Source organism: Pseudonocardia sp. GCM10023141 (assembly GCF_042653605.1).
Map to the genome: position 1 here is coordinate 220,848 of NZ_JBHSIR010000006.1, position 54,832 is coordinate 275,679.

Here is a 54,832-nt window from a genome sequence, read left to right on the forward strand (position 1 = left end):
GGCCGAGGAACCCGAACACCTCGCCGCGGGCCACATCGACATCGATGCCACGGACGGCCTCGACATCGCCGAAGGCCTTGCGCAGCCCCCGCGCCTGGACCAGTGCGTCGCTCACGGGTGCGACGTTAACCCGGGATCCCGACAGAACGCTTGGACGTTCGGGCGCTCACGCCTTCCAGTGCGGGTCGCGCCCGATCAGCCCGAGCAACCGGTCCTGCAGCGGCGCGTCGGACGGCACCGGTACCTCGGGGCCGAACACCACGATCCCGGGGCCGAACGCACCGGGGATGCGCATCTCCGGCGGCATCTGCTGCACCCCCGGCCAGGAGCGCTCCACCTCGGCCGGGTCGATGGTGTCGTCCTGACCGGTGGCCTTCGCGAGGTCCCAGCCGTGCAGGACGAGATCCGCGCTGGCCACGCCGTCGATGTGGTTCTCAGCCGTGCTGGGCCCCATCGGGGTGTCGTGCGTGGACCCGGCCTCGGCCGGATCGGCGAGCACGGCCTCGATGTCGGCGCGGGCCGCCCGGAACGCGCCCAGCGGGTCGTCGGCCAGCGCCGGGGCCGGGCTCAGCTCCCGGCCGAACGGCTGCAGCATCGCGGCGTGCATGTCGAGGATGTGCCCGACGACGTCGCGCGCGGTCCACTCGTCGCACGGCGACGGCCACGACCACTGGTCGGCCCGCACGCCGGCAACGAGCGCGTCGAACCGGTCGGCCCGGCGGCGGTAGCGCTCGGCGACCTCGCTGCCGCTCACGCCTGCACCTGCGCCAGCGTCGTGTCGAGGCGCTCGTAGCCCTGCCCCATGCCGTGCTGCATGCCGAGTTCCAGCATCATGTCCCGTACCTCCTGGGTGGCGAAGATCAACGTGTTCGTCAGGGTGGTGCGGCCGTCGCGCTCGTCGAAGGTGAGCGTCGACAGCGTCTCGGTACCGGTCTCGGCCTCGCAGTCGTCGTTGGTCTCGATGCTCACGAGCCGCTCGGCCTCGACGATCTCGCGGAAGCGCCCGCGGATGGTCATCGTGCTGGCGTCGGGCGCCTGCACGACGTAGCGCCAGTTGCCGCCGACGACCAGGTCGATCTCGCACTCCACGAGCTGGTGGCCGTGCGGTCCGAACCAGCGTCGCAGCAGCTCGGGACGGGTGTAGGCGGCGTAGACCAACGCCCGGGGTGCGGCGAACTCGCGGGTCAGCACGATCTCGCGAGCCGCCGGGGTCTCGACGGTCAACGTCTCGGCAGTGCTCATGCGTCGTCTCCTTGGATCTTCTGCAGGTCGGCCAGCAGGTCGTCGAGGCGCTCGAAGCTCCCGGCCCAGAAGGCGCGGAAGCCCGCCAGCCACTCGGTGGCCTCCCGCATCGGCTGTGCCTCCAGCCGGCACGGGCGGCGCTGCGCGTCGCGGCCGCGCGACACCAGCCCCGCGCGCTCCAGCACCTTGAGGTGCTTGGAGATGGCGGGCTGCGACATCGCGAACGGTTCGGCCAGCTCACCGACGCTCGCCTCACCCCTGGCCAGCCGGGCGAGGATCGCCCGCCGGGTGGGGTCGGCCAGCGCCGCGAACGTGGCGTCGAGCAGGTCCACAGCCATCAATAACCCCTCAGTTCCATAACCAATAGGTAATATAGAGAGGCAGGGATGGACCCGTCAAGTGGGTGGCTCGGTTTGCCCGCTGGAAGATCGACACCCGGGCCGCACCCGAGCGGTCGCTCACACCGCCAGCGCCACCACGGCGTTGCGGGTGTCCTCGAGCCGGTGCACCCCGGGGCCCGCCGGGAAGCTCTGCCGCTCGGCGCGCACCACCTGTCGCCGCTCCTCGGGGTCGACCAGGTACGTGCCTGCCGCCCCGATCGCCACCAGCTCGTCGTCCACGCGCAGCAACACCGGGGCATCACGACCGGCACTGATCGCGATCCGGCCGGCGGCCATCCCGGCGAGCACCTCATCGACGGACTCGCCCGTGCTCTGCACCCACGTGGTCGGGACGCCCAGCGGGCGGCCGTCGGCGGGGGTGTGGAAGTCGCTGCCGCCCAGCGGCAGCACGTCGGGGCCCCAGATCCGCCACCACGACAGCGGGCCGCCCCAGCTGCGGTCCCACCACGTGTGGTGCCAGATCTCGGCGAAGGGCGGGCGGCCCGTCATCGGGTGGCGCCACGAGCAGTCCCCCGACAGCGGGTGGTTCACCGACATCAGCCCGCCGCGGGAGGAGACCTGGGTGAGCCAGTCGTCGGCCGGGAGCCGGAAGTCGACCCAGCCGATGTCGCCGAACGCGTTGGCGTGGCCGTGGTCGCGGGTGACCTCCTGCCCGGGCAGCAGGGTCACCCCGGCGCGCGTCCCGGCCGCGGGCAGGTAGGGATGGTGGCTGGTGGTGTTGTGGTCGGTGATCGCCAGGAAGTCCAGCCCGCCTGCCGCGGCGAGACCGGCCAGCTCGTCGATCGTCAGCGCGCCGTCGGAGTGCACGGTGTGGCTGTGCAGATCGCCCGCGAGCCAGCGCATGCCCGTCGCGGCAGGCAGCTCCCGACGCGGGGGCCGGTCCGCGACGGGCGGCAGCGGCGCCGGTTCCGGTGGCTGCGCCGGCCCGATGTCGATCGTCAGCTCGAAGTCCAGTCCCTCCGGTGGGATCCGGTGCAGCCCGAGGCAGACGTGCCACGTGCCCGCGTCCAGCGGCCCGGGCAGATAGCCCGGGGTGGCCCAGTCGGTGGCCACGGTGAACCGGTCGCGCGCCCCGCCCGACCAGCCCCGCGGGCCGTGGGGGCCGAAACAGCCCAGGTCGAGCACCCCGGCGGCGCGGTCGAACGCGAGCGTGACGCTCAGCGCGGCAGCACCGTCGGGCACGTCGACGGGGATCATCCGGTAGAACTGCTCGGCGCGGTCGTCGAGCGTGAAGCGGCCGCGCATCAGGCCGTCACCAGCGCGCGCTCGCTGCCCACCAGCTCCCCGTCGGAGCGCCGGTAGAGCAGCACCCGGTCCGGCGCCGCGACGGCCCAGCCCCGCGTGCCCGGCTCCGGCTCCGCGCCCTCGGCGACGGTCACCTGCAGCAGCCCACCGGGCACCTCCATCGTGACGAGCGCACCGACGCCCATGTTCTCGATGATCGCGACGGTGCCCTCGATCCCGGTGTCGACGGCGGTGGTGCTCAGGCGCGTGTACTCCGGGCGGACGGCGTAGACCAGCTCCTCGCCGTCACTGACGTGCGGGGTCATCGCCGCGGGGATCGGTACGCGGGTTCCCGCCACCGCCACCGTGTCGTGGTCGACGACGGCGTCGATGAGGTTCATCGGCGTGGACCCGATGAAGCTCGCCACGAACGTGCTCGTCGGGCGCCCGAACACCTCCTTGGGCGTGCCGATCTGGCGGATCCGGCCGGCGTCCATCACGGCCATCCGGTCCGACATCGCGAGCGCCTCGGCCTGGTCGTGCGTGACGAAGACGGTGGTGATGCCGAGGTCGCGCTGCAGCCGCTTGAGGAACGTGCGCGCCTCCAGCCGCAGCCGGGCGTCCAAGTTGGACAGCGGCTCGTCGAACAGGAACACCGAGGGGTGGCACGCCACCGCACGGGCGAGCGCCGCCCGCTGCTGCTGGCCACCGGAGAGCTGGCCGGGACGCCGGTCGAGCAGGTGCCCGAGGCTCAGCCCCTCCGCCGTCTCCTCCGCCTTCCGGTGGCGCTCCGCCTTGCCCACCTTCTGGATCCGCAACGGGTAGGCGACGTTGTCGCGCACCGTCATGTGCGGGAAGAGCGCGTAGTCCTGGAACACCATCGCGATGTCCCGAACACCCGGGGGCAGCCGCGTGACGTCCCGCCCGCCGATGGCGATGCTGCCGCCGGTGACGGTCTCCAGCCCCGCGATCGACCGCAGCAGCGTCGTCTTCCCGCAGCCCGACGGCCCGAGCAGGGCGAAGAACTCACCGTCGGCGATCGTCAGGTCCAGGCCGTCGACGGCCCGGACGCCGCCGGGGTACTCCTTCTCCAGCCCGCGCAGCTCGATGTCGGCCATCAGCGCTTGATACCTCCGTGGAAGCGGAACCCGTAGCGCCGGTTGACGAACACGTACAGGGCGACGACAGGGATCGAGTAGAGCAGCGAGAACGCGGAGATCAGGCCCAGGTTCGCCTGCCCGCCCTCGGTGTAGAAGGTGTAGAGCACCACGGCGGCCGGCGACTTCTCCGGGCTGCGCAGCAGGATGAACGGCGTGAGGAAGTTGCTCCACACGTTCACCACCGTCCACACCGCGATGGTGGCGAGCCCCGGCCGCACGACGGGGAGCACGATGTCGCGCAGGATCTGCAGCGGCCCGGCCCCGAACACCCGCGCCGACTCCTCGTAGGAGCGCGGCGTCGCGTCCATGAAGTCCTTGAGGATGAAGATCGCCGCCGGCAGCAGGCCACCGGAGAGCACCAGCACCACGCCGAGCTGGGAGTCGATCAGGTTGAGCTGGAACATCAGCAGGAAGATCGGCACCATCGCCGCGGTGCCCGTCACGATCGACGACAGCAGCAGCAACGCGTACAGCAGCCCGTCGCGGCCGGGGATGTGCACCCGCGAGAGCGCGTACGCCGCGAGCGCGCCGAACACCGTGACCAGCACCATCGAGCCGACGGCGAGCAGCACCGAGTTGCCCAGCGAGGACAGCGCGTAGGGGTTGTCGGTGAGCTTGCCGAAGTTCGACAGCGTCCAGTCCGGCAGCGACACCGACAGGTCCGGGGTGCGGTCGAACGGCGTGAACACCAGCCACAGCACCGGGATCGCCATGAAGGCCGTGATCAGGGCGATCAGCACGTAGAAACCGATGCGCCGCACGACGTCGCGGGGGCTCACGTCCGCTTCCTCAAGATCCGGAGGTACACCACGGCCAGCACCAGGTTGATCAGCAGCATCAGCAGCGAGATCGCGGTGCCCAGGCCGAGCTGGCCGTCGAAGATCGCCGTGTTGTAGACGAAGATCGGCAGGATCTCCGACTGGTGGTTCGGTCCACCGGCAGTGATCAGGTATGGCGCGAAGTCGTTGAACGTCCAGAGGCTGATCAGCAGCACGTTGGTGAGCACGTGCCCGCGGATGTGCGGGAACACGACGTCACGCAGCTGCTGCCAGCCCGACGCGCCGACCATCCGCGCTGTCTCCAGCTGCGACGGCGGGACGCTGCCCAGCGCCGCGGAGAACAGCAGCATCGAGAACGCCGTGCCGCGCCAGGTGTTGAAGATGATGATCGAGAGCATCGGGTGCTCGAGCAGCCATGCGGTGCCGGGCGTGTTCAGCAGGACGTTCAACGTGCCGGTGTCGCGGTCGAGCATCGCGATCCACAGGAACGAGACCACCGAGCTGGGCAGGATCCACGCGAGCATCACGAGCGACTCGACGACGGTGCGCACCGTCTTGTGGGCGGCGCGCATCGTCCAGGCGAGGACGAACCCGAGTATCGACTGGCCGATGATCGCCGAGCCGAGCACGTAGAGCAGCGTCAGGTAGAGCGAGTTGAGGAAGTTCGGATCCGCCAGCGCGGTGCCGTAGTTGTCGAGCCCCACGAACTTCGGGTTCGCGGCGGCGATCCCGGTGAGCCGGAAGTTCGTGAGTCCGAGGTAGAGCGTCCACAGTGCCGGGAACACCAGGAACACGCCGATGAGGACGAGCGCCGGCGTGACGAACGCCGAGGCCCGCACCCGGCCGAGCCCCGCGGCGTCGGTGTCCGGCGCCGCGGGAGCCCGTACGGGTTCGGCCTCAGTTGGAAGTGATGTTGCTTGCGCCACCGAGCGCACCCTCCAGAGCCTTCTGGTACGCCGTGGCGGCCTGGTCGGGGGCGGTGCCGGAGACGACGGCGGCCGTCGCGTCCTGCAGCGCCTTCGACACCTGCGGGTACTCCGCGACACCCGGCCGGTAGGCCGTGAGCGGCAGCACCTGCGAGGACATGAAGCTCAGCATCGGGTCACCGGCGAGCACGTCGTTGTTGACGTCAGTGCGCTGGGTGATCTTGGCCGTACCCGCGAGCTGGGCCTTCACCGCGGCCGCGGAGTTCATGAACGCGAGCAGCTTCCAGGCCTGCTGCGGGTACTTGGTGTTCGGGTTGATCACCCGGGCACCCCCGCCGGACATGCTGACGAAGTCCTGGCCCTTGAGCCCCTTGCCCGCCTGCTGCGCGGGGATCTTGGCCCAGCCGACGACCTGGTCGCGGTTGGCCATCGGCGCGACGCCCGCCTTTGGCTCCACCACCGAGCGCCAGAAGTAGTCGCTCTCCAGCAGGATGCCGACCTTGCCCGCGGCGAACTCCTGGAACGACTTGTCGCGGCCCTTCGCGTCCTGCTGCAGCTGGGGATCGCCCAGGCCGCCGCTGTAGATCGACTTGTAGAGGCCGAGCATGTCGCGGACGGCCTGGGTGTTGCCCTGCCACTTGCCGTCGGCCTGCAGCGGCGCACCGGTGCCCGCGAGCACCGGCAGCACACCCTGCATCGTGGTGGCCTCGCCCATCGCGGTGCCGCCGTTGAGCTGGATCGGGTCGACCCCGGGCAGCGCCTTCAGCTTGGCGCCCGCGTCCAGCACGTCCTGCCAGCTCGTGGGCTGCCAGTCGGCCGGGAGCCCGGCCTGGGCGAACAGCTGCTTGTTGAAGTACAGGACGCGACCGTCGGTGCCGTTGGGGATGCCGTAGCTCTTGCCGTCGAACACGGCGAGCTGCTGCACGGCCTGCGGGACCTGCGCCCAGCCGTCCCACGCCGCCGCGGCCGGGCCGACGACCTCGGCCAGCGGCTTGATGTAGCCGGCCTGCGCGAACTCGCCGATCCAGATGCCGTCGAGCGAGACGATGTCGGCGCCGCCACCGGTCTTCATGTCCAGCGACTGCTTGGTCTTGAACTGCTCGTCGTCCACACCGGAGGGCTGCAGCGTGACGGTGGCGGTGACACCCTCTGCCGCCATCTGCTTGGTGAACTCGGGGATCACGTACTTGACGATCCAGTCGGCCTCCGCGGCGTTCTTGCCGCCCTGCGCGACGTTCGCGGAGATCGTCAGCGCGACGGTCTTCGCGTCGGCGTTGCGCTGCGCGTCGGTGCTCGCACCGCCCCCGCCGCCGCAGCCCGCGAGCGCCAGCGCGGCAACGGCCGTGAGGGCCAGCGCAGACCGCCGGGTTGATGTACCCAAAGTCATCGGTCGCCTCCGTTGGCGAAGATCTTGTCGTGACACCTTGTCTGGACTATGTCATGACGTATGCACGCCGTCCACGGCTGGGTGAACGGGTTCAGCTCCCGTTCAACGGCTGGTCAGCGCGACCTCGAAGCTGTAGCGCGACGCGCGGTAGAGATGATCGCCGTACTCGACGACGACACCGTGGTCGTCGAACGTGGTGCGCCGCATCGTGAGCAGCGGCGCGCCCCTCGTCTCGTCGAGCAGCTTGGCCTCGGCGGCCGAGGCGCGACGGGCCCCGATGCTCTGCTGCGCGGCCGTCAGCCGGATCCCGGCCTCGCGGAGCACCTCGTAGAGCCCCCGGCTCTCCAGCACGGCCGCGTCCAGGTCGACGGCGCCGATGCGCACGTAGTTGCGCATGATCGCGAGCGGTTCGCCCTGGGTGCGGCGCAGCCGGTCCAGCACGAAGACCTCGGTGCCGTCGGGCACCTCGAGCGCGACCGCGACCTCCCCCGCCACCTCCGCGCGACCGAGCCCCAGCACGGTGGTGCTCGGTGACCGCCCGGCGCCGGCGAGGTCGTCGAACAGGCTGGTGAGGCCGACCGGGCGACGCACCCGCGGACGTGCGACGTGGGTGCCGACACCCCGCTTGCGCTGCAGCAGGCCCTTGTCCACCAGGTACTGGATCGCCTGGCGCATCGTCGGGCGCGACAGACCCAACTCCCCCGCCAGCGCGATCTCGTTGTCGAGCCGCGTTCCGGGTGCCAACTCGCCGGACTCGATGGCCCGCTCGAGCTGGCGGGCCACCTGGAAGTACAGCGGAACCGGGCTGTCCCGGTCGACGACGACCTGCGGGCGGGACATGGTCGGGTCCGGCATCGGGGCGCGGCCTCGCTTCGGGTTGGACCGGAAATGGTCCGGACAACCTAACTTTGTACGGTCACCGCTGTCGACGGCGGGCCCGGACGGGACGCTGGGCGCCTCATGGAACCTTGTGGCTGTTCGGACCGGTCCTGCGACCGCCACATGGAACCATGTGGCTGCAGCCCGATCGGACCCCCAACCACGTCCGAAGCTCCCAGCGACGCCCTCCCTGTCCGCCACCGGCGGAATCGGGCGACCCCGGCCCGCGACGGTGCGAGCCTGAGCCCATGCCGCGCTCCGTCGCCGTCCTGTCCGACATCCACGGTGTCCGGCCCGCTCTCGACGCCGTGCTCGCCGAGCCGGACGTCGCCGGTGCCGACCTGATCGTCGTCACCGGGGACCACGCAGCCGGACCGCAGCCCGTCGCCGTGCTGGACCGGCTGCAGTCGCTGGGTGGGCGCGCGCTGCTCGTGCGGGGCAACGCCGATCGCGAGCTGGTGGACATCGCGGGCGGCGCCGAGTGCGCGCACGAGGAGTCGGTGTGGGCCGCGGCGCAGCTGTCCGCCGCCCACATCGCGCTGCTGGCGGGGCTGCCGCACCCCGTCACGCTCGACGTCGAGGGTTTCGGGCCGGTGCTGTTCTGCCACGGCACGCCCCGCGACGACGACGAGGTGGTGCTGGTCGACAGCCGGATGCCGCGCTGGGCCGAGGTCTTCCAGGACGTCCCGGACGAGGTCCGGACCGTGGTCTGCGGGCACACCCACATGCCGTTCGTGCGGCTCGTGGACCGGCGGCTGGTGATCAACCCCGGCAGCATCGGCATGCCCTACGGCCGCGCCGGTGGGCACTGGGCGCTGCTGCACGACGGCCCCGTGACGCTGCGCCGCACCGTGATCGACGTCGACGCCGCCTGCGCCGCGGTCGTCAGCGGCTCGACCTACCCTGCACGGCAGGAGTGGGCCGAGTACTACCTGCGGGCGGCCGCGAGCGACGCGGAGGCGCTGGCGGTGTTCGGGCCGCGCGACGGGCGCGGGTAGGAGGCGTCAGACGGCGCGGTGGAACCAGTGCTCGTCGCGCCAGTCCCCGGGACCGACGCACAGCGCACGCGGCCACCGGCCGACCTCGGTCCAGCCCTGCTTCGCGTAGAACTCCGGCAGCGGGGTGCCGCCGCGCGCCGACAACAGCAGCTCCCGCAGTCCCATCGCGCCGGCCTCGGCGACGGCCGCGTCGAGCAGCCGCGTGCCCCAGCCCCGGCCCTGCAGATCCGGGTGGACCATCAGGCGCAGCACGTCTGCCCGGTGCTCGACGATCGGGCCGGAGCCGCGGCGCAGGAACGCCGAGCCGGCGAGCTCATCGCCGGTCTCGATCACGATCATCTGCTCGCGACCGGCCCGGACCTCGGACACCACGTGCTCGGCGGCGGCCAGCACGAGCTCCTCGGCGGCATCGGGCCGGAACCCGACGGCTCCACCCTCCCGGCTCACGGCGAGCCAGAGCGCGGCGAGTGCCGCGCCCGTACCGGCCGGCGCGTCGCGCAGCACGCGCGGAGCGCCGACCGCGGGCTCGCCGCCGGACGTCACAGGTGCGGGAACCAGAGCTTGATCTCGCGGGCCGAGCTCTCCGGCGAGTCGGAGCCGTGGACGAGGTTGAACTGCGTCTCCAGCCCGAAGTCTCCGCGGATCGTGCCGGGCGTGGCCTTCTCGACCGGGTCGGTGCCGCCGGCGAGCTGGCGCCATGCGGCGATGGCGCGCGGGCCCTCGACGACGGCCGAGAGCACCGGGCCGGACGTGATGAACGCCAGCAGGTCCTCGAAGAACGACTTGCCGTCGTGCTCGGCGTAGTGCTGGGCGGCGAGTTCGCGATCGACGGTGCGCAGCTCGAGGGCGACGATGTCGAGGCCCTTCCGCTCGATGCGGGCGAGTACCTCGCCGATGAGCTTGCGGGAGACGCCGTCGGGCTTGACGAGGACGAGGGTGCGTTCAGTCACGCCCGGAAGGGTATCGGCGGGTCAGTGGATCACCGGCTGCAGGGCCGCCGCCGCGAACGACACGGAGAACCGGTCGCACCAGATCGTGACGCTGGACAGCCCCTGGAGGTCGACATCGGCCGGGACCGCGTAGTTCGAGCTGCCGATGTTGCCCTTGAGCTCACCCAGGTCGACGTGGCGGCCGTCGTCGAAAACGTGCCAGCCGGCGTTGCCCGCGAGTACCGGCGCGTCGGTGAGCCAGACCTTGAGCAGCGGCCCGTTGCTGGTGCGCAGATCCACCAGCCGCAGCACGCGGGAGCCGTCGGGGAGGCGCAGCAGCTCCACCGCACCCGTGCTGGCGTGCTCGTGGCTGACGAGGTCACCGCGCGCGAGGAGCTCCCGCTGGTCAGGCTGCGGTGCCGCGGCGGTAACAACGGGTGCCGCCTCGTCGACCTTCTTGTCGATCACCAACAGCCACGGCTCGAAGACGCACAGCGCGACGACGACGAGCGCGATGCCGGCGACGATCAGGATGCGCACCAGCGGGCGGCGCAGGAGAGCGGTCATGCATCCACTGTGTCGCGGATCCGGACGTCCGTTACGCGGCGTTGATGACGGATCGCGAACATCGCTGCCGACGCCGGGACGTCACGAGTGGCCTACTCTCGATGCTCCTCGGCGTCGCCACCGCCCTCCCCGGGCCCTGGCTCGCCACCCTCGCAGGGGGCGTCGACTTCGCGTTGCAGGTGTGGCGGGTACCCGTGGCCGGTGGGTTCCTCGCGGGCTGGATCGTCGCCGTGCTGGTGCCCCGGGGCGATGGTCGCGCCCCCGTATCCGAGCATGCCGACGTATCCGACCCCGTTGCCCCACCGGCTGCTCGAGCCGCTCGACCAGCAGGTGCTCCGCGCCGGCGCCTACGCGTTGGGCGGTGGACCCCCGCTGCTGCTGGTCGACGGTGGCGTCGCCACGCCCGCGGGTGTCGCGGTCCGATCGGAGCGGGGCCGGGTACGGGTGCTGGCGCGCACCGGCGCGGGGCGGGAACGGATCATCGGGCTCCACGGCGACCTGCTGGTGTACTGGTCGGACGCCACCACCGTCGTCGTGCGGCGGCTCAGCGACGCCACCGGTGCGCGGCTGGCCGGTCGGCTCGGCACCGACGGGACGCTGCTGCTGACCGCAGGCGGCGATCCGCGCACGCTACGCAGGCTCGACGTCGGACACGCAACTGGTGGCGTCGCCGCACGGATCGATCACGCTCGCCGTGGCGGGCCGGGGTATCTGGTCGCTGCCCGGCTCGGCCTTCCTGCGCCCGCTGCCCGCGCCCGGACCAGGGTGCGGGATCCCGCTGCCGGGCGACGAGCCGATCCCGGCGGGCTGACGATGACCGGTCTGGCGGCGACCGATCGGCTCAGCTCCGCTGCGACGGCAGCTCGCCGCGGGCCATCTTCTGCGCGACGTCGCGCCGCATCAGCAGCAGCCCGATCCACACGAGCAGGAACACCCCACCCATCCAGCCCAGTGCCGGTACGAAGAGGAACCCGCACACGATGGTGACCACCTGCAGGCCCAGTGCCAGCCCCAGACCCCACGGCCGTCGCTGCATCCCGCACGCCACGATCATCAGCAATGCGATCACGACGATCACGGTGACGCCCAGCGGCGTGGCGCCGTCGCCGAACTTGGACAGCACCAGCAGCGCGAGCAGCACCACGATGGCCTCGAGCACCAGCGTGGCGGCGAAGACGCCGCGGATGCCCTTCATCGGGTCGGGTGGCGCGGGTCGAGGCGGCTCCTCCGGCGCGGTCACGCCGGTTCCTTGCCGAACAGCGTGCGGGCCTCGCCCGCGGTGACCACCGAACCGGTGATCAGTACCCCGACCCCGGACAGGCCGGCTTCCTCCGCCAGCTCGCTCGCCTGCTCCACCGCCAGTGCCAGCTGCGGCTCGACGCTGACCCGCGCCCCACCGAACACCTCGGTGGCCAGTGCCCCCAGCTCGTCGGCGTCCATGGCGCGGGCCGACGAGTTGGCCGTGACGACCACCTCGTTCAGCACCGGCTCCAGCTCCTGCAGGATGCCGCGCACGTCCTTGTCCTGCATCACGCTGATCACGCCGACGAGCTGGGTGAACCGGAACTCGGTGGTGATCGCCGCGGCCAGCGCGCGGGCGCCGTGCGGGTTGTGGGCGGCGTCGACGAGCACCGTGGGCCCGCCCTCCCCCGCCGCGAGCCGCTCCAGGCGGCCCGGCGACTGGACGCGCGCGAACGCCGCGCGGATCGCGTCCGGATCGAGGGGCTGGCGCGGGCCGGCCCCGACCAGCGCCTCCGCGGCGGCCAGCGCGAGCGCGGCGTTGCTTGCCTGGTGTTCACCGTGCAACGGCAGGAAGATGTCGTCGACCACTCCGCCGAGGCCCTGCAGCGAGATCCGCTGCCCGCCCACGGCGATCTCGCGGTCGCGCACCCCGAACTCCACACCCTCGCGAGCCACCTGCGCGTCGACGGCGATGGCGCGATCCAGGAGCACCTGCGCCACCTCCTTGTCCTGCGCGGCGAGCACCGCGACGGAGCCGGGCTTGATGATGCCTGCCTTCTCCCGCGCGATGCCCAGGATGTCGGAGCCCAGGTACTCGACGTGGTCGACGCCGATCGGCGTGATCACCGCGACCGTGGCGTCGGCGACGTTGGTGGCATCCCAGGTGCCGCCGAGGCCGACCTCGATGATCGCGGCCTCCACCGGGGCGTCAGCGAACGCCGCGAACCCCATGGCCGTGAGCACCTCGAACTTCGACAGCGCCCCGTGCTTCGCGTCGACCAGCTCGACGAACGGCAGGACGTCGCGGTAGATCTCGACGTAGCGCTCCGGCGTGATCGGCCGGTTGTCCACGTTGATGCGCTCGGTGGCCCGCTGCAGGTGCGGGCTGGTGTAGCGGCCGGTGCGCAGGCCGATCTCGGTGAGGATCGCGTCGATCATGCGCGCCGTGGACGTCTTGCCGTTGGTGCCGGTCAGGTGCACCACCGGGTAGCCGCGGTGCGGATCACCCAGCGCGTCGACCAGCGCGGTGATCTTCTCCAGCGACGGCTCCATGACCGTCTCGGGCCAGCGCCGATCCAGCTCGGCGTCGGCGGCGAGGAACTCGCCGAAGCTGATGGCCGTGGACGTGGCCGGGATGGCGTCCAGGCCGTCGCCGCCGCGGATGGCGTCGAGGACGTGGGAGATGACCGCGTCCTCCGGCGACGGGATCTCACCCTGGCCCTCGGGACGGCCGGTCTCGTCGGCGAAGGCCGCGTCCTGGTAGTCGCCGTCCCGGTACTCGTCGTCCTCGGGGCCGCTCATGCGCCCGGCATCGCGGCGAGCCGGGCCGTGATCCGCTCGACGTCGGCAACGGCCGCGGCCCGGCGCCCCCGGATCCCGTCGACGACGTCGGCCGGTGCCTTGTCGACGAACTTCGGGTTGCCGAGCTTCTTGTCGGCCTGGTCGAGCTCCTTCTGCGCGGCCGCGAGGTCACGACCGAGCCGGGCCCGCTCGGCGGCGACGTCGATGACGCCGGAGGTGTCGAGCTCGACGTGGACGACACCGCCGGCCAGCGCGACCTCGACCGTGGCCGTGGCCGTGAACTCGGCGCCGGCAGCGTCGAGGCGAACGAGCGAGGCGATCGCGGCGGCGTGCCCGCCGAGCCCGGCGGCGTCCAACCCGACCAGGCGCGCGGCCACCCGCTTGCTGTCGGGGACCCGCTGCTCGGTGCGGAAGCGCCGGACGTCGGTGATCAGCTTCTGCAGGTCGAGGACCCGCGCGCCTGCGGCGGCGTCGACGGGACGGCCCGCGTCGGCCGGCCAGGGTGCCACGACGACCGACTCGCCGCCGGTGATCGCCTGCCCCTGAATCGCTTGCCACAGGGCTTCGGTGATGAACGGCATGGTCGGGTGCAGCAGCCTGACGAGCGCGTCGAGGACGTGGCCCAGCACCGCGCGGGTGCCGTCGGCGGTGGCCTCGTCGCTGAGCTGCGGCTTGGCCAGCTCGATGTACCAGGAGCAGAACTCGTCCCACGCGAAGTGGTAGAGCGCCTCGCTGGCCTTGGCGAACTGGTAGTCGTCCAGCAGCGTGTCGACCTGATCGCGGACCTCGGTGAGGCGCCCGAGGATCCAGGCGTCGGCGTCGGTCGGGGCGACCGGCAGCGGCAACGTGGTGGAGGCGCCGTTGGACAGGGCGAACCGGGTGGCGTTCCACAGCTTCGTGCCGAAGTTGCGGGCCGCGGCGACGTTGTCCTCACCGATGGGCGCGTCGGTGCCGGGGTTGGCGACCCGCGCGAGCGCGAACCGGACCGCGTCGGCGCCGAACGTGTCCATCCAGGCGTTCGGATCGACGGTGTTGCCGACCGTCTTCGACATCTTCTTGCCGTACTGGTCGCGGACCATGCCGTGCAGCGCGACCGTGTCGAACGGCCGGACGCCGTCCATGGCGTAGTGGCCGAACATCATCATCCTGGCGACCCAGAAGAAGATGATGTCGTACCCGGTGACCAGCACCGACGTCGGATAGAACTTGTCGAGATCCGGGGTCTTCTCCGGCCAGCCGAGCGTGGAGAACGGCCAGAGGCCCGAGGAGAACCAGGTGTCGAGGACGTCCTCGTCCTGGGTCCAGCCGGCAGGCGGCTCCTCGTCGGGGCCGACGCAGACGACCTCGCCGTCGGGGCCGTACCAGACCGGGATGCGGTGGCCCCACCACAGCTGGCGCGAGATGCACCAGTCGTGCATGTTGTCGACCCAGCTGAACCAGCGGGGCTCCTGCTCCTTCGGGTGGATCGTGACCGAGCCGTCGCGGACGGCGTCGCCCGCGACCTGGGCCAGCGGGCCGACCTTGACGAACCACTGCAGCGACAGCCGCGGCTCGATCGGCTCGTACTCACCGCGCGAGGCGTGGCCGACAGAGTGCAGGTAGGGGCGCTTCTCCGCGACGATCCGGCCCTGCGCGGCCAGCGCCTCGCGGACCTTGACCCGCGCCTCGAAGCGGTCCATCCCGTCGAACTCGGTGCCCGTGTTCGCGATCTTCCCGGACTCGTCCATGATCGAGGGCATCGGCAGGTTGTGCCGGCGGCCGATCTCGAAGTCGTTGGGGTCGTGGGCCGGGGTGACCTTGACGGCGCCCGTGCCGAAGCTCGGATCGACGTGCTCGTCGGCAACGATCCTGATCATGCGACCGACCAGCGGGAGCTCGATCTCGGTGCCGACGAGGTGCCGGTAGCGCTCGTCGTCGGGGTGGACGGCGACGGCGGTGTCGCCCAGCATCGTCTCGACGCGGGTGGTGGCGACGACGATCGCGTTGTCGCCGTCCCCGTAGCGCATGGAGACGAGCTCGCCCTCGACCTCCTTGTGGTCGACCTCGACGTCGGACAGGACGCTGCGCATCGCCGGTGACCAGTTGACCATCCGCTCGGCGCGGTAGATCAGGCCCTCGTCGAAGAGGCTCTTGAAGATCGTGCGGACGGCGAGGTTGGAGCGCTCGTCCATGGTGAAGCGCTCGCGAGACCAGTCGACGCTGTCGCCCAGCCGCCGCATCTGGCCCAGGATGGACCCGCCGTGCTCGGCCTTCCACTCCCAGGCGCGCTCGATGAACTTCTCGCGGCCCAGCTCACGGCGGGTGGTGCCCTCGGCCGCCAGCGCGCGATCGACCAGCGCCTGGACGGCGATGCCGGCGTGGTCCATGCCCGGCAGCCACAACGTCTCGAAGCCCTGCATGCGCTTGCGGCGGCACAGGACGTCGATGAGCGTGTGTTCGAAGGCGTGCCCGATGTGCAGGCTGCCGGTGACGTTGGGCGGCGGGATGACGATGCAGAACGGCGGCTTCTCGCTGGCGGCATCGGCGGTGAAGTAGCCGGCCTCGACCCAGCGCTCGTACATGCCGGCCTCTACCTCGCCCGGATTCCACTGGGCGGGGAGGTCGGCAGTACGCGGCGGGAGGGTGTCGGTCACCCTGTCAAGTCTACGAGCCCCTCACCATCGGGTTTTCGCGGGCCGCTGACGCACACCGCGAGGGGGTGACGCACATCGTCAACGGTGTGCGCCACCCCCTGACGGTGTGCGTGACCGGGTCAGGCGGGCAGCAGTAGGGCGTGGAGGCGGTCGAAGCCGAGCACCGGGGCCAGGGTGCTCGTGCGTACCCGCTCCAGGTCGAGGTTGCGGACCTCACCGCTGGTGGGCTCGTAGACGCGCCAGCCGTCGGCGTCGGTGCCCAGCGCCATGACGTAGTGGCGCGGCAGGACCGGTCCGATCAGCATCGGCACCGGTCGGCCTGCGGCCAGCGCGATACCCGCGGCCAGCAGTGCATCGGCGACGTCGGCGGCGGACCGGTCGTCGACCAGCCGCACGCGGTAGGGACCGGCGCCCGGCGCGTGCTTGCGCAGCCACGCGACCATGCCCCACGGCGACGTCCCGATGGCCTGCGGCCAGAACCGCGTGGACTCCTTGTGCACCTGCCGCTGCCGCGCGTCGTAGCGCGCCCCGAAGCCGATGGAGATGCTCGCGGCCGGCTCGCGCGCGGCCGAGCCGCCCCCGTTGCCCGGCAGCAGGCCCGCCGGACGCTCACCGTCGAGGCGCAGCGTCTCGGCCGGGTCGGCCCATGCCGCCAGCGCGACGAGCACGGCGCTGCCGCAGGTGGTGCCGTCGACCTGGTCGAGCCGGACGCCACCGCGGCGCTGCTCGCCCAGGCGCCCGCCCAGCAGTGGGCTCCGCCCCCCCGCGAGCGGCCGCACGGCCGGCATCGGGGCCGCGGCCGGCCGGGCGCGACGGAGCAGCGTCTCTGCCCGTCGGGCCAGCCCGCACACCGTTCGCATGCTGTCGATCCTCCCTTGTCCGCGATGCGGACGCCACGGTCCGAGCGGGTCGTCGTGGTGCCTGCTCAGCGTGACGATCCGGAGCCGGTGCGGCGGTCGATCCGCCACGAGAGCAGCGCCAGCACGATCGCGGCGCCCATCAACACCGCACCGAGCCACGACGGTGCCGTGTAACCCAGACCCAGGGAAATGGCGATCCCGCCGAGCGCCGGACCGAGCGAGTTGCCGACGTTGAACGCCGACGTGTTGGTGGCGCTCGCCAGCGTCGGGGCGTCGCCCGCGAGTGCGAAGACGCGGGCGTTGAGCGGAGCGCCCGCGATGAAGGCGATCGCGCCGAGCAGCACCTCGGCCACGACGACGACCACCGGGATCGACGCCAGCAGGCCCACCACGCACATCAGGACGGCCGCGGCGGCGAGCGCACCGAGCAGGCTGGTCCACGGGTGGGCGTCGGCGATGCGACCGCCGATGATGATGCCGACCAGTGCCCCGACACCGAACCCGAGCAGCACCGCGGGCACCCAGCGGGTGTCGAGCCCGGCGACGTCGGTGAGCAGCGGCGCGATGTAGGAGAACGCGCCGATCATCCCCGACTGGTACAGCGCGGTGGTGCCGAGCGCGAGCCAGAGCCGGCCGCGCCGGAACGCCGCGACCTCGTCCGCGATCCGCAGCGGCGGCTCGGCCGCGTCCCGGTTGCGGACGCTGACGAGCACCCCGACGATGCCGATCCCGGCCAGCGCCGCGACCGCCCAGAACGATGCCCGCCAGCCGAACTGCTGCCCGACCAGCGTGCCGAGGGGCACGCCCGCGACGTTGGCCACGGTGAGACCGGCCAGCAGCACCGACAGCGCGCGGGCCCGGTCACCGGGTCCGACGGTGGAGACCGTGACCACGCCCGCAACCGCCCAGAACGCGCCGGTGGCGACCGCGGAGACGACGCGCGAGACGACCATGACGGTGTAGTCCTGCGCCAGCGCGCCGAGCACGTGCCCCGCGACGAACACGACCAGCGCGGCCACGAGCGTGATGCGCCGCGGCATGCGCAGCGTCAGCACGGCCATCGCGGGCGCGCCGACGATCATGCCGATGGCGAAGGCCGAGATCAGGTAGCCGGCCTGCGGGATCGTGATGCGCAGGTCCGTCGCGATCTCCGGCAGCAGCCCGGCGATCATGAACTCGCTGGTGCCCAGCACGAACGTGCTCAGTGCCAGCAGCGGCACGACCTTCGGGATGCGGGCGCGCACAGCGACCCCGGTCAGTCCGGTCGTCAATGAGCACTCCCCCGCGCGAAGCCGGCCGATCCGACCTGTGGTGCAAGGCGCGGGGTCGGCGTGGCTATTCCCGCCCGCTCGAGACGCCAGCAGGGCGTCCCTCCTGACGTTCGGGGGGACGTGTGTGCGCCTCCGGTCGGGTTCCCACGCCGCGGTTAGGGTGCCGGGGTGTCCGCTGAACTGACCCCCGAGGTCCGCGAGTTCCTCTCCGCCGGCACGCGCACCGGCAAGATCGGCTACCTGGCCGCCGACGGTCGCCCGCTGGTGGCGCCCGTCTGGTTCTTCATCGACGGCGACGAACTGGTGTTCAACACCGGTGCCCGCACGGCGAAGGGCAAGGCCGTGGCACGCGATCCGCGGCTGGTCCTCTGCGTCGACCTGCAGGAGTCACCGTTCGCGTTCGTGCAGGTCCAGGGGGTTGTGGAGATCTCGGAGGATCCCGCCGAGCTGCTGCGCACGGCCACCGCCCTCGCTGCCCGGTACATGGGTCCCGAGCGGGCCGAGGAGTTCGGCAGGCGCAATGCCGTGCCCGGCGAGCTCGTGGTGCGGCTGCGCCCGACCAAGGTCATCGCGCAGATGAACATCACGGGCTGAGACCCTCCGTCAGCCTCGGGTGTCGGGCCACCCCGCGGCCAGCCTGCTGACGGTGGCCGCGTGCTCCCGCGCCGCGGCCACCGGGTCAGCGGCGCGGCCGGCGGCCAGCCCGACCAGGAAGGCCGTGACCGGCGCGCCCGGCCGGCTCACCCCGTGCGCGACGTCGGCGGTCAGGTCGAGCACCATGTCGACGATCGAGCCGTCCTCGACCCCGTCCCCGAGGCCGAGCTCCCGGCCGACCGCCGCCACCCACTCCGCCAACGCCTGCGCATCCTGACTCCCGCTCACGGGCGGAGCTTAGCTCCCGAACAGGGCGGGGATCTTGAGCAGGAGCTGGTAGAGGCCGTAGCCGAGCGGCACCAGCACCCACAGCCACGCGAGCACGGCGCCGACCCACTGCGCCGGACCCCATGCCGGAGCGGTCTTCTCCATCTCGACGCTCACGCCGCTGCCCCCGCATTCTCCGTCGCCGGCTCGTGGAACTTCGCGTTCACGGGTCTGATCAGCTCGTTGCAGATGAACCCGATCACCAGCAGCACGATCATGATCGTGAAGGACGCGGTGTAGCGACCGGGGCCTGCCACCCCCGCCGCGATCTGGCTGTCGGCGATGGCATTGACCAGCAATGGGCCGAGCACCCCCGCCGCCGACCACGCCGTGAGCAGCCGACCGTGGATGGCACCCACCTGGTAGGTGCCGAACAGGTCGCGCAGGTACGCCGGCACTGTGGAGAAGCCGGCGCCGTAGAACGACAGGATCAGCAGCGCGCAGAGCAGGAAGACGACCTTGTTGCCGTTCGTCGTGAGCGTGACGGCCAGGTACAGCAGCGCCCCGACCCCCAGGTAGATCCGGTACATGTTCTTGCGCCCGAGGTAGTCCGACGTGGACGACCACAGGATGCGGCCGAGCGAGTTGGCCAGCGACAGGATCGCGACGAACCCGGCCGCGGCCGCCGCCACACCCGCGGTGCCGGGGAAGAAGTCGGTGAAGATCGGCGCGGCGCGTTCCAGGATGCCGATGCCCGCCGTCACGTTGAAGCAGAGCACCACCCAGAGCAGCCAGAACTGCGGCGTCTTGATCGCGTTGCGTGCCGAGACGTTGGCGGTGCTGATGAGCGCGCCGACGCGCTGCGCCGCCGGGTCCCAGCCCGCAGGCTTCCACCCCTCCGCCGGCACCCGGATCAGCAGCCATCCCACCGCCATGAAGACCGCGTAGATGATGCCCATCACGAGGAACGTCTGCGCGATGCCGTTGACATCAGGCGTCTTCCCGGCGCCGCCGAACGCCGTGAGCAGCTGGGTCGTCAACGGTGACGCGATGAGCGCCCCGCCGCCGAAGCCCATGATCGCGATGCCGGTGGAGAGGCCCGGCCGGTCCGGGAACCACTTGATGAGGGTGGACACCGGCGAGATGTAGCCGATGCCCAGCCCGATGCCGCCCACGAACCCGTACCCGACGACGACCAGCCAGTACTGGCGCAGGTACAGGCCCAGAGCGGAGATGAGGAACCCCGCCACGAAGCACGCCGACGACACGACCATCGCCCACCGCGGCCCGTTGGCGTCCACCTTCGTGCCGAACAGTGCCGCCGAGAGGCCCAGCATGATGATGCCGAGGGTGAACGGCAGCGCGCTCTCCACACCGGAGATGTGCATGCCGGCTTCCAGCGGCGGCTTGAACACGCTCCAGGCGTACGCCTGACCGATCGCGAGGTGGATCGACAACGCGGCGGGCGGGATGAGCCAGCGGCTCCAGCCCGGGGGCGCGACGATCCGTTCGCGACTCAGAAATCCGGCAGCCATCGAGCTCCCCCTCGCAACGGTGCGACACGCGACGGGGTGAACCTAGAACGAGATAGGTGCGGTCGCAACAGTTGCTCGCACACACACGAACGCCGGCCCGCTTGATCAGCGGACCGGCGTTCGGGTACGTGCAGAGTCAGGCGGATCGTTCCTGCCGGGCCCGGCGGGCCGGGGTGCGCGGCACGATCGTCGGGTTGACGTTGCTGCGCACCGTCTGCTCGGTGACGACGACCTTGGCCACATCATCGCGGCTGGGGATGTCGTACATGACCGGCAGCAGCACCTCTTCCATGATGGCCCGCAGGCCACGGGCGCCGGTGCCGCGCAGGATGGCCTGGTCGGCCACCGCCTCGAGCGCGTCGTCGGTGAACTCCAGCTCCACGCCGTCCATCTCGAACAGCTTGTGGTACTGCTTCACCAGCGCGTTGCGCGGCTCGGTGAGGATCTTGACAAGGGCTTCCTTGTCGAGCGAGGTGACCGAGGCGACCACCGGCAGACGGCCGATGAACTCCGGGATCAGGCCGAACTTGATCAGATCCTCCGGCATCGTGTCGGCGAAGCTCTCCGAGGACTCCAGGTCGTTCTTCGAACGGATCTCCGCGCCGAAGCCCAGCCCGCGCCGCCCCACCCGATCGGAGATGATCCGCTCGAGGCCCGCGAAGGCCCCGGCCACGATGAACAGCACGTTCGTCGTGTCGATCTGGATGAACTCCTGGTGCGGGTGCTTGCGGCCGCCCTGCGGCGGAACGCTCGCCGTGGTGCCCTCGAGGATCTTCAGCAGCGCCTGCTGGACACCCTCGCCGGACACGTCGCGCGTGATCGACGGGTTCTCCGACTTGCGGGCGATCTTGTCGACCTCGTCGATGTAGATGATGCCCGTCTCGGCGCGCTTGACGTCGTAGTCCGCTGCCTGGATGAGCTTCAGCAGGATGTTCTCGACATCCTCGCCGACGTACCCCGCCTCGGTGAGCGCGGTGGCATCGGCGATGGCGAAGGGCACGTTGAGCATCTTCGCGAGCGTCTGCGCGAGGTAGGTCTTTCCGCAGCCGGTGGGGCCCAGCATCAGGATGTTGGACTTCGAGAGCTCAACACCGTCGCCGTCGCCGCCACGCATCTTGTCGCCGGCCTGGATGCGCTTGTAGTGGTTGTAGACCGCGACCGACAGCGTGCGCTTGGTCTGGCTCTGGCCCACCACGTACTGGTCGAGGAAGTCGTGGATCTCGGCGGGCTTGGGCAGCTCGTCGAGCTTGACCTCACCGGCCTCCGCGAGCTCTTCCTCGATGATCTCGTTGCAGAGATCGATGCACTCGTCGCAGATGTAGACGCCAGGGCCGGCGATCAGTTTCTTGACCTGCTTCTGGCTCTTCCCGCAAAAGGAACACTTGAGCAGGTCACCGCCGTCACCGATGCGTGCCATGAGTGCAGACCCCATATCCCATCTGGTGCGATCCCATCCGGCGTGTCCGGTAGGCGCGCCCTCGTGACGGTACCCGCTCGACACGCCCCCAGGGGAGCATCAGCTCCCGAAGATTCGGCGACGTGTCGGCGGGCGATCAGCTCCGGAGCCGAGGACGGCTCCGGAGCGACGAACACTACTGACGATCCACCCAACAGGCAGGATCTAGCCGACCGCGGACAGCTTCCGGCTCTGGATGATCTCGTCGACGATCCCGTAGTCCTTGGCCTCTTCGGCCGTGAGGATCTTGTCGCGATCGATGTCGAGGCGGACCTGCTCCGGCGTACGGCCGGTGTGCTTGGCCAGCGTCGACTCCATGAGCTTGCGGACGCGCGAGATCTCGGCGGCCTGGATCTCCAGGTCCGACACCTGCCCGTAGAAGCCCTCGGTGGCCGGCTGGTGGATCAGGATGCGGGCGTTCTGCACCGCGAGCCTGCGTCCGGCCGTGCCGGCGGCGAGCAGCACAGCGGCGGCCGACGCGGCCTGCCCGAGGCAGACCGTCTGGATGTCGGGCCGGATGAACTGCATCGTGTCGTAGATCGCCATCAGCGCGGTGAACGAACCACCGGGCGAGTTGATGTACATGCTGATCTCGCGGTCCGGGTCGGCCGACTCCAGGCACAGCAGCTGTGCCATGACGTCGTTGGCCGACGCGTCGTCGATCTGCACGCCGAGGAAGATGATGCGCTCCTCGAACAGCTTGTTGTACGGGTTGGACTCCTTGACCCCGTAGCTGGTGCGCTCGACGAACGACGGCAGCACGTACCGCGACTGTGCACCCTGGGGAGCCACTCCCCCTGGCATCTGGAAGTTGCTCACTTCGAGCTCCCGTTCCCGTTCGAGCTAGTGGCGTCGGGAAGCTGCCCGGCGCGGGAGATCACGTGGTCGACGAACCCGTACTCCAGTGCCTCCTGCGCGGAGAACCAGCGGTCACGGTCGAAGTCGGCGATGATCTTCTCGACCGTCTGACCGGTGTGGCCCGCGATCAGCTCCGCCATCTCGCGCTTGTGGCGCTTGAACAGCTCGGCCTGGATCTGGATGTCGGACTCGGTGCCACCAACACCAGCCGAGGGCTGGTGCATGAGGATCTGGCAGTGCGGCAGCGCGTAGCGCTTGCCGGGAGTGCCCGCTGAGAGCAGGAACTGCCCCATGGACGCTGCCAGGCCCATCGCGTAGGTGGACACGTCGCAGGGAATGAACTCCATCGTGTCGAAGATGGCCATCCCCGCGGTGACCGATCCACCCGGCGAGTTGATGTAGAGCGCGATGTCGGCTTCGGGGTCCTCCGCCGACAGCAGCAACATCTGTGCTGCGATCCGGTTGGCGATGTCGTCGTCGACCTGCTGGCCGAGGACGATGATCCGCTGCTGCAACAGCCGCTCGTAGACCGAGTCGGAGAGAGTCATCGACGAGGGGCCACCGCCCCGCATCGAGGCTCCGACCGTGCGGTCCGCGCTACGCGGGCCGGTGTCCTGCTTGCTCACTTCACCCTGCCTTCTGCTGGTCAGCTCGCGTCTGTTGTCCGACTTCGACCCTACGCGGACGGGCGGGCAGCCCGCCCGGATGAGGCCGCGTGTTCGCTGTGGGCGTTGCCCGCCCGGGTGAATCAGGAAGTGCTTGCCGTCGTGGACTCGGCGTCGGCCTTGTCGGTGGCGGCTGCGTCCACGTCGGACGCTGTGTCGCCGGACGCAGTGTCCTCCTCCGGGGCCGGAACCTCGAGCACCTGGGGCGCGTCGTCCTCGTCGTCGCCGAGCAGCTCCGACAGGTCGACCTCGGCACCAGCGGCGTCGGTGACGGTGGCCGCGCGGACCGCCGTGATCAGCGCCTTGCTGCGCCGCACGTCGGCGTAGATGGCGCCGAGCTGGCCGGCCTCCTGGATGCGACGGACGAACTCCTCCGGCGGCATCTGGTACTGCTGGGCCTGGAAGACGATGCGCTCGGTGAGCTCCTGGTCGTTGACCGAGACCTGCTCGGCATCGGCCAGTGCGTCGAGCACGAGGCGCGTGCGGACCGACTTCTCGGCCTCGGTGCGCGTCTCGGTGTCGAACTCCTCGCGGGTCTTGCCCTGCGAGGTGAGGTACTCGGCGAAGCGGTCCTCGTCGTGGTCGAAGCTGTGGACCGCGTCGTGGGTGACGTTGTCGACCTCGGCGGTGACCACGCTCTCCGGCAGCGGCACCTCGGTGGCGTCGACGATGGCCTCGAGGATCTTGTCGCGGGCCTGGGTGACCTGGTCCATCTTCTTGACCCGACCGAGGCGCTCGCGCAGGTCGGAGGTGAGCTCGTCGAGCGTGTCGAACTCGCTGGCGAGCTGCGCGAACTCGTCGTCGGCATCGGGGAGCTCGCGCTCCTTGACGGCCGTGACCTTGACGGTGACCTCGGCGTCCTTGTCGGCGTACTCGCCGGCGACCAGCTTCGAGGTGAAGGTGGCCGACTCGTCGGCCGAGAGGCCGGTGATGGCCTCGTCGATGCCGTCGATCAGACCACCCTGGCCGACCTGGTAGGAGAACCCGGTGGTGGCAGCCTCCTCGACGACGGTGCCGTCGACGGTGGCCGACAGGTCGATGAGGACGAAGTCGCCCTCGGCGGCCGCGCGCTCGACGCCGGTGAGGGTGCCGAAGCGGGCCCGCAGGTTCTCCAGCTGCGCGTCGACGTCCTCGTCGGTGACCTCGACGTCGTCGACGGTGACCGCGATCGACTCGAGGTCGGGCAGCGTGATCTCCGGGCGGACGTCGACCTCGGCGGTGAAGGCGATCTTGTCGCCGTCAGCGATCTCGGTGACCTCGATGTCGGGCTGCCCGATGGGCTTGAGCTCACCATCGGAAGCCGTGACGGCCTCGCTGTACTTCGCGGGCACCGCCCCGTTGACGACCTCTTCGAGGACGACGCCCCGGCCCAGGCGGGCGTCGATGATGCGCGCGGGAACCTTGCCCGGGCGGAAGCCCGGGACCTTCACCTGCTGCGCGATCTTCTTGTAGGCCCGCGCGAAGTCCGGCTTCAGCTCGTCGAACGGCACCTCGACGTTGATCCGGACCCGCGTCGGGCTCAGCCGCTCGACGGTGCTCTTCACGGTGGGGTACTCCTCGATCTGTGGAACTGGCGAAACAGCCCGTGTGAACCCGGACCGTAGGCGTCGGCACGCGCCGCAGAAGCTCAGCTGGGCGACACCACCGACGGGTAGTTCTCGCGAGTCTAGGCGAGGCGGCCGCGGGGGGCGTCGCCGCCCGTGTCCGGAGCGGGCGGAACGGTCGGTGGCGGCACCACCACGTCGGACACCGTGACGTCGACGGGAACCGGTCCCAGCAGTCCCTGCACGATCACGCCGAGCTCGGCGGCCAGCTGTGGCAGCGCGATCCCGAGCCGCGCGACCACCGCCACCTCCAGCCGGTCGCCGGCACCCGTCACGCGGAGCCCGACGATCCGGCCGCCGGGCAGGTAGGTGGCCACGGTGCCGAACGGGCCGCCGTCGAGGCGGGCCACGGCGGGATGGGCGAGCACCGCCGCGGTCAGCCGGGGTGCGGCCTCGGCGACGCGGCTCGTCAGGTCGGGATCCGGCACGGCCGCACCCTACGCACAACGCGCAGGGCGGCTCCCCCGCAACCGGGGGAACCGCCCTGTGGAGGAGTTCGGATCAGCTCTTGAACTTGTCGGCGACATTCGACGCGGCGTCCTTCACCGAGTCGCCCGCCTGCTTGACGTTGCCCGTGACCTGGTCCTTCTTGCCCTCGGCCTCGAGGCTCTCGTTGCCGGTCAGCTCGCCGACCTTCTCCTTGACCTCACCGATGACCTCTTCGGCCTTGTGCTTTGCCTTGTCGATGAAGCTCATGGCGTTCTCTCCTGTCGGGGACACCGGTGCGGCCATCGCGGCTGCGGCTACCGTGTCCGCTGTCAGTTCAGACGCCGCCGGCCCGGTCACCCTCACGGTGACGCCCGCCACAGTCGCGATGGGGAGGTTCGGGTGCCGGTCGGGGCTGCCTCTCCGGACCAGCTCGACGACCTCACGCTCGTCGTACGGGCGCAGGAGGGCGACGTCCGCGCGTTCGAGGTGCTCGCGCGGCGCCACCAGGCGGCGCTCTACCGGCTCGCGGTGCGCGTCATGGGCGATGCCGCCGAGGCCGAGGACGCCCTGCAGGAGGCGCTGCTGGACGCGTGGCGGCGGATCGATCGCTTCCGCGGCGACTCGGCGTTCTCCACCTGGATGTACCGGGTGGTCACGAACCGCTGCGTCGCGATGCTGCGCAAGCGCAGGCCGGTACCCGTGGACGAGGTGGCCGACGTCGTCGTCGCCCCCGACTCGCCGTCGCACGCTGCCGAGCTCGACGCGGGGATGGCCGCGCTCGGCCGCGCGTTGCAGGGGCTGCCCGACGAGCAGCGGATCTGCTGGGTGCTTCGCGAGCTGGAGGGCCTCGGCTACACGGAGATCGCACTGATCACGGGTGCGAGCGAGGATGCTGTGCGCGGGCGGATCCACCGTGCGCGGGTGCGGCTGGCGGAGGTGATGCGACCGTGGCGATGAACGTCGAGGACGACGGCGGGGCCGAGCTGCTGGCGTGCGGCCGCGACGCGGCACTCGTGTGGGATCGCGCCGAGTCCGGCGCGGAACCCGACGCGCACGAGCGCGACTGCCCGCACTGCACCGCGGCGTTCGCCGACGCGCGGGGCCTCGACGCCGTCGTCAACCGGATGGCGGCGCAGGTCGTGGAGCCCCCGGCCACGGTGCTCGACCGGGTGCTGGGCGCGGTGCGCAGCGAGCTGCGGCCATGGGACGTGCTGGCGCTCGCGTCACCCCACGGCCCGGCCCGGCTGTCCCGGCCCGCGGCCGCGGCGGTGCTGCGCGACGTCGTCGACCGGATGGGTGGGGTCCGGGCCCGCAGCTGCCGCATCGAGCAGGCAACCGGCGAGCTCACCGCCCACATCGCGATCACCGTCACCGCGCAGTTCGGGGTGGACATCGCCACCGTCACCGCCCGCGTCCGGCAGATGGTGATCGCGGCGGGCGAGCAGGCGCTCGGGGTACCGGTGGCTCGGGTCGACATCGAGGTGGTCGACGTCTACGGCGACACGGTCCATGGCGACACGCTCCGGGGCGACACGCTCCGGGGCGACACCCTCCATAGCGACACCCTCCATGGCGACACCGTCGGGGACGGTGCACCGTGACCGGGGTGACCCTCCACGTCGGTGAGACCGCCGTGGCCCGGATCGCCGGGCTGGCCGCGCGCCGGGTGCCGGGGGTGGTGGCGCTGCCGGCGAACATCGGGCAGGCCCTGCTCGGGATGGCCGGCACGTTCTTCGGCACCGACCGGCTCCGCCCACCCACCGACGGGGTCCGCGCCGAGGTGGACGGCACCACCGCCACCGTCACCGTCTCGGTGGTGACGCAGCTGGGGCACAACTGCCGCGACCTGGCCCAGGCGGTGCAGCGGGAGGTGGCTGCGGAGGTGGCGGCTGTGACGGGACTCGAGGCGATCGTCACGGTCACGGTCACGGACGTCCTGCTGGACTGAGCGGTGGCCGTGGTGGCTGTGGTGGCGGCTGCAGCGGGGTCGGCAACAGCCACACGGTTCCATGTGGCACTCAACCGACACCCGTCCGACCACCACCCCATCGAGCAAACCCCCCGCAAGCCATGCAAGATTTTGCGTGCACCTGCGCTACTCTTGCGCCATGACGCGACGCTTGGCGAGGGTGGCACAGCAGGTCGGGGTGTCCGAGGCCACGGTCAGCCGGGTGCTCAACGGCAAGCCGGGGGTCTCCGAGGCCACCCGCGAGGCCGTGCTCACCGCCCTCGACGTGCTGGGCTACGAGCGCCCCACCCTGCTGCGCGGCGAGCGGGCCCGGCTGGTCGGGCTCGTGATCCCGGAGCTGCAGAACCCGATCTTCCCGGCGTTCGCGGAGGCCGCGGGAGGGGCGCTGGCCCAGCACGGGCTCACCGCGCTGCTGTGCACGAGCTCAGCGGGCGGGGTCACCGAGTCCGCCTACGTCGACCTGCTGCTGCAGCAACAGGTGTCGGGGGCCCTGTTCGCGGGCGGCCAGTACACCGAGGCCGACGCACAGCACGATCACTACCGCCTGCTGCTGGCGCGCAGGCTGCCCACCGTCCTGATCAACGCCGCCGTCGACGGGCTGGACTTCCCTCAGGTCTCCTGCGACGACGCCGTAGCCGTCGAGCAGGCGTTCGGTCATCTCGTCGCGCTCGGACACCAGCACATCGGCCTGCTGCTGGGGCCGGAGGACCACGTACCGTCGCGCCGCAAGCTGGCCGCGTTCCGCACCGCAGCCGAGCGCAGCGGGCGCGACGCCGAGCTGGTCGAGAACGCCCGGTTCTCCCTCGAGAGCGGCCAGGCCACGATGCTGCGGCTGCTCGACCGCGGCGTCACCGGCGTCATCTGCGCCAGCGACCCGCTGGCGCTGGGCGCGATCCGCGCCGCCCGCAGGCGCGGCCTCGCGGTCCCGGACGACGTCTCGATCATCGGGTTCGACGACTCGGCGCTGATGACCTGCGTCGACCCGGCACTGACCACGATCCGCCAGCCCATCGAGGCGATGGCGAAGGCCGCCGTGCAGCTGCTCGTGCACCAGATCGACGGCGGCCAGGTACGCACCAACGAGCTGCTGTTCGAGCCGGAACTGGTCGTGCGCTCCTCCACGAGTCCTGTCAAAGTTCTGACTTAGTTCTGTCAATCTCTTGCGTTGATCTGATCGACGAAGCTACCGTCCGCTCCCATGAACGACGGGGAGTGGTGGCGCGACGCGGTGATCTACGAGGTCTATCCGCGCAGCTTCGCCGACGGCAACGGCGACGGTGTCGGTGATCTCGCCGGCGTGCGCTCGCGGCTGCCCTACCTCGCCGACCTGGGCGTCGACGCGCTCTGGTTCACCCCCTGGTACGCCTCACCGCTGGCCGACGGCGGTTACGACGTGGCCGACTACCGCGCGATCGACCCGGTCTTCGGCACGCTCACCGAGGCGGAGGAGCTGATCACCGCGGCGCTGGCGGTCGGCATCCGCACGATCGTCGACGTCGTCCCCAACCACGTTTCCGACCAGCACCCGTGGTTCCAGACCGCGCTGGCCGCCGCACCCGGGTCCTCCGAGCGCGCCCGGTTCTGGTTCCACCCCGGCCGGGGCCCCGGCGGCGCCGAGATGCCGACCCGCTGGCCGTCGGAGTTCGGCGGGGAGAGCTGGACCCGCACCAAGAACGCCGACGGCACACCCGGCGAGTGGTACCTGCACCTGTTCGCCGCCGCGCAGCCCGATCTCAACTGGAGCCACCCGGACGTCCGGCGCGAGCACGAGGACGTACTGCGGTTCTGGTTCGACCGCGGCGTCGCCGGTGTGCGCATCGACTCGGCCGCGCTGCTGGTGAAGGACGCCGCGCTGCCGGAGATCCCGGCCAACCCCGGACCCGGCGAGCACCCGACCACCGACCGCGACGGGCTGCACGACATCTACCGGAGCTGGCGCGCGATCGGTGACTCGTACAGCCCGCCGCGCATGTTCGTCGGCGAGGTCTGGCTGCCCGACGTCGAGCGCTTCGTCCGCTACCTGCGCCCCGACGAGCTGCACACCGCGTTCAACTTCGACTTCCTCGCGCGGCCGTGGGATGCCGCGCAGCTGCGCGCGTCCATCGACATGACGCTCGCGGCGCACGCTCCGGTCGGCGCACCGGCCACCTGGGTGCTGTCCAACCACGACGTCACGCGACCGGTCACGCGTTACGGCCGCTCCGACACCGGATTCTCGTTCGAGGCGAAGCGGCGCGACACCCCCACCGACCGCGCCCTCGGCACACGCCGCGCGCGGGCCGCCGCGCTGCTCACCGCCGCGCTGCCGGGATCCCTGTACCTCTACCAGGGCGACGAGCTGGGCCTGCCCGAGCACGAGCAGTTCGACGACGACCTGCGCCAGGACCCGATGTTCCAGCGATCCGGCGGCGTCGACCCGGGCCGTGACGGCTGCCGGGTGCCGCTGCCGTGGTCGGGCAGCGCGCCACCGTTCGGGTTCGGCCCCGACGGCGCCGCGCCGACCTGGCTCCCCCAGCCCGCCGACTGGGCCACCTTGACCGTCGAGGCGCAGGCCGCCGATCCCGGCTCGATGCTGTCGCTCTATCGCGACGCCCTGCGGATCCGTCGCGCCGAGCTGGGTGACGGCCCGATGCGCTGGCTGCCGGCACCCGACGGCGTGCTCGCGATCGAGCGGGGCCCGCGTTTCCGCTGCGTGCTCAACATGTCCGACCAGCCGGTGCCGCTCCCCACGCACACGGCGGTCCTGCTCGCGAGCGGCCCACTGGTCGCCGGCGAGCTCCCCCCAGACACCGCGGCGTGGCTGCGGACCACGCCATCTGCGTCGGCGCAGTAGGAGAGGAAACGACAATGAGGTCCATCCGAAGAGGTGCCAGCGGGGTAGCCGCTGCGCTGGTCGTCGCCGGCCTGGTGGCCGGCTGCAGCGGCGGGAGCACGGCGGCAGCGCCTGCCGCCGACCCGAACGCCAAGGTCTCCATCTCGGTGGTGAGCCTGAAGCCGGGCAGCGAGAAAGCGGCGTTCGACGCCTTCGACAAGCAGGTGGCGCAGTTCGAGGCCGCCAACCCCAACATCGACGTCACGCCCCGCGAGTACGAGTGGACCGGCCCGACGTTCACCGCGCAGCTGGCGGGCGGCACCCTCCCGACCGTCTTCACGGTGCCGTTCACCGACGGCAAGTCGCTGGTGGAGCGCGGCCAGCTCGCTGACATCACCGACCCGATGAAGGCCTTCGGGTACCTCGACAAGTTCAACAAGGCCGTGCTCGCCGCCGGTCAGGGCCCCGACGGGCACATCTACGGGGTGCCGACGGCCGCGTACTGCATCGGCCTGCAGTACAACCGTGCCCTGTTCACCCAGGCCGGGCTCGACCCGGACAAGCCCCCGGCGACGTGGGACGAGGTCCGCGCCGACGCCAAGATCATCGCCGCGAAGACCGGGCAGGCCGGCTACGCGCAGATGACCAGCGAGAACACCGGCGGCTGGATGCTGACCTCGCTGACCTCCGCGCTCGGCGGGCGGATGCAGGTCGTCAACGGTGCCAAGACCGAGGCCACCGTCGACAACCCGGGCGCGAAGGCGGCACTGCAGCTGCTGCACCAGATGCGCTGGGACGACAACGCGATGGGCGCCAACTTCCTCTACGCCTGGGGCACGATCAACCAGGACTTCGCCGCCGGCAAGATCGGCATGTACATGGGCGGCTCGGACGTCTACACCTCGCTCTACCAGCAGAACGGCATGAAGCCCGAGGACTACGGGCTCGCCGTGCTGCCGCTGGGCACCGGCGGCGAGGCCGGCCTGCTCGGTGGCGGCACGCTCGCCGCGGTCAACGTCAAGGCCACGCCGAACGAGCAGGCCGCCGCCGCGAAGTGGATCGACTTCTACTACATGTCGAAGTTCACCAAGCAGGATGCCGCCGTGCTCGACGCCAAGACCCTCGCCGACAGCAAGCAGCCCGTCGGGGTGCCCCAGCTGCCGATCTTCGACAAGGCCACGCTGACGCAGTACGACGGCTGGATCAAGCAGTACGTGAACGTGCCGCTGGCGCAGATGACCTCGTTCACCAACGGGATCTTCAGCCAGGCGCTCGCCGGCGAGCCCGCAGCGCACACGCAGGAGATGTACGCGGCGCTCGACCCGGTGGTGCAGGCGGTGCTCACCGACCGCAACGCGAACATCGACACGCTGCTCAAGCAGGCCGACACCGACGTCCAGGCGATCCTCGACCGGAGCTGACCGCTCACAGGCCAGCCGGCGGCCGGCCGGGGAACACCCGGCCGGCCGCCGCGCACGGAGGTAACGACGCATGACCACCTGGATCCGGCGCGGCGGGCTCACCACGCTGCTGTTCACGGCACCGCTGCTGGTGATCTTCGGCGTGTTCTCGTGGTGGCCGATCGTGCGCGCCGCCGTCATGAGCGTGCAGAAGACCAACCTCGTGACGGCGCCGAAGTTCGTCGGCATCGACAACTTCACGCACGTGCTGGCCGACCCGCTGCTGTGGACGGCGGTGCAGAACACGGCGTGGTTCGCGGGCATCGCCCTCGTGTTCGGCTACCCGATCCCGCTGGTGCTGGCCGTGCTGATGAGCGAGGTCCGCCGCTTCCGCGGGCTCTACAGCGCCATCGCCTACCTGCCCGTCGTCGTGCCGCCGGTGGTCGCCGTGCTGATGTGGAAGTTCTTCTACGACGCCCGCCCGGACGGCGTGTTCAACACGATCATCGGGCGGTTCGGGATCGCACCGCAGCAGTGGCTGCAGTCGGCCGGCAGCGCGCTGCCGTCGCTCGTGCTGGAGGCGACGTGGGCGGCGGCGGGCGGCACCGTGATCATCTACCTGGCCGCGCTCATCGGCATCCCGCCCGAGCTCTACGAGGCTGCCGAGGTCGACGGCGCGTCACTGTGGCACAAGGTGTGGCACGTGACGCTGCCGCAACTGCGCGGCGTGCTGCTGGTGACGCTGATCCTGCAGATCATCGGCACGTCGCAGGTGTTCCTCGAGCCGTTCCTGTTCACCAACGGCGGGCCGGCGCACTCGACGCTGACGATCCTGCTGCTGATCTACGACTACGCGTTCGCGTCCAGCCTCGGCGGCGACTACGGCGCCGCCACCGCACTGAGCCTGATGCTGGCGGTGTTCCTCGCGGTGCTCTCGGCCGTCTACCTCCGGCTCACGAAGTCCTGGAGCACGTCATGAGCGCCCCCGCCCGGCCCCGGCCCGCCCCGACGGCGCCCCCCACGGATCCCGCTCCCCAGCGACCGGCCGGGCGCCGGGCGGCGAAGGCGGCGGCTGACCAGCCGCCCCGCGGCATCGTCTCGTCGATGGACTGGCGGACACCTCGGACCCGGACGCTGCTGACGACCGTCTTGGCCCTGCTGCTCGTCCTGCTGGCCGTGGTGTGCCTCGGGCCGTTGTTGTGGCTGGTCAAGGCATCGGTCAGCACCACGCAGGACACGTTGCGCAGCCCGATGGCGCTGTTCCCGAGCGGTATCGACTGGGCCAACCTCGCCACGGCGTGGACCACCGTGCACATCGACCGCTACTTCGCCAACAGCATGATCATCGCCGTCGGGGCGTGGTTCGTGCAGCTGGTCGTCGCGACGACCGGCGGGTACGCGCTGGCGATCCTGCGGCCGCGCTACGGACCGGTCCTGTACTGGCTGGTGCTCAGCACGCTGTTCGTGCCGGCGGTGGTGCTGCTCGTGCCGCTGTACCTGACGGTGCTCGACCCGCCGCTGATCGGCACGTCGCTGGTGAACACGTTCTGGGCGGTGTGGCTGCCTGCCGGTGCCAACGCGTTCAACGTGCTGCTCGCGAAGCGCTTCTTCGACAACCTGCCGCGCGAGATCTTCGAGGCCGCGCGCATCGACGGCGCCGGGCCGTTCCGCGTGTTCTTCTCGGTGCTGCTGCCGATGTCGCGCCCGATACTCGGGGTGATCTCCGTGTTCGCGTTCATCGCGGCGTGGAAGGACTTCCTCTGGCCGCTGGTGGTGCTGCCCGACCCGGACGTGCAGCCGCTGTCGGTGCGCCTGCCGACGCTCGCACGCTCCATCGAGCTCGACGTGCTGCTGGCGGCGCTGACGATCTCGGCGCTGATCCCGGTGGTGCTGTTCATCGTGTTCCAGCGGACGTTCCTGCGCAGCGCGGGGCTCGGCGGCGCGATCAAGGGCTGACCGGCGGCGACCAGCTCAGCACCGGAGCCAGCCCGCGGACCAGTGCCGAGGCCGGCGCGAGCCGCATCGCGGTGTTGCGCAGCGCCACGGGGATCGCGCCGGACAGCTGCGCCACGGTGCCGAGCTGGTGCGAGCGCCGGGCGATGCGCTGCGTGCGGCCGCGGCGGGCGCTGTCGTAGCCGTCGAGCCCGACCGCGGCGAGCGTCACGGCGTCCTCGAGCACCTGGCACGCGCCCTGGCCGAGGTTCGGGCTCATGGCGTGCGCCGCGTCGCCGAGCAGGACGACCCGGCCGCGCCGGTAGGTCGGCAGCGGCGGCAGCTCGACGACGTCGTGGCGCAGCACGGCGTCGTCGGCGACGCCCGCCAGCAGCTGCGGGATCGGCTCGTGCCAGCCGGCGAACCGGCGGCGCAGCTCGGAGAGCTCCCCGTGCGGGCCGCGGACGCCCTCGGCGACCTGCGCGGCGGCGAAGCAGTACACGCCCCCGCCGCCCAGCGGCACGATGCCGAAGCGCGTGCCGTGCCCCATGCTCTCGCTGCCGGCCAGCTCACCGTCGAAGGTGGTGAGGAAGCGCCATGCGGTGTAGCCGGCGTAGCGCGGCGGCCGGGCCGAGGGCCACAGCGCCGCGCGGACGGCGCTGTGGATGCCGTCGGCGCCGACGACGAGGTCGGTGCCCGTCGTGCCGGTGCGGTGCGTGACGGTGCCGTCCTCGTGGACGCCCGTGACCTCCACACCGGACCGGAGCAGCTCGGCGGGCAGCGCCGCACGGAGGACGTCGAGCAGCTCGGTGCGGCGGACGACGACCGTGGCGCCGTAGCGGCGCTCGATCTCGGCCGTGTCGGTGCGGGTCAGCCAGCGGCCGCGGGTGTCGCGGATGCCGGCCGAGGACTCGGCGAGCGCGCGTGACCGCAGCTGGTCGCCGAGCCCGAGCGCGTCGAGCGCGCGAACGGCGTTGCCCCACAGCGAGATGCCGGCGCCGACCTCGGTGAACTCCGGGGCCCGCTCGAGCACCTCGACCTCCCAGCCCTTGCGGTGCAGCGCGATCGCTGCCGCCAGCCCACCGATACCGCCACCGACCACCGTTGCCCGCATGGCGAGCCTCCTCTACACCTGTAGTGTCTCTACAACTGTAGAGTACAAAGGTGCCCCGAAGGGAAGACCTGGCCGATGCGGCGATCGCCACACTCGCCGAGCAGGGGATGCGGGGCCTCACCCACCGCGCGGTCGACCGGACCGCCGGCGTGGCCGAGGGCTCCACGTCCTACTACTTCCGCACCCGCCACGCGCTGCTGGAGGCGATCGTCGAGCGGCTCGCCCAGGTCGACACTGCCGACGCCCTCGCACTGACGACCGCTGGTGCGTTCACGGCCGAGGCGCTCGACGCGGTCGTCGACCACTGGCTCACGGCGGGCCGCAACCAGATGCTCGCGCGCTACGAGCTGGCACTGGAGAGCACCCGCCGCCCGGAGCTGCGCCGCGCGTTCGAGCAGGCCGGGGGTTCGATCCGGACGCGGCTGGCCGACGTGCTGGCGCGCAACGGGGCGGGAGACCGGGCCCGGGCCGACCGGCTGGTGGCCGGCATCGACGGGCTGATCTTCGACCAGCTGGTGGGTTCGGGCACCCGCCGGATGTCACGAGCCGAGCGACTCGCCGTCATCGAGGGGTTGTTGCAGGGGGCGCTCGGGGGACGTCAGCAAGGTGGCCTTCCAGACGTCTGACGTCAGGAGGGCCACCCTGCTGACGTGCGGCCGCGGGCCAGGACCGGAAGTTACCGGTGAGTTCGCCCACGAACCGGCCCCGGAGCACGTGCCGAGGGCCATCCTGGGCTTATGAGACAGTGTGTCACCAGCTCGCTGCACGACCCCCAGGTCGCGCGCGTGCTGCGCGGGGCGACCGTCGCCTACCTGGGCGTCGAGGCCCGGCGCGGCCCCCACGTGACGCCCCACCGCTTCACGGCGGCCGACGGGCGCATCTGGATCATCGTGCCCGATCGGGCGCTCAAGGTGCGGGCGCTGCGCAAGCGACCCCGTGCCGGGGTGCTGATCCGCGGCCGCGACGGCCGCAGCGTGGTGATCACCGGCACCGCCGAGATCCACTCGCTGCGGGAGCCGGGCGAGGCCGTCCGGGCCGCGTTCCACCTGCCCTCGATCGCGGCGGCGGGGGCGTCCTACGCGGCCCGCAACGTGACGCAGATGGCCGGGTACGCCGTGGACCTCCTGACGATGACGCGCGGTTCGATGCCGCTGGACCGCGTGCTGATCGCGATCCGCCCGGATACCGCTACGGTCCTCGACGAGCCGGACCCGGCCGCAGCAGGCGGCGACACCCGGTGGTCGGACATCGCCGACCGGCTGCCGTCGACGGTCGCACCGCTGCTCGGCACGGCGGGCGACGCCGCGCTGGGCTGGTCGACCCCGAACGGGCCGCTCGTCCTGCCGGCCCGCTGGGAGCCCGCGGGCGCGCGGATCACCGTGCCGACCGGCGTCGACCTCCCCCGCTCCGCACCCGCGAGCCTGACGCTCGACCGGTCCGTCGGCCGCCGCCCAACCGGCTTCCGCGGGGTGGTGGTGCAGGGTGCCGGGGATCTCGCCGGGGGCCGCGTCACGCTGGCGCCGCGCACGGCGTCGTGGTGGAAGGGCTTCGAGACCGGCAGCATCGCGGTGGACGAGCCGGCCCCTGCCGGCAACGCGCTGATGGCGACGGCGTAGGGGTTCCGCAGGCTCTCGGCTGGCAGGAAAGCCACTTTCCCGCAACGTCGTTGCGGGAAAGTGGCTTTCCTGCAACGGGGTGGAGGGGGCCGTGAGACCCTCCCGCCATGACGCCCACAGCGCCATCCCGAGCGCTCTTGACCTGCGGCATCGTGGCCGGGCCCCTCTTCGTCGCGGCGTTCCTGGTCGAAGGCGCGCTGCGGCCGGGCTACAGCCCGATGCGCCATCCCGTGAGCTCGCTGTCGATCGGTGAGTACGGCTGGACGCAGATGGCCAACTTCCTCGTCACGGGGCTGCTGGTGCTCGCGCTCGCGTGGGGCCTGCGCGACGAGGGGCGCTGGACACCCACCCTCGTCGGCCTGCTCGGCGTCGGCCTGCTCGGCGCGTGCGTGTTCACCTGCGACCCGATCAACGGCTACCCGCCGGGCACGCCGCTGGCTCCGGTCGCCACCACGCACGGCACGCTGCACAGCGCCTTCTCGTCGCTGCTGTTCCTCGGGCTGCCGATCGCCTGCCTGGTGGCGGCGCGGCGCGCGGGTCGCGGCAGGTTCGCCGGCTACAGCATCGCCACTGCCATCGCGTTCCTCGCGCTGTTCGTGCTGGCCGCGCTGGGCTTCGCCCAGAACCCCGCGTTCCTGCCGGTGGCCGGGCTGATGCAGCGGCTGTGCCTGGCCGTGGGGTTCGCCTGGCTCGCGGCGCTCGCCCTGCGCAGGCGCGCGTGAGCAGGCCTCAGCGCGACTGCAACACGCAGTCGCCGCACAGGCCACCGCCGGGCACGCGGTAGTACAGGCAGCACGAGCGCCTGCGGAACGGGCGCAGCTCCGCGGAGCCGGCCAGCCTGCCGGCGCTCAGCAACTCCTCGGCCAGCGCCGTCGCGCGAGCCGCGGCAGCCGGTCGCCGGGTCGCGACCTGCCCCCGCGCGCTCGACACCGAGGACGCGACGCTCCCCCACAGGATCTGCTCCGAGATCGCCACCTGCGCGCGGACGGCCGCGACGAGCGGCACCATGTGCTCCTCCACCACGGCCGCCGCGACGTCGGTGCCGTCCGCGAGCGGCGCGTCGGTCCACAGCGGCCACGGACCCGAGGCCGATGCCCGCCAGTGCACCGCGTCGGGTGTCCAACCGGGCAGCACGCCGTGCAGCACCACCGCGGCGAACGGGGCCGACAGGATCCGCGCCGCCAGGCCCTGGAACGCGATCGACGCCGCCACGCGCTCGTCGCTGCCGAGCGTGCGGCGCACGTGCGCGATGCGGTCGCGCAGCGGCACCGGGTCGGTGTAGAGGTCGCGCAGCGGGCGCCAGGTCGGGTCCACTGACTCGGCCGGGTTCGTGGCGACGGCGAAGAACGGCCCGAGCCGGGCCACATCGGCCAGCACCCCGCGCGCGTCCACCCCGCCATCTTTCCTGCAGCGGGGTCTTGGCTCTCCCCCCGGGGGAGACCGGAGGATTCAACCCATGGACAACGGCCTGCTGCCGATCGGCGCCTTCTCGAGAGCGAGCTTCCTCTCGATCAAGGCGCTGCGGGCGTACCACGAGGCGGGGCTGCTGGTGCCGGTCCGGGTCGACCCCGACACCGGCTACCGCAGCTACCACGCGTCACAGCTGATCGACGCCGCGGTGATCGCACGGCTGCGCGCGCTGGACCTGCCGCTGGACCGGGTGCGGGAGGTGGTGCACGCACGTGACCCGGACGTCACGGCGCGGGTGCTCGCCGACCACGAGACGGCGATGCGATCACGGCTCGCCGAGGTGCAGCGCATCGTCGCGGAGCTGCACGACAGCCTCGACGCTCCGGCCACCCACACCCCGGTGCACGTGCGCGAGGAGCCCAACCAGCACACCCTCGCCCTGCGCGGGCAGGTGACGGAGGCGAACTTCGACCAGTTCCTCGCCCAGGCCTACCCGCGGCTGGGCGCCGTCGCCGCGCAGCTGGGGATCGAGCCGATCGGGCCGGCAGCGGCGCTCTACCCACCCGAGATCGTCGACAACACCCCCGACGACGTGGAGGCCTACTTCCCCATCGCGCGCCCCGTCGCCGTGCCCGCCGGGTCGGGCGTGGTGATCGGCGAGATACCGGCGGCACGGGTCGCCGTGCTCGTGCACGCCGGTCCCTACGCGACCATCGCCGACACCTACCGGCACCTCGGCGCGTGGGTCGCGCAGCACGCGACGCCGCTGCCGTTGCAGATCCGCGAGATCTACGTCGTGAGCTTCACCGAGACCGCCGACACCAGCCGCTTCCGCACCGAGATCCACTGGCCCATCACCCCCACCGAGGAGACGTCATGACCATCACCCTCACCTCCATCACCCTCGACTGCGACGACGCGCAGGCCGTCGCCACCTTCTGGTCCGCCGCACTCGGCCGCACCGTCAACGACGGCGCGTCCCGGGAGTTCGCGAGCATCGGATACGGCCGCGGCAGCGAGACCCCCGCATGGCTGTTCCTGCGGGTACCGGAGGGCAAGTCGGCGAAGAACCGCATGCACGTCGACCTGACGGCGACCGACCGGGAGGCCGAGGTCGAGCGGCTGGTCGGGCTCGGCGCCCAACGCGTGGGCGACGTCGCCGAGTGGGGCCACAAGTGGACGGTCCTGCAGGATCCCGAGGGCAACGAGTTCTGCGTGGCCGAGCAGCAGGCCTCCGCATGACCGCGCTGACACGTGAGCTGACCCTTCCGGCCGACGTCGCCACCGTCTGGGCGGCCGTCCGCGCGGTCGGCACGCCGCACGTGGACCTCGTCCCGGGGTTCGTGGTCGATGCGCGTCTCGAGGAGGACGCACGGATCGTCACGTTCGGGAACGGGACCGTCGCTCGCGAGCTGATCGTCGACGTCGACGACGACGCCCGCAGGCTCGCCTACGCCGTGATCGACTCGCCGATGGGGCTGACGCACCACCACTCGACGATGCAGGTGCACGGCGACGGTGCCGGTGGCTCGCGCCTGGTGTGGACGGTGGACGCGCTCCCCGACTCCGCCGCCGGCCGGCTCGATGAGCTGATGACGCTGGGCGCCTCGACGATGACCAGGCATTTCGGCGGCTGACTACGCAGCCGCCTCCCAGCGGCCACCCGGAAGGGCAGCAGGGCGTCCCTCCTGACGTCGAGCGTCGGGAGTGACGCCCTGCTGACGTCCGGGCCGCGCCACCGCACCTGTGAATCACGTCTGAGAATTCGAGGTGGCGCCGCGCCCGCCCCACCCGGCCCACTCCTGGACACCGAACGATCATGTCTTCGACGTTTCGCGTGTTCCAGGCCACCTACGGGCACCTCCGGCCGGGGCCGCGGACGGCGGACCTACACACTACCCTCCGCGGACCGGATCCCCCGCTTCCGCCGCAGGTCAAGTTGGTCACTGCCGGTGTCACTGGCGAGAGATGCAATTGCATGCGACATTGTGCGGGCGAATCCCGCACCCGCTGATGCGTGCGGGCCGCACCCGTGCTCAAATCCGGCCGACGCCGCACAACGGCGCCCGACCGACGTGCCGGCGGCGTAGGCGACCACGCCGGGCCCGTCTCACACTGCACCGGTGCGCGCCCCGAGCCCCCGCGCGACCAGAACAGGCGTCCGAGTGGGGGTCTCGGTTACTCTCTTTCGACCATCATGTCGTCCCGATGCTGGATGTCGGGGTGCACCGAGACGACCGGAGGCACTGTTGGCTGCGAACATCGCGGGTACAGCGTCGGCGGCTCTGGGCAAGGGGCTCTACGCCCCGGAATTCGAGCACGACGCCTGTGGCGTCGCCATGGTTGCCGATCTTTCCGGCCGCCGTGATCACAATATCGTCCGCAGGGCGTTGACCGCGCTGCTCCGACTGGAGCACCGAGGCGCCCGCGGGGCCGAGGCCAACACCGGTGACGGTGCGGGCATCCTCATCCAACTTCCCGATGAGTTCTACCGGGAGGTCGTCGACTTCGCGCTGCCCGACGCAGGCGCCTACGCCGCCGGCATCGCGTTCCTGCCCATCGAGCCCGACAAGGCCGACGAGGCCGTCGACGAGATCGACCGGCTGGCCGCCGAAGAGGGCCTGCGGGTGCTGGGCTGGCGCGACCTGCCCACGGATCCGGACGGCGCAGACATCGGACCCACCGCGCGCGCCGCGATGCCGAGCTTCCGCCAGCTGTTCGTGGCGGGTCGGGGCGGCGAGTCCGGCATCGAGCTCGAGCGGCTCACGTTCTGCCTGCGCAAGCGCGCCGAGCACGCCACCGGCGTCTACTTCGCGAGCCTCTCGCCGCGCACCATCGTCTACAAGGGCATGCTCGCCGAGCCGCAGGTCGAGGCGTTCTACCCGGACCTGTCCGACGAGCGGGTGACCACGGCGCTGGCCGTCGTGCACTCCCGGTTCTCCACCAACACGTTCCCGGCGTGGCCGCTCGCGCACCCGTACCGCTACGTCGCGCACAACGGCGAGATCAACACGCTGCGCGGCAACCGCAACTGGATGGCTTCGCGCGAGGCGCTGCTCAAGTCCAGCCTCATCCCCGGCGACCTGACGCGGCTCTCGCCGATCGTCACGCCCGACGCGAGCGACTCGGCCACCTTCGACGAGGTGCTGGAGCTGCTGCACCTCGGCGGCCGCAGCCTGCCGCACTCGGTGCTGATGATGATCCCGGAGGCCTGGGAGAACCACACCGAGATGGATCCGGCCCGCCGGGCCTTCTACGAGTTCCACTCCACCCTGATGGAGCCGTGGGACGGCCCCGCGCTCGTCGCGTTCACCGACGGCACCCTCATCGGCGCCGTCCTGGACCGCAACGGGCTGCGCCCGGCCCGCTACTGGGTCACCGACGACGGCATCGTCGTGCTCGCCTCCGAGGTGGGCGTGCTCGACGTCGAGCCGTCGGCCGTGGTGAAGAAGGGCCGGCTGGAGCCCGGTCGCATGTTCCTCGTCGACACCGCCGCGGGCCGGCTGGTGGACGATGCGGAGATCAAGGGCGCGCTGGCAGCCGAGCACCCGTACGCCGACTGGCTGCACGCCGGGCTGATCCGGCTCGACGAGCTCCCCGCCCGCGAGCGCGAGACCCACACCCACGCGGCGCTCACCCACCGCCAGCAGTCGTTCGGCTACACCGAGGAGGAGCTCAACATCCTCCTCAAGCCGATGGCGCGCAGCGGTGCCGAGCCGATCGGGTCGATGGGCAACGACGCACCGATCGCGGCGATCTCCGCACGTCCGCGGCAGCTGTTCGACTACTTCATCCAGCTGTTCGCGCAGGTCACCAACCCGCCGCTGGATGCTATCCGGGAGGAGCTGGTCACCTCCCTGCAGAGCCAGCTCGGGCCCGAGCAGAACCTGCTCGACGCCAGCCCGTCCAACTGCCGCACGGTGGTGCTGCCGTTCCCGGTCCTGTCCAACGAGGACCTTGCCAAGATCGTGCACATCAACGACGACGGTGAGCTGCCCGGCTTCACCTGCGTCACCGCCATGGGCACGTTCCGCACCGCGGAGGGCGGAGCGGGCCTCAAGCGGCGCCTGGGCGAGATCTGTCGCGAGGTCTCCGAGGCCATCGAGGACGGCGCGCGCCTGATCGTGCTGTCCAACCGCGGTGTCACCAAGGACCACGCGCCGATCCCGTCACTGCTGCTCACCGGTGCGGTGCACCAGCACCTCGTCCGGGAGAAGACCCGCAGCCGGGTGGGCCTGGTCGTGGAGTCGGGCGACGCCCGCGAGGTGCACCACATCGCGCTGCTGCTCGGCTACGGCGCCGCCGCGGTCAACCCGTACCTGGCGATGGCCACCGTCGAGGATCTCGCCGACCGCGGCGACATCCCGGGTGTCGACGCCCGCACGGCGGCGAACAACCTGGTCAAGGCGCTGGGCAAGGGCGTCCGCAAGACTATGTCCAAGATCGGCGTCTCGACGGTCGCGTCCTACACGGGCGCGCAGATCTTCGAGTCGATCGGCCTGGGCAACGAGGTCATCACCACCTGCTTCACCGGCACCACGTCCCGGCTGGGCGGCGTCGGCTTCGACGTGCTCGCCGAGGAGGTGCTGCGCCAGCACCGCCGGGCGTTCCCGTCCGACGACGTGCGCGCGTCGCACCGGGCGCTGGAGGTCGGCGGCGAGTACCAGTGGCGCCGCGAGGGTGAGCTGCACCTGTTCAACCCGGAGACGGTCTTCAAGCTCCAGCACTCCACGCGGCAGGGTCGCTACGACATCTTCAAGCAGTACACGAAGGCCGTCGACGATCAGACCCACCGGCTGATGACGCTGCGCGGGCTGTTCAAGTTCAAGGACGGCACGCGGCCGCCGGTGCCGATCGACGAGGTCGAGAGCGTCGAGGAGATCGTCAAGCGGTTCGCGACGGGCGCCATCTCCTACGGGTCGATCTCCAAGGAGATGCACGAGACCCTCGCCATCGCGATGAACCGCCTCGGCGGCAAGTCCAACACCGGTGAGGGCGGCGAGGACGCCGACCGCTGGACACCCGACGCCAACGGCGACTCGCGTCGCAGCGCCATCAAGCAGGTGGCGTCGGGCCGCTTCGGTGTCACCAGCGAGTACCTGGTCAACGCCGACGACCTGCAGATCAAGATCTCGCAGGGCGCCAAGCCCGGCGAGGGTGGTCAGCTGCCCGGCACCAAGGTCTACCCCTGGATCGCGAAGACCCGCGGGTCGACGCCGGGCGTCGGCCTGATCTCGCCGCCGCCGCACCACGACATCTACTCGATCGAGGACATCAAGCAGCTCATCCACGACCTGAAGAACGCCAACCCGCGCGCCCGCATCCACGTGAAGCTGGTGAGCCAGGTCGGCGTCGGCACGGTCGCGGCGGGTGTGGCGAAGGCGTACTCCGACGTGGTCCTGATCTCGGGACACGACGGCGGCACCGGTGCGTCACCGCTGTCGTCGATCAAGCACGCGGGTGGTCCGTGGGAGCTCGGTCTGGCCGAGACGCAGCAGACGCTGCTGGCCAACGGGCTGCGCGACCGCATCGTCGTGCAGGCCGACGGGCAGCTCAAGACCGGCCGCGACGTCGTCATCGCCGCACTGCTGGGGGCCGAGGAGTTCGGCTTCGCCACCGCACCGCTCGTGGTGTCGGGCTGCATCATGATGCGGGTCTGCCACCTCGACACCTGTCCGGTCGGCGTCGCCACCCAGAACCCGAAGCTGCGCGAGCGGTTCGACGGGCGTCCCGAGTACGTCGTCAACTTCATGCGGTTCATCGCCGAGGAGGTGCGCGAGTACCTGGCGCAGCTCGGGTTCCGCACCGTGGCCGAGGCCGTGGGTCACGCGGAGATGCTCGACACCGACGACGCCGTGCGCCACTGGAAGACCGAGGGCCTGGACCTGCGTCCGATCTTCCACATGCCCGAGCTCAAGCCGGGCACGGCACGCCACAACACGAAGAGCCAGGACCACGGCCTCGAGAAGGCGCTGGACAACACGCTGATCCAGCTCTGCGAGGGCGCGCTGTCCTCCGGTGACAAGGTGCGGCTGGACCTGCCGGTCCGCAACGTCAACCGCACGGTCGGCACGATGCTCGGCTACGAGCTCACGCGCCGCTGGGGTGGCGAGGGCCTGCCCGACAACACGATCGACGTCACGCTGTCCGGCTCGGCCGGACAGAGCTTCGGCGCGTTCGTGCCGAAGGGCATCACGCTGCGGTTGATCGGCGACACCAACGACTTCTTCGGCAAGGGGCTCTCGGGCGGGCGGCTCACGCTGCGGCCCGACCCGTCGGCACCGCTGGTGGCCGAGGACAACGTCATCGCCGGCAACGTGATCCTCTACGGCGCCACATCGGGCGAGATCTTCGTCCGCGGGCTCGTCGGCGAGCGGTTCTGCGTGCGCAACTCCGGCGCGCTGGCCGTCGTCGAGGGCGTGGGCGACCACGGCTGCGAGTACATGACCGGTGGCCGCGTGGTCGTGCTGGGCAAGGTCGGGCGCAACTTCGCGGCCGGCATGTCCGGCGGCATCGCCTACGCGCTCGACCTGCTCGAGCAGCGGGTCAACGGCGAGATGGTCGACATCGACGCGCTCGACGACGAGGACCGCAAGTTCCTGCGCGAGGCGGTGGAACGCCACCACGCGGAGACCGACTCGGCCGTGGCGCGCGCCCTGCTCACCAGCTGGGACGACGCGGTCGGCCGGTTCAGCAAGGTCATGCCCAAGGACTACAAGCGGGTGCTCGAGGCCCGTGCGGCCGCCGAGCGCGACGGCCGCGACATCGACACAGCGATCATGGAGGCGGCTCATGGCTGATCGAGACATCGACACTGCCGCCGCACGCATTCTCGGGGAGGTCCGACATGGGTGACCCGAAGGGGTTCATCACCACCCCGCGCGAGACTCCCACGCGCCGTCCCGTGGACCTGCGCCTGATGGACTGGCGCGAGGTCTACCAGGAGTTCCCCCGCGACCACCTGGAGAAGCAGGCCGGGCGCTGCATGAACTGCGGCATCCCGTTCTGCCACCAGGGCTGCCCGCTGGGCAACCTCATCCCGGAGTGGAACGACCTCGTCTACCGCAAGGACTGGCGCGAGGCCACCGAGCGGCTGCACGCCACCAACAACTTCCCGGAGTTCACCGGCACGCTCTGCCCCGCGCCCTGCGAGGCGGCCTGTGTGCTGGCGATCAACAGCGACGCGGTCACGATCAAGCAGGTCGAGATCGAGATCGTCGACCGGGCCTGGGACGAGGGCTGGATCACGCCCCAGGTACCGGTGCGGCGCACCGGCAAGAAGGTGGCCGTCGTCGGCTCCGGGCCTGCCGGGCTGGCCGCCGCGCAGCAGCTCACGCGCGTCGGGCACAGCGTCGTGGTGTTCGAGCGCGCCGACCGCATCGGCGGGCTGCTGCGCTACGGCATCCCCGAGTTCAAGATGGAGAAGTCCCGGCTGGACCGGCGCCTCAAGCAGATGCAGGACGAGGGCACGCTGTTCCGCGCCTCCGTCGACGTCGGGGTGGACGTCACCGCCGAGCAGCTGCAGGCGGACTTCGACGCGGTCGTCCTCGCCGGTGGTGCCACGGCGTGGCGCGACCTGCCGGCGAAGGGCCGTGAGGTCGAGGGCGTCTACCAGGCGATGGAGTTCCTGCCGTGGGCCAACCACGTGCAGCAGGGCGACATGGATGCGCCGCCGATCACCGCTGAGGGCAAGCACGTGGTGATCATCGGTGGCGGTGACACCGGCGCCGACTGCCTCGGCACGTCGCACCGCCAGGGCGCCGCGTCGGTCACGCAGCTGGAGATCATGCCGACGCCCCCGGAGAAGCGCACCGTGGGCATGCCCTGGCCGACCTACCCGATGATCTACCGCGTCTCCTCGGCCCACGAGGAGGGCGGTGAGCGGCTGTTCTCGGTGAACACCACCGAGTTCGTCGCCGACGCCGACGGCAAGCTGGCGGCCATCCGGATCGTCGAGGTCCGGCGCGATGCCGAGGGCCGGTTCGTGTCGGTCGAGGGCACCGAGCGGGAGCTGCCCGCGCAGCTCGTGCTGCTCGCGATGGGCTTCGTCGGGCCGGACAAGGGCCGCCTGCTCGACGACCTCGGCGTCGAGCTCGACCCCCGGGGCAACGTGGCCCGCAACGACGCGTTCATGACCAGCGTCGACGGGGTGTTCTCGGCGGGCGACATGGGCCGCGGCCAGTCGCTGGTCGTGTGGGCCATCGCCGAGGGCCGCGCCGCGGCCGCCGGGGTGGATGCCTACCTGACCGGCCGCTCGGTACTCCCCCGCCCGATCAACCCGACCGATCGGCCGATGGTCGGGTAGCACTCCCCGCGCTCCGTTGCAGGAAGGCCACTCAGCCGAAGGATTCGGGCCGCCGAAATTTTGCGGCAAGGTGGCCTTCCTGCAATACGGCGGGGCAGTCAGCCCGCCTCGAGCAGCTTCCGCAAGGTCGTGAGGCCGTCGAGCACCACGTCGCGCTCCTGCGGCGTGGCAGCGTCGAGCACCGTGACGAGCCGTCCGAACGGTCCGCTTCGCAGGTCCTGGACGTAGTGCTCCACCACCGCTGCCACGGCGACGCGGGTGACGCGGCGGTCGCGCTCGTCCGGGGTCCTGGTGACCAGTTTCCTCGCCTCGAGGCGGGTGATGATCCCCGACATCGTGCTGTGGCTCAGGTGCAGACGCGCGGCGAGCTCGGTGACGGTGCTCGGCCCGGTCGTGGCGAGATCCGACAGGACGGCGACCTGCGGTCCGGTGAGGTCGCTGCGTTCCCGATCCCCCACCGGGTCGCGGCCACCGGAGAGCAGGGACTGGCGCAGCGCGCGGACGTGCTCCATCACTTCCGTCGCGATGTGGCTCTCCGCCGGCTCCTGCATGGACGCGACCCTATCCCGGATGTATGTTGAACACGACGCGTCGTATACGACGGATCTATTCGGGGGTAAGCAGACATGACCGAGACCAGAGCGATCCAGCGGGTCACCACCCCGGTCGGCGATCCGGCCTGGCTCGTCACCGGCTACGACGAGGTCAAGGCGACGCTGCACGAGACCCGGCTCGGCCGTGCCCACCGCGACCCCGAGAACGCCTCCCGGATGGGCCGCTCGGCACTGTTCGGCGGCCCCATGGGCACCGACCCCGAGGCCGAGGCCGTGCGGCACCGCGCGATGCGCAAGCAGCTGTCCCCGGCGTTCTCCGCCCGCAAGATGGAGGCGTTGCGCCCGCGGGTCCGGGTGATCGTCGACGAGCTGCTCGACACGCTGCTCGCCTCGCCGCAGCCGGTCAACGTGCACGAGGTACTGTCGTTCCCGCTGCCCGCACTGGTCATCTGCGAGCTGCTGGGCGTGCCGTTCGCCGATCGCGACGACTTCCGGCGCTGGTCCGACGAGGCCGCCGACACCGTCGACGAGCAGCGTTCCCGCGCCGGACTCGGGGCGCTCTGGGCGTACATGTCCGAGCTGGTGCAGCGCAAGCGCCGCGAGCCCGCGGACGACGTCGTCAGCGACCTGATCGCCGGAGCCGAGGCCGCGGGCGAGCCGATCGAGGGCGTCGCGATGCTCGCGGCCGGGCTGCTGTTCGCCGGCCACGAGACCACGGTCGCGGCGATCGACCGGGGCCTCGTCCTGCTGCTGTCCCACCTCGACCAGTGGGAGGCGCTCTGCCAGGACCCCACGCTGGTCGCGAGCGCCGTCGAGGAGACGCTGCGCTGCGAGCTGCCCGTGGTCGCCGCGTCCCGGGCCGACGGCGGCCTGCCGCGCTACGCCGCCACCGATCTCGACATCCAGGGCGTCACCGTGCCGGAGGGGGACATGGTGCTGCTCGGCCTGCGTTCGGCCAACGCCGACGAGGAGCAGTTCGCCGCGCCCGAGCGGTTCGACATCACCCGCACGCCCAACCTGCACCTGACATTCGGCCACGGCCCGCGGTTCTGCATCGGCGCCCCGCTCGCCCGGATGGAGCTGACCGAGGTGTTCAGCGCGCTCGCGGCCCGATGCCCCGGGCTGCGGCTGGCCACGCCCGCCGGGGAGCTGCAGGTGCAGAGCGAGCGGCTGGTGAGCGGCCTGACGTCACTGCACCTGACCTGGCCCGTCGAGGACGCCGGAGAAGGCGCTCACCAGTAGCTGGAGGAACGCCTCCTCCGAGGACAGTGCCGCGACGGGCGGCTCGGCCATCACCGCGGCCAGCCGCGGGAACTCGCCGGTGCCGGCCAGGCTGGCCATGTAGCCCGCATACGCCAGCATCCAGTCGGGCTCCTTCGCGCGGGCCTCCTGCTGCCCGTAGACGAAGATCATGCCGCTGACCACGCCGATGGCCGCCATCTTCTGCGGGCCGGCCGCCGGGTGGTCGGCGAGCACCTCGAGATAGCGCTCGGCGAGGCGGGCCGAGTGGGGGCCCGGAACCGCCAGCCCGACGAGCAGCGCGTCGGAGACCCACGGGCGGCGCCGGATCAGCGCCAGGCCCTGCGCGATGAGGTCCGCCGCGCCGTCGCGCCAGCCCGTGAAGGGCCGGGCCAGGTCGAGATCGGCGTAGCTGGCGTCGACCATGAGGTCCACCAGCTCGTCGCGCGTGCGGACGTAGCGGTACAGCGACGCCGCTCCGGTGCCCAGCTCGGCCGCGACCCGCCGCATCGTCACCGCCTTGAGGCCCTCGGCGTCGGCGATCCGCATACCGACCGCGGCGATCTCGGCCCGGCTGTGCTCGGCCGGCCGTCCGACGCCCGCCGACTCCGGCCGCATCCAGATCACCTCGCGTGGCATCCGGTCAGTATCCCCCTCTGCGAACGTCGTTCGCGAATGCGGTACAGTCGTTTGCGAACAGAGTTCGCGAAAACGAGGAGGCCGGCCATGTCCACGACCGCACTGATCGCCCAGGCTGCGACCGAGGGGATCACCGGCACCGACATCAAGCTGCTCGGCGCGTTCATCGGCGGCGGGGTGGCGCTCGCCGGCGGTGCCATCGGTGCCAGCAACGGCATCGGCCAGGCCACCTCCGCCACGATCAGCGGCGTGGCCCGCCAACCCGAGGCGCAGCGCAGGCTGCTCCCGACGATGATCCTCACCATCGGCCTCACGGAGGCGTTCTACTGGATCAACGTGGTGTTCCTGCTGCTGTTCGTTTTCCTGCTCGCCCGCTGAGCATCAGCTACTGCCCGGTCAGCCTCTCCACCACCGGGGCGAACTGCTCGACGAACGCGGCGTTGCAGCTGATGTAGGACACACCCAGCACGTCGCGGCGGCGCTGCAGCTCGTCGCACATCTCGGCCACGCTGCCACGCACCATGACGAGCGAGTCGTGCTCGATGAGCGTGGCAGCGTCGGCCCCGATGAACCCCTTCGTCCACTCCGGAACCTCGTCGCCGACCACGAACAGGTTCATCGCCAGCTCGATGTCGCCTGCCCGGTCCCCCGCCGCCGACCGGACCTCGGCAGCGCTCGCCGCGACCTCCTCGCGCGTGGCCAGCGGCGCGGCCGCCAGCGTCACGATGTCGGCGACACGACCGGCCAGCGCCCGCGCCTTCGGCCCGCCGGCAGCGACGAGCACCGGCGTGCGCGCTTCGCCGTCGAGCTCGCGCAACTGCACGATCGTGGCCTCCAGCCGTGCGAGCCGGTCTGCGCCGTCGCCGTAGGGCTGCCCGATCCGCTCGGCCGAGGCCTTCATCGACGGCAGCCCGGTGCCGATGCCCATGTCGAACCGGCCGCCGCTGAGCACGCCGAGGCTGTGCGCCTCCCAAGCCGCGGCCATCGGCGTGCGCAGCGGGCTGGCCAGCACGAACGTGCCCACCCTCAGCCGCTCGGTGACGCTCGCCGCCACCGCGAGGGAGGGGAACGGCGACAGCAGCACGCCGCCGCCGGGACCGGGGCGCTGCAGGCCGTCGGGCATGAGGAGCGTGGCGTAGCCGAGCTCCTCCGCGCGACGGGCGGTGGCGATCCAGCGCTGCGGGCCGCCCTCGGGGGTGGCCACCACGCCGAAGCGGAACGGACGGGACATGTCGACCTCCAGGTTCGCAAATCGTTACACTTGTGAACCGTTCACTCGTGTACATGATTTGTCAACTGCTACGGTTCCGCGGTGGACACGGTTCGTGAGGCCTCCGGCAACCCGCCCGGCGCCGCCTTCCTGCTCGCCGCCATCGGTGCGCACGCCACCGCGCGGTTCGCCGAGCGCATCGCGGCACTGGAGCTGTCACCCCCGCAGACGGGCCTCATGCGGGTGGTCGTCGCGACGCCCGGACGCAGCCAGCAGGAGCTGTCGGAGCTGCTGGGCACGCCGCCGAGCCGGCTCGTCGGACTGGTGGACGGGCTGGCCGCGAAGGGGCTGCTGGAGCGGCGGCGCAACGAGACCGACCGCAGGCTCTACGCCCTGCACCCCACCGCGGCGGGCATCGCCATGATCGAGAAGATCGGGTTGGTGGGGCGGGAGCACGACGACGCCGTCTGCGCGGCACTCGACGACGGCGAGCGGGCCGTGCTGCGCGGGCTGCTGGTGCGGATCGCGGCGGAGCAGGGCCTCACGCCGGGGGTGCACCCGTCGTACCGGCGGATCTGAGGCCGCGGGCCCCTCCACATCGCAGCATGGTGGCCATCCTGCGACTCAACGCTGGGAAAGCCACCATGCTGCGATCCGGCAGGGCTCGCCCACGAACTACCGCGGCTCACCCGGCTCCGGCCCGTACCGCTCCAGCACCCGGGCCCGGATCGCCGGGTCGGAGCGCGGCACCGGCTCCAGGAAGATCTCGTCGAGGTCCGGGAACTCCTCGCGCAGTGCGGCGTCGATCGCCACGCACCCGTGCTCGACGTCGGCGGCGCCCAGCGCGTCGTCGAAGTCGAGGCGGGCGCACAGCAGGATGCGGTCGGTGCCCAGCATCATCGTCAGCAGGTCCACCACCTGGCCGACCTCGGCACGGGCGGCGAGGCGGTCGCGCACCGCGAACACGAGCCGCTGGTCGGCCTGCCGTCCGATGAGCAGCCCCTTGTTGGTGCGGCCGAGGATGTAGGCCACACCGGAGAGCAGCACACCGATCAGCAGCGACGCCAGCCCGTCCCAGAACCCGGAGCCGGTGAGCCCGTGCAGCCCGATCCCGCCGAACGCGAGCAGCAGCCCGACGAGCGCGGCGCTGTCCTCGAAGAACACGGTCTTGACGGTGGGGTCGTCGGTGGTGCGCAGGAACGCCGCGAGCGACTGGTCGTGGGCGGCGGCCTGGCTGCGGACCTGGCGCAGGGCCTGCAGCCACGACACCCCCTCCAGCAGGAAGGACACGGCGAGCACGGCGTAGGCGACCCAGGCCAGCGTCTGCTCGACCTCGGGGTCCAGCATCGTGCGGATGCCTTCGATGATCGCGAAGACGGCGCCGGACACGAAGATCGAGACGGCGGCGATGAGCGACCAGAAGAACCGTTCCTTGCCGTACCCGAACGGATGCTTGCGGTCGGCCTTGCGCTCGGACCGGCGCAACGCCGTGAGCAGCAACCCCTCGGTGGCCGTGTCCGCCACCGAGTGCGCGGCCTCGGCGAACATCGCCGCGGAGCCGGTGAAGATGCCCGCCACCAGCTTGAGCACGCCGATCGCCGCATTCGCGCCCAGCGCCACCAGCACGGTGAGCGTGCTCTCCTCTTCTGCCACGGCGCGAGGCTACGCCGGGCGTAGGTTCGCACGCATGACGATCACCCACCGGTTCGTGGAGACGAACGGGATCCGCCTGCACATCGCCGAGTCCGGGCCCGCCGACGGGCCCGTCGTCCTGCTGCTGCACGGCTTCCCGGAGTGCTGGTACTCGTGGCGCCACCAGCTCACCGCGCTGGCCGCAGCCGGGTTCCACGCCGTCGCTCCCGACCAGCGCGGCTACGGTCGCAGCGACGCGCCCGAGGCGATCGACGCCTACACGATCCTGCACCTGGTGGGCGACGCCGTCGGCGTGCTGGACGCGGTCGACGCGGAGCGGGCGGTGGTCGTCGGGCACGACTGGGGCGCGCCCGTGGCATGGCACACCGCGTTGCTGCGCCCGGACCGCGTGCGCGGCGTCGTCTCGCTGTCGGTGCCCTACCTGCCCCGCAGCGCCGACCGTCCGACGGTGGGATTGGCGCGGCGCTTCGGCCCTGAGCACTACATGCTCTACTTCCAGACCCCCGGCGTCGCCGACGCCGAGCTCGCCGCCGATCCGCCCGCCACGTTCCGGCGCGTGCTGGTCAGCATCTCCGGCGACGGCACGGTGCAACGGCTGTCCGTGCCGGAAGGCGGCGGCTTCCTCACCAACTCACCGGAACCCGCCGGGATGCCGGACTGGCTCACGGCGGAGGACGTCGCCGTCTACGTCGACGAGTACGCGACGAACGGGTTCACCGGCGGGCTCAACTGGTACCGCAACCTCGACCGGAACTGGGAGCTGACCGGCGCGTGGAACCACGCCACGATCACGCCACCCGCACTGTTCATGGCGGGCGACGTCGACCCGGTTGTGGCCGGGGTCCCGTTCGACGACCTGGTGGCCACGGTCCGCCGGTCGGTGTCCGACCTGCGCACGGCCACCCAGTTGCCCGGCTGCGGTCACTGGACGCAACAGGAGCGCCCGACGGAGGTCAACGAGGCGCTGCTCGGATTCATCCGATCGCTCAATTGATCTGTCAGCGCGACGCGCCCGCCCGGCGCCCGTCGGCGGCCGCTGATCGCTCGACGGCGACCGTTGATCGGTCAATCGGGCACCTACCGGTCACCGACCGTGCATGCCCGTTCGACGGAGTGCAGGAATCACCCGAAACCACATGGCCCCGCGGCCGTTGAGGGGAGTGACCGGGGCCGGCGGAACAGGGGAGCCTCCGCCGGCACCGGTTGATCCCCTTGCCCCATCGGCGCGCACGCTGCGCTTCGGGAGCGGTTCAGCCCCACCCGGTGGAGTCACTTCACCCGGAAGACCGGGAAGCCCGGCGCGATCTCGGCCAGTCGCTCGTCCGACGAGGATGCGTCGACGTTCTCGAAGAACCGGCCGACCTCCCAGCCCCACCGCTTCAGGTAGGCACGCAGGATCGGCGCCTTGGCGCCGTCCGCGACCTCCTCGACGGTGAACACCTCCACCCGACGGCCGACCCGCAGCTCGCCGCCACCCGCGATGCGGATGTTGCGGACCCACTGCGCCTGCCCCCGCGGGGCCACCAGGTAGCGCTCGCCGTCGACGGTGAGCAGGTTCACGGGAACCTTCCGCCACTCGCCGCTCGCGCGACCCCGCACGGCCAGCTCACGGCTGCCCATGACGCTGACGCCGGCGCGGGTCAGCTTCCCGACGAGGCCGTTGAAGATCACGTCGAAGCGGCCGGGGCGGATGTAGCGAGTCGTCGCGTCCATGGGTTCCTCCTCATTGGGAGAGCAGTGCTCTCGTTGAGGAACAGTGAAGCGCATTGCTCCGCCCAAGTCAAGAGCACTGCTCTCGAAAATGACTGCCGATCCGGAACCGCTCGACCGGGTGAGCTTGGACCGCGCACGGCGGCCGCGCTCCTAATGTCGACGGGGTGGACCCGACCAGCGCCCGTCGCGCCGCCGCCTGGCTGATCACACTGTGCTCGGCGGCGGCACTGGGCGTCGCAACCACAGGCACCGCCGCCGCGCAGGGTGTCGGCCCGACGTTCGCCGCGGCCGCGGACGCGACGATCACCCCGGGGGCCCTGATGGTCACCCAGGTCGACCGCCGCACCACCGCGTCCTGCACCGCCGACTTCGTCTTCCGCTCGACCACCACCATCTACCTCGGCTTCGCCGCTCACTGCGCAGGCGCCGACGAGTCGATGGGGCACAGCGGCTGTGACGAACCGACGCTGCCGCTCGGCACGCCCGTCGCCATCACCGGCACCGACGGCGAGCAGTCCCGCGGCACCCTCGCCTACAGCTCCTGGCACGCCATGCAGGAGCAGCGCGAGACCGACGAGTCGCTCTGCATGTACAACGACCTCGCGCTGGTCGCGCTCGACACGGCGACCATCGCGCGGGTCAACCCGAGCATGCCGCTGCTGGGCGGCCCCGTCGGGCTCGCCGCCACCGGCCCGACCCCCGGCGAGGCCGTGTACAGCTACCAGCCCAACAACGGGGGCGACGGGCTGCGCCGGGGCGAGGCCGTCGCCGATGCGGGCGGCGGCCTGACCCACCGCGTCCAGACCGAACCACCGGGCGGGCCCGGCGACTCCGGCGGCGGCTACCTCGACGCGGACGGCCGAGCGTTCGGCGTGCTCAGCACCCAGTTCTTCGACGGCCCGCACACCAACGGCGTCACCGACCTGGCCGCGGCGCTGAGCTACGCCGACCGGTTCGGCGCGCTGGGCACCGTCACGCTCGTGCCCGGAACCGAGCCGTTCGAGGCGGGCGCGCGCAGCACGTAGCGGGATGCGGGTCCCGGTAGGTCCTCGCTGGCAGGCCGCCCTCGGTGGGGATGGCAGGAAAGCCACTTTCCTGCAACGTCGTTGCGGCAAAGTGGCTTTCCTGCAACGGCTGCGACCCCTCCCGACCCACGCCTAGCATCGGCCCCATGACTGCTCCCCCGCTCGCCGACCGCACCGCACTCGTCACCGGCGCGGCTTCCGGAATCGGCGCCGCGGTCGCGCGGCGACTGGCCACCGACGGCGCCCGCGTGTTCGCCGTCGACCGCGACGCCGCCGGCGTCACCGCACTCGCCGCCGCCATCGGCGCCATCCCGCTCGTGTGCGACCTGTCCGACCTCGACGCGGTGGACGCCCTGCCCGCCGACGTCGACGTGCTCGTCAACAACGCCGGACTGCAGCACGTCTCGCCGATCGAGGACTTCGACCCCGAGCGGTTCTCCCTGATGCTGCGCGTGATGCTCGAGGCGCCGTTCCGGCTGGTCCGACGCGTGCTGCCGCACATGTACGCGGGCGGCTGGGGACGCATCGTGCACGTCTCGAGTGCGCACGGGCATCGCGCGAGCCCGTTCAAGTCGGCCTACGTCACCGCCAAGCACGGGCTCGAGGGGCTCTCCAAGGTCATCGCGCTCGAAGGCGCCGCGCACGGCGTCACCAGCAACTGCCTCAGCCCCGGGTACGTGCGCACCCCGCTGGTCGAGAAGCAGGTGGCCGACCAGGCTCGCGCTCACGGCATCGCCGAGGAGGAGGTGCTGGAGCGGGTACTGCTCGCCCCGGAGGCGATCAAGCGCCTCGTCGAGCCCGCCGAGGTCGCCGA

At 71.4% G+C, this 54,832-nt stretch carries 60 protein-coding genes (2 of these 60 only partly in view); 25 read left to right on the forward strand and 35 right to left on the reverse strand.

Annotated elements, in window-relative coordinates:
• The 10 genes from ACFPFQ_RS02055 to ACFPFQ_RS02100 form a co-directional block, all read right to left on the reverse strand.
• Window positions 1-115, reverse strand: partial view of an ABC transporter ATP-binding protein gene (locus ACFPFQ_RS02055; protein ID WP_379614089.1) — the 5' portion only. Its footprint begins 809 nt before the window's first position; only the first 115 of its 924 coding nucleotides appear in the window; the start codon lies at window positions 113-115; its stop codon lies beyond the left edge, outside the window.
• 51 nt (window positions 116-166) lie between these two features.
• A complete protein-coding gene (locus ACFPFQ_RS02060; RefSeq protein WP_379614091.1) occupies window positions 167-754 on the reverse strand; it encodes a TIGR03086 family metal-binding protein in 588 nt (195 codons plus the stop codon).
• Window positions 751-1,242, reverse strand: coding sequence for an SRPBCC family protein (locus tag ACFPFQ_RS02065; protein WP_379614093.1), 492 nt, complete (start codon window positions 1,240-1,242; stop codon window positions 751-753). The genes ACFPFQ_RS02060 and ACFPFQ_RS02065 overlap by 4 nt, the downstream gene beginning before the upstream one ends.
• On the reverse strand, window positions 1,239-1,580 hold the full coding sequence (locus ACFPFQ_RS02070) for an ArsR/SmtB family transcription factor (RefSeq protein ID WP_379614095.1): 342 nt from the start codon (window positions 1,578-1,580) through the stop codon (window positions 1,239-1,241). The genes ACFPFQ_RS02065 and ACFPFQ_RS02070 overlap by 4 nt, the downstream gene beginning before the upstream one ends.
• A gap of 120 nt (window positions 1,581-1,700) precedes the next feature.
• Entirely contained in the window at window positions 1,701-2,888 is a 1,188-nt protein-coding gene (locus ACFPFQ_RS02075; RefSeq protein ID WP_379614097.1) for a CehA/McbA family metallohydrolase, read from the reverse strand.
• On the reverse strand, window positions 2,888-3,985 hold the full coding sequence (locus ACFPFQ_RS02080; RefSeq protein WP_379614099.1) for an ABC transporter ATP-binding protein: 1,098 nt from the start codon (window positions 3,983-3,985) through the stop codon (window positions 2,888-2,890). The genes ACFPFQ_RS02075 and ACFPFQ_RS02080 overlap by 1 nt, the downstream gene beginning before the upstream one ends.
• A complete protein-coding gene (locus ACFPFQ_RS02085; protein WP_379614101.1) occupies window positions 3,985-4,806 on the reverse strand; it encodes a carbohydrate ABC transporter permease in 822 nt (273 codons plus the stop codon). Before ACFPFQ_RS02085 ends, ACFPFQ_RS02080 begins: the two co-directional genes overlap by 1 nt.
• Complete coding sequence (locus ACFPFQ_RS02090; RefSeq protein ID WP_379614103.1) at window positions 4,803-5,732, reverse strand: carbohydrate ABC transporter permease; 930 nt, start codon at window positions 5,730-5,732, stop codon at window positions 4,803-4,805. Before ACFPFQ_RS02090 ends, ACFPFQ_RS02085 begins: the two co-directional genes overlap by 4 nt.
• Window positions 5,704-7,119 (reverse strand): extracellular solute-binding protein, encoded by a 1,416-nt coding sequence (locus tag ACFPFQ_RS02095; protein ID WP_379614105.1) that lies wholly within the window; start codon window positions 7,117-7,119, stop codon window positions 5,704-5,706. The genes ACFPFQ_RS02090 and ACFPFQ_RS02095 overlap by 29 nt, the downstream gene beginning before the upstream one ends.
• A gap of 102 nt (window positions 7,120-7,221) precedes the next feature.
• Window positions 7,222-7,959: a GntR family transcriptional regulator gene (locus ACFPFQ_RS02100; RefSeq protein ID WP_379614107.1), complete on the reverse strand. Its 738-nt coding sequence runs from the start codon at window positions 7,957-7,959 to the stop codon at window positions 7,222-7,224.
• Window positions 7,960-8,246: 287 nt separating this feature from the next.
• Here ACFPFQ_RS02100 and ACFPFQ_RS02105 point away from each other — a divergent pair, with 287 nt between their 5' ends.
• Entirely contained in the window at window positions 8,247-8,996 is a 750-nt protein-coding gene (locus ACFPFQ_RS02105) for a metallophosphoesterase family protein (protein ID WP_379614109.1), read from the forward strand.
• 6 nt (window positions 8,997-9,002) lie between these two features.
• Here the strand turns inward: ACFPFQ_RS02105 and ACFPFQ_RS02110 are convergent, their stop codons facing one another.
• The 4 genes from ACFPFQ_RS02110 to ACFPFQ_RS02125 all read right to left on the reverse strand — a co-directional run bounded on the left by ACFPFQ_RS02110 (window position 9,003) and on the right by ACFPFQ_RS02125 (window position 11,079).
• Window positions 9,003-9,539, reverse strand: a complete 537-nt coding sequence (locus ACFPFQ_RS02110; protein ID WP_379614111.1) for a GNAT family N-acetyltransferase — start codon at window positions 9,537-9,539, stop codon at window positions 9,003-9,005.
• Complete coding sequence (gene ndk / locus ACFPFQ_RS02115) at window positions 9,536-9,946, reverse strand: nucleoside-diphosphate kinase (RefSeq protein ID WP_379614113.1); 411 nt, start codon at window positions 9,944-9,946, stop codon at window positions 9,536-9,538. Before ndk ends, ACFPFQ_RS02110 begins: the two co-directional genes overlap by 4 nt.
• A gap of 21 nt (window positions 9,947-9,967) precedes the next feature.
• Window positions 9,968-10,492, reverse strand: a complete 525-nt coding sequence (locus ACFPFQ_RS02120) for a DM13 domain-containing protein (protein WP_379614114.1) — start codon at window positions 10,490-10,492, stop codon at window positions 9,968-9,970.
• A gap of 347 nt (window positions 10,493-10,839) precedes the next feature.
• Complete coding sequence (locus tag ACFPFQ_RS02125; RefSeq protein ID WP_379614116.1) at window positions 10,840-11,079, reverse strand: hypothetical protein; 240 nt, start codon at window positions 11,077-11,079, stop codon at window positions 10,840-10,842.
• Window positions 11,080-11,153: 74 nt separating this feature from the next.
• On the opposite strand from ACFPFQ_RS02125, the gene ACFPFQ_RS02130 reads away from it, so the two are divergent.
• Window positions 11,154-11,303 carry a hypothetical protein gene (locus ACFPFQ_RS02130; RefSeq protein WP_379614118.1) on the forward strand — a complete coding sequence of 50 codons (150 nt, stop codon included), beginning with the start codon at window positions 11,154-11,156 and terminating at the stop codon, window positions 11,301-11,303.
• 30 nt (window positions 11,304-11,333) lie between these two features.
• Here ACFPFQ_RS02130 and ACFPFQ_RS02135 read toward each other — a convergent pair whose 3' ends face one another.
• The 5 genes from ACFPFQ_RS02135 to ACFPFQ_RS02155 form a co-directional block, all read right to left on the reverse strand.
• Window positions 11,334-11,732 carry a DUF4233 domain-containing protein gene (locus ACFPFQ_RS02135; protein ID WP_379614120.1) on the reverse strand — a complete coding sequence of 133 codons (399 nt, stop codon included), beginning with the start codon at window positions 11,730-11,732 and terminating at the stop codon, window positions 11,334-11,336.
• The gene (locus ACFPFQ_RS02140; RefSeq protein ID WP_379614122.1) at window positions 11,729-13,255 is read right to left on the reverse strand and encodes a bifunctional folylpolyglutamate synthase/dihydrofolate synthase; all 1,527 of its coding nucleotides are present in this window, start codon (window positions 13,253-13,255) and stop codon (window positions 11,729-11,731) included. Before ACFPFQ_RS02140 ends, ACFPFQ_RS02135 begins: the two co-directional genes overlap by 4 nt.
• Window positions 13,252-15,888: a valine--tRNA ligase gene (locus ACFPFQ_RS02145; protein ID WP_379614124.1), complete on the reverse strand. Its 2,637-nt coding sequence runs from the start codon at window positions 15,886-15,888 to the stop codon at window positions 13,252-13,254. Before ACFPFQ_RS02145 ends, ACFPFQ_RS02140 begins: the two co-directional genes overlap by 4 nt.
• Window positions 15,889-16,007: 119 nt before the next feature.
• Window positions 16,008-16,748, reverse strand: a complete 741-nt coding sequence (locus tag ACFPFQ_RS02150; RefSeq protein WP_379614126.1) for a hypothetical protein — start codon at window positions 16,746-16,748, stop codon at window positions 16,008-16,010.
• A 65-nt stretch (window positions 16,749-16,813) separates the two neighbouring features.
• The gene (locus ACFPFQ_RS02155; protein ID WP_379614128.1) at window positions 16,814-18,019 is read right to left on the reverse strand and encodes a Cmx/CmrA family chloramphenicol efflux MFS transporter; all 1,206 of its coding nucleotides are present in this window, start codon (window positions 18,017-18,019) and stop codon (window positions 16,814-16,816) included.
• Between the two features lie 168 nt (window positions 18,020-18,187).
• Here ACFPFQ_RS02155 and ACFPFQ_RS02160 point away from each other — a divergent pair, with 168 nt between their 5' ends.
• Complete coding sequence (locus ACFPFQ_RS02160) at window positions 18,188-18,613, forward strand: PPOX class F420-dependent oxidoreductase (protein WP_379614130.1); 426 nt, start codon at window positions 18,188-18,190, stop codon at window positions 18,611-18,613.
• A 9-nt stretch (window positions 18,614-18,622) separates the two neighbouring features.
• Here the strand turns inward: ACFPFQ_RS02160 and ACFPFQ_RS02165 are convergent, their stop codons facing one another.
• The 9 genes from ACFPFQ_RS02165 to ACFPFQ_RS02205 form a co-directional block, all read right to left on the reverse strand.
• Window positions 18,623-18,901: a DUF6457 domain-containing protein gene (locus tag ACFPFQ_RS02165; protein WP_379614132.1), complete on the reverse strand. Its 279-nt coding sequence runs from the start codon at window positions 18,899-18,901 to the stop codon at window positions 18,623-18,625.
• A 9-nt stretch (window positions 18,902-18,910) separates the two neighbouring features.
• Window positions 18,911-19,057: an MFS transporter small subunit gene (locus ACFPFQ_RS02170; protein ID WP_379614134.1), complete on the reverse strand. Its 147-nt coding sequence runs from the start codon at window positions 19,055-19,057 to the stop codon at window positions 18,911-18,913.
• Window positions 19,054-20,415, reverse strand: coding sequence for an OFA family MFS transporter (locus ACFPFQ_RS02175; RefSeq protein WP_379614136.1), 1,362 nt, complete (start codon window positions 20,413-20,415; stop codon window positions 19,054-19,056). The genes ACFPFQ_RS02170 and ACFPFQ_RS02175 overlap by 4 nt, the downstream gene beginning before the upstream one ends.
• 136 nt (window positions 20,416-20,551) lie before the next feature.
• A complete protein-coding gene (clpX, locus tag ACFPFQ_RS02180; protein ID WP_379614138.1) occupies window positions 20,552-21,832 on the reverse strand; it encodes an ATP-dependent Clp protease ATP-binding subunit ClpX in 1,281 nt (426 codons plus the stop codon).
• 204 nt (window positions 21,833-22,036) lie between these two features.
• A complete protein-coding gene (locus ACFPFQ_RS02185) occupies window positions 22,037-22,675 on the reverse strand; it encodes an ATP-dependent Clp protease proteolytic subunit (protein WP_379614335.1) in 639 nt (212 codons plus the stop codon).
• An 11-nt stretch (window positions 22,676-22,686) separates the two neighbouring features.
• On the reverse strand, window positions 22,687-23,301 hold the full coding sequence (locus ACFPFQ_RS02190) for an ATP-dependent Clp protease proteolytic subunit (RefSeq protein WP_379614337.1): 615 nt from the start codon (window positions 23,299-23,301) through the stop codon (window positions 22,687-22,689).
• A 176-nt stretch (window positions 23,302-23,477) separates the two neighbouring features.
• Complete coding sequence (gene tig, locus ACFPFQ_RS02195; RefSeq protein ID WP_379614140.1) at window positions 23,478-24,938, reverse strand: trigger factor; 1,461 nt, start codon at window positions 24,936-24,938, stop codon at window positions 23,478-23,480.
• 122 nt (window positions 24,939-25,060) lie between these two features.
• Entirely contained in the window at window positions 25,061-25,426 is a 366-nt protein-coding gene (locus ACFPFQ_RS02200; RefSeq protein WP_379614142.1) for a hypothetical protein, read from the reverse strand.
• A 73-nt stretch (window positions 25,427-25,499) separates the two neighbouring features.
• Window positions 25,500-25,694, reverse strand: a complete 195-nt coding sequence (locus ACFPFQ_RS02205; protein ID WP_379614144.1) for a CsbD family protein — start codon at window positions 25,692-25,694, stop codon at window positions 25,500-25,502.
• A 132-nt stretch (window positions 25,695-25,826) separates the two neighbouring features.
• Here ACFPFQ_RS02205 and ACFPFQ_RS02210 point away from each other — a divergent pair, with 132 nt between their 5' ends.
• The 8 genes from ACFPFQ_RS02210 to ACFPFQ_RS02245 all read left to right on the forward strand — a co-directional run bounded on the left by ACFPFQ_RS02210 (window position 25,827) and on the right by ACFPFQ_RS02245 (window position 33,564).
• The gene (locus tag ACFPFQ_RS02210; protein ID WP_379614146.1) at window positions 25,827-26,384 is read left to right on the forward strand and encodes an RNA polymerase sigma factor; all 558 of its coding nucleotides are present in this window, start codon (window positions 25,827-25,829) and stop codon (window positions 26,382-26,384) included.
• A complete protein-coding gene (locus tag ACFPFQ_RS02215; protein WP_379614339.1) occupies window positions 26,381-27,028 on the forward strand; it encodes an Asp23/Gls24 family envelope stress response protein in 648 nt (215 codons plus the stop codon). Before ACFPFQ_RS02210 ends, ACFPFQ_RS02215 begins: the two co-directional genes overlap by 4 nt.
• 5 nt (window positions 27,029-27,033) lie before the next feature.
• A complete protein-coding gene (locus ACFPFQ_RS02220; protein ID WP_379614148.1) occupies window positions 27,034-27,375 on the forward strand; it encodes an Asp23/Gls24 family envelope stress response protein in 342 nt (113 codons plus the stop codon).
• A 160-nt stretch (window positions 27,376-27,535) separates the two neighbouring features.
• Window positions 27,536-28,543, forward strand: coding sequence for a LacI family DNA-binding transcriptional regulator (locus tag ACFPFQ_RS02225; RefSeq protein WP_379614150.1), 1,008 nt, complete (start codon window positions 27,536-27,538; stop codon window positions 28,541-28,543).
• A 51-nt stretch (window positions 28,544-28,594) separates the two neighbouring features.
• Complete coding sequence (locus ACFPFQ_RS02230; RefSeq protein WP_379614152.1) at window positions 28,595-30,229, forward strand: glycoside hydrolase family 13 protein; 1,635 nt, start codon at window positions 28,595-28,597, stop codon at window positions 30,227-30,229.
• Between the two features lie 14 nt (window positions 30,230-30,243).
• Window positions 30,244-31,629 (forward strand): ABC transporter substrate-binding protein, encoded by a 1,386-nt coding sequence (locus tag ACFPFQ_RS02235; protein ID WP_379614154.1) that lies wholly within the window; start codon window positions 30,244-30,246, stop codon window positions 31,627-31,629.
• A 70-nt stretch (window positions 31,630-31,699) separates the two neighbouring features.
• Window positions 31,700-32,587, forward strand: a complete 888-nt coding sequence (locus ACFPFQ_RS02240) for a carbohydrate ABC transporter permease (RefSeq protein WP_379614156.1) — start codon at window positions 31,700-31,702, stop codon at window positions 32,585-32,587.
• A complete protein-coding gene (locus tag ACFPFQ_RS02245; protein ID WP_379614158.1) occupies window positions 32,584-33,564 on the forward strand; it encodes a carbohydrate ABC transporter permease in 981 nt (326 codons plus the stop codon). Before ACFPFQ_RS02240 ends, ACFPFQ_RS02245 begins: the two co-directional genes overlap by 4 nt.
• Here the strand turns inward: ACFPFQ_RS02245 and ACFPFQ_RS02250 are convergent.
• A complete protein-coding gene (locus tag ACFPFQ_RS02250; RefSeq protein WP_379614160.1) occupies window positions 33,554-34,654 on the reverse strand; it encodes an FAD-dependent monooxygenase in 1,101 nt (366 codons plus the stop codon). The two genes, ACFPFQ_RS02245 and ACFPFQ_RS02250, sit on opposite strands and share 11 nt — an antisense overlap.
• Before the next feature lie 50 nt (window positions 34,655-34,704).
• On the opposite strand from ACFPFQ_RS02250, the gene ACFPFQ_RS02255 reads away from it, so the two are divergent.
• The 3 genes from ACFPFQ_RS02255 to ACFPFQ_RS02265 all read left to right on the forward strand — a co-directional run bounded on the left by ACFPFQ_RS02255 (window position 34,705) and on the right by ACFPFQ_RS02265 (window position 36,992).
• Window positions 34,705-35,280, forward strand: a complete 576-nt coding sequence (locus tag ACFPFQ_RS02255) for a TetR/AcrR family transcriptional regulator (RefSeq protein ID WP_379614162.1) — start codon at window positions 34,705-34,707, stop codon at window positions 35,278-35,280.
• 111 nt (window positions 35,281-35,391) lie between these two features.
• Window positions 35,392-36,270 carry a pyridoxamine 5'-phosphate oxidase family protein gene (locus ACFPFQ_RS02260; protein WP_379614164.1) on the forward strand — a complete coding sequence of 293 codons (879 nt, stop codon included), beginning with the start codon at window positions 35,392-35,394 and terminating at the stop codon, window positions 36,268-36,270.
• Between the two features lie 107 nt (window positions 36,271-36,377).
• The gene (locus tag ACFPFQ_RS02265; protein WP_379614166.1) at window positions 36,378-36,992 is read left to right on the forward strand and encodes a DUF998 domain-containing protein; all 615 of its coding nucleotides are present in this window, start codon (window positions 36,378-36,380) and stop codon (window positions 36,990-36,992) included.
• 7 nt (window positions 36,993-36,999) lie between these two features.
• Here ACFPFQ_RS02265 and ACFPFQ_RS02270 read toward each other — a convergent pair whose 3' ends face one another.
• Window positions 37,000-37,662: a (2Fe-2S)-binding protein gene (locus tag ACFPFQ_RS02270; RefSeq protein ID WP_379614168.1), complete on the reverse strand. Its 663-nt coding sequence runs from the start codon at window positions 37,660-37,662 to the stop codon at window positions 37,000-37,002.
• A gap of 64 nt (window positions 37,663-37,726) precedes the next feature.
• On the opposite strand from ACFPFQ_RS02270, the gene ACFPFQ_RS02275 reads away from it, so the two are divergent.
• From ACFPFQ_RS02275 to ACFPFQ_RS02295, 5 genes are all read left to right on the forward strand, one after another.
• Window positions 37,727-38,560, forward strand: a complete 834-nt coding sequence (locus ACFPFQ_RS02275) for a MerR family transcriptional regulator (RefSeq protein WP_379614170.1) — start codon at window positions 37,727-37,729, stop codon at window positions 38,558-38,560.
• Window positions 38,557-38,922, forward strand: a complete 366-nt coding sequence (locus tag ACFPFQ_RS02280; protein WP_379614172.1) for a VOC family protein — start codon at window positions 38,557-38,559, stop codon at window positions 38,920-38,922. The genes ACFPFQ_RS02275 and ACFPFQ_RS02280 overlap by 4 nt, the downstream gene beginning before the upstream one ends.
• On the forward strand, window positions 38,919-39,317 hold the full coding sequence (locus ACFPFQ_RS02285) for an SRPBCC family protein (protein ID WP_379614174.1): 399 nt from the start codon (window positions 38,919-38,921) through the stop codon (window positions 39,315-39,317). Before ACFPFQ_RS02280 ends, ACFPFQ_RS02285 begins: the two co-directional genes overlap by 4 nt.
• Window positions 39,318-39,941: 624 nt before the next feature.
• On the forward strand, window positions 39,942-44,480 hold the full coding sequence (gltB, locus tag ACFPFQ_RS02290; RefSeq protein WP_379614341.1) for a glutamate synthase large subunit: 4,539 nt from the start codon (window positions 39,942-39,944) through the stop codon (window positions 44,478-44,480).
• Window positions 44,481-44,527: 47 nt separating this feature from the next.
• Complete coding sequence (locus tag ACFPFQ_RS02295; protein ID WP_379614176.1) at window positions 44,528-45,985, forward strand: glutamate synthase subunit beta; 1,458 nt, start codon at window positions 44,528-44,530, stop codon at window positions 45,983-45,985.
• Between the two features lie 98 nt (window positions 45,986-46,083).
• Here the strand turns inward: ACFPFQ_RS02295 and ACFPFQ_RS02300 are convergent, their stop codons facing one another.
• Complete coding sequence (locus tag ACFPFQ_RS02300; RefSeq protein WP_379614178.1) at window positions 46,084-46,536, reverse strand: MarR family transcriptional regulator; 453 nt, start codon at window positions 46,534-46,536, stop codon at window positions 46,084-46,086.
• Between the two features lie 75 nt (window positions 46,537-46,611).
• On the opposite strand from ACFPFQ_RS02300, the gene ACFPFQ_RS02305 reads away from it, so the two are divergent.
• Window positions 46,612-47,781: a cytochrome P450 gene (locus ACFPFQ_RS02305; RefSeq protein WP_379614180.1), complete on the forward strand. Its 1,170-nt coding sequence runs from the start codon at window positions 46,612-46,614 to the stop codon at window positions 47,779-47,781.
• Here ACFPFQ_RS02305 and ACFPFQ_RS02310 read toward each other — a convergent pair.
• Window positions 47,728-48,417 (reverse strand): TetR/AcrR family transcriptional regulator, encoded by a 690-nt coding sequence (locus ACFPFQ_RS02310; RefSeq protein WP_379614182.1) that lies wholly within the window; start codon window positions 48,415-48,417, stop codon window positions 47,728-47,730. The two genes, ACFPFQ_RS02305 and ACFPFQ_RS02310, sit on opposite strands and share 54 nt — an antisense overlap.
• 87 nt (window positions 48,418-48,504) lie before the next feature.
• On the opposite strand from ACFPFQ_RS02310, the gene atpE reads away from it, so the two are divergent.
• A complete protein-coding gene (atpE, locus tag ACFPFQ_RS02315) occupies window positions 48,505-48,795 on the forward strand; it encodes an ATP synthase F0 subunit C (RefSeq protein WP_379614184.1) in 291 nt (96 codons plus the stop codon).
• 7 nt (window positions 48,796-48,802) lie between these two features.
• Here the strand turns inward: atpE and ACFPFQ_RS02320 are convergent, their stop codons facing one another.
• The gene (locus tag ACFPFQ_RS02320; protein ID WP_379614186.1) at window positions 48,803-49,648 is read right to left on the reverse strand and encodes an LLM class flavin-dependent oxidoreductase; all 846 of its coding nucleotides are present in this window, start codon (window positions 49,646-49,648) and stop codon (window positions 48,803-48,805) included.
• Between the two features lie 81 nt (window positions 49,649-49,729).
• On the opposite strand from ACFPFQ_RS02320, the gene ACFPFQ_RS02325 reads away from it, so the two are divergent.
• Entirely contained in the window at window positions 49,730-50,206 is a 477-nt protein-coding gene (locus ACFPFQ_RS02325; RefSeq protein ID WP_379614188.1) for a MarR family winged helix-turn-helix transcriptional regulator, read from the forward strand.
• A 96-nt stretch (window positions 50,207-50,302) separates the two neighbouring features.
• Here ACFPFQ_RS02325 and ACFPFQ_RS02330 read toward each other — a convergent pair whose 3' ends face one another.
• Window positions 50,303-51,280: a cation diffusion facilitator family transporter gene (locus ACFPFQ_RS02330; RefSeq protein WP_379614190.1), complete on the reverse strand. Its 978-nt coding sequence runs from the start codon at window positions 51,278-51,280 to the stop codon at window positions 50,303-50,305.
• A 34-nt stretch (window positions 51,281-51,314) separates the two neighbouring features.
• On the opposite strand from ACFPFQ_RS02330, the gene ACFPFQ_RS02335 reads away from it, so the two are divergent.
• Window positions 51,315-52,274 carry an alpha/beta fold hydrolase gene (locus ACFPFQ_RS02335; RefSeq protein WP_379614192.1) on the forward strand — a complete coding sequence of 320 codons (960 nt, stop codon included), beginning with the start codon at window positions 51,315-51,317 and terminating at the stop codon, window positions 52,272-52,274.
• Between the two features lie 275 nt (window positions 52,275-52,549).
• Here the strand turns inward: ACFPFQ_RS02335 and ACFPFQ_RS02340 are convergent, their stop codons facing one another.
• Window positions 52,550-52,993, reverse strand: a complete 444-nt coding sequence (locus ACFPFQ_RS02340) for a nitroreductase/quinone reductase family protein (RefSeq protein WP_379614194.1) — start codon at window positions 52,991-52,993, stop codon at window positions 52,550-52,552.
• A gap of 164 nt (window positions 52,994-53,157) precedes the next feature.
• Between ACFPFQ_RS02340 and ACFPFQ_RS02345 the strand changes: the two genes are divergently transcribed.
• Window positions 53,158-54,018 (forward strand): serine protease, encoded by an 861-nt coding sequence (locus ACFPFQ_RS02345; protein WP_379614196.1) that lies wholly within the window; start codon window positions 53,158-53,160, stop codon window positions 54,016-54,018.
• A gap of 146 nt (window positions 54,019-54,164) precedes the next feature.
• On the forward strand, window positions 54,165-54,832 hold the 5' portion of the coding sequence (locus ACFPFQ_RS02350) for a 3-hydroxybutyrate dehydrogenase (protein WP_379614198.1). It continues 85 nt past the right edge of the window; 668 of the gene's 753 nt are visible here — the first part of the coding sequence; it begins with the start codon at window positions 54,165-54,167; its stop codon lies beyond the right edge, outside the window.

What these genes read in the sequence shown, in the direction of transcription:
- ACFPFQ_RS02150 (WP_379614126.1), bottom strand. Translation starts at nt 16,748, where the DNA reads ATGCGAACGGTGTGCGGGCTGGCCCGACGGGCAGAGACGCTGCTCCGT.
- ACFPFQ_RS02140 (WP_379614122.1), bottom strand. Translation starts at nt 13,255, where the DNA reads ATGAGCGGCCCCGAGGACGACGAGTACCGGGACGGCGACTACCAGGAC.
- ACFPFQ_RS02075 (WP_379614097.1), bottom strand. Translation starts at nt 2,888, where the DNA reads ATGCGCGGCCGCTTCACGCTCGACGACCGCGCCGAGCAGTTCTACCGG.
- ACFPFQ_RS02120 (WP_379614114.1), bottom strand. Translation starts at nt 10,492, where the DNA reads ATGACCGCTCTCCTGCGCCGCCCGCTGGTGCGCATCCTGATCGTCGCC.
- ACFPFQ_RS02080 (WP_379614099.1), bottom strand. Translation starts at nt 3,985, where the DNA reads ATGGCCGACATCGAGCTGCGCGGGCTGGAGAAGGAGTACCCCGGCGGC.
- ACFPFQ_RS02300 (WP_379614178.1), bottom strand. Translation starts at nt 46,536, where the DNA reads ATGCAGGAGCCGGCGGAGAGCCACATCGCGACGGAAGTGATGGAGCAC.
- ACFPFQ_RS02225 (WP_379614150.1), top strand. Translation starts at nt 27,536, where the DNA reads ATGACGCGACGCTTGGCGAGGGTGGCACAGCAGGTCGGGGTGTCCGAG.
- ACFPFQ_RS02280 (WP_379614172.1), top strand. Translation starts at nt 38,557, where the DNA reads ATGACCATCACCCTCACCTCCATCACCCTCGACTGCGACGACGCGCAG.
- ACFPFQ_RS02065 (WP_379614093.1), bottom strand. Translation starts at nt 1,242, where the DNA reads ATGAGCACTGCCGAGACGTTGACCGTCGAGACCCCGGCGGCTCGCGAG.
- ACFPFQ_RS02235 (WP_379614154.1), top strand. Translation starts at nt 30,244, where the DNA reads ATGAGGTCCATCCGAAGAGGTGCCAGCGGGGTAGCCGCTGCGCTGGTC.
- ACFPFQ_RS02275 (WP_379614170.1), top strand. Translation starts at nt 37,727, where the DNA reads ATGGACAACGGCCTGCTGCCGATCGGCGCCTTCTCGAGAGCGAGCTTC.
- ACFPFQ_RS02190 (WP_379614337.1), bottom strand. Translation starts at nt 23,301, where the DNA reads ATGCGGGGCGGTGGCCCCTCGTCGATGACTCTCTCCGACTCGGTCTAC.
- ACFPFQ_RS02215 (WP_379614339.1), top strand. Translation starts at nt 26,381, where the DNA reads ATGAACGTCGAGGACGACGGCGGGGCCGAGCTGCTGGCGTGCGGCCGC.
- ACFPFQ_RS02230 (WP_379614152.1), top strand. Translation starts at nt 28,595, where the DNA reads ATGAACGACGGGGAGTGGTGGCGCGACGCGGTGATCTACGAGGTCTAT.
- ACFPFQ_RS02105 (WP_379614109.1), top strand. Translation starts at nt 8,247, where the DNA reads ATGCCGCGCTCCGTCGCCGTCCTGTCCGACATCCACGGTGTCCGGCCC.
- ACFPFQ_RS02310 (WP_379614182.1), bottom strand. Translation starts at nt 48,417, where the DNA reads ATGCCACGCGAGGTGATCTGGATGCGGCCGGAGTCGGCGGGCGTCGGA.
- ACFPFQ_RS02335 (WP_379614192.1), top strand. Translation starts at nt 51,315, where the DNA reads ATGACGATCACCCACCGGTTCGTGGAGACGAACGGGATCCGCCTGCAC.
- ACFPFQ_RS02285 (WP_379614174.1), top strand. Translation starts at nt 38,919, where the DNA reads ATGACCGCGCTGACACGTGAGCTGACCCTTCCGGCCGACGTCGCCACC.
- ACFPFQ_RS02175 (WP_379614136.1), bottom strand. Translation starts at nt 20,415, where the DNA reads ATGGCTGCCGGATTTCTGAGTCGCGAACGGATCGTCGCGCCCCCGGGC.
- ACFPFQ_RS02070 (WP_379614095.1), bottom strand. Translation starts at nt 1,580, where the DNA reads ATGGCTGTGGACCTGCTCGACGCCACGTTCGCGGCGCTGGCCGACCCC.
- ACFPFQ_RS02100 (WP_379614107.1), bottom strand. Translation starts at nt 7,959, where the DNA reads ATGTCCCGCCCGCAGGTCGTCGTCGACCGGGACAGCCCGGTTCCGCTG.
- ACFPFQ_RS02295 (WP_379614176.1), top strand. Translation starts at nt 44,528, where the DNA reads ATGGGTGACCCGAAGGGGTTCATCACCACCCCGCGCGAGACTCCCACG.
- clpX (WP_379614138.1), bottom strand. Translation starts at nt 21,832, where the DNA reads ATGGCACGCATCGGTGACGGCGGTGACCTGCTCAAGTGTTCCTTTTGC.
- ACFPFQ_RS02240 (WP_379614156.1), top strand. Translation starts at nt 31,700, where the DNA reads ATGACCACCTGGATCCGGCGCGGCGGGCTCACCACGCTGCTGTTCACG.
- ACFPFQ_RS02305 (WP_379614180.1), top strand. Translation starts at nt 46,612, where the DNA reads ATGACCGAGACCAGAGCGATCCAGCGGGTCACCACCCCGGTCGGCGAT.
- ACFPFQ_RS02095 (WP_379614105.1), bottom strand. Translation starts at nt 7,119, where the DNA reads ATGACTTTGGGTACATCAACCCGGCGGTCTGCGCTGGCCCTCACGGCC.
- ACFPFQ_RS02320 (WP_379614186.1), bottom strand. Translation starts at nt 49,648, where the DNA reads ATGTCCCGTCCGTTCCGCTTCGGCGTGGTGGCCACCCCCGAGGGCGGC.
- ACFPFQ_RS02265 (WP_379614166.1), top strand. Translation starts at nt 36,378, where the DNA reads ATGACGCCCACAGCGCCATCCCGAGCGCTCTTGACCTGCGGCATCGTG.
- ACFPFQ_RS02245 (WP_379614158.1), top strand. Translation starts at nt 32,584, where the DNA reads ATGAGCGCCCCCGCCCGGCCCCGGCCCGCCCCGACGGCGCCCCCCACG.
- ACFPFQ_RS02250 (WP_379614160.1), bottom strand. Translation starts at nt 34,654, where the DNA reads ATGCGGGCAACGGTGGTCGGTGGCGGTATCGGTGGGCTGGCGGCAGCG.
- atpE (WP_379614184.1), top strand. Translation starts at nt 48,505, where the DNA reads ATGTCCACGACCGCACTGATCGCCCAGGCTGCGACCGAGGGGATCACC.
- ACFPFQ_RS02185 (WP_379614335.1), bottom strand. Translation starts at nt 22,675, where the DNA reads ATGCCAGGGGGAGTGGCTCCCCAGGGTGCACAGTCGCGGTACGTGCTG.
- ACFPFQ_RS02340 (WP_379614194.1), bottom strand. Translation starts at nt 52,993, where the DNA reads ATGGACGCGACGACTCGCTACATCCGCCCCGGCCGCTTCGACGTGATC.
- ACFPFQ_RS02260 (WP_379614164.1), top strand. Translation starts at nt 35,392, where the DNA reads ATGAGACAGTGTGTCACCAGCTCGCTGCACGACCCCCAGGTCGCGCGC.
- ACFPFQ_RS02205 (WP_379614144.1), bottom strand. Translation starts at nt 25,694, where the DNA reads ATGAGCTTCATCGACAAGGCAAAGCACAAGGCCGAAGAGGTCATCGGT.